This window comes from Streptomyces sp. NPDC007901, assembly GCF_042959465.1.
Classification (GTDB): Bacteria; Actinomycetota; Actinomycetes; order Streptomycetales; family Streptomycetaceae; genus Streptomyces.
In genome coordinates this window covers 576020-631480 of sequence record NZ_JBIBKW010000005.1, presented here as the reverse complement: position 1 = coordinate 631480, position 55461 = coordinate 576020, and the positions used below count along the sequence as shown (strand labels likewise).

Genomic DNA, 55461 nt, shown 5'->3' with positions numbered 1-55461 from the left:
CCGCCAGGTAGTCGGGGATCCGGCGCTGCATGCCCTCGGCGCCCAGCCAGTGCTGGACGAGGAAGGTGCCGTGGAAGCCGATGAAGAGGGTCCAGAAGGTGATCTTGCCGAGGCGTTCGTCGAGCATCTTGCCGGTGAACTTGGGCCACCAGAAGTGGAAGCCCGAGAACATCGCGAAGACGACCGTACCGAAGACCACGTAGTGGAAGTGGGCGACGACGAAGTACGAGTCGGAGATGTGGAAGTCGATGGGTGGGGACGCCAGCATCACCCCGGTGAGGCCGCCGAAGAGGAACGTGACGAGGAAGCCGGTGGCCCAGAGCATGGGGGTCTCGAAGGAGAGCGAGCCCTGCCACATGGTGCCGATCCAGTTGAAGAACTTCACGCCCGTCGGGACGGCGATGAGGAAGGTCATGAAGGAGAAGAAGGGGAGGAGTACGCCGCCGGTGACGTACATGTGGTGCGCCCAGACGGTGACGGACAGCCCGGCGATGGCGATGGTCGCCGCGACCAGGCCCATGTAGCCGAAGATCGGCTTGCGGGAGAAGACCGGGATCACCTCGCTGATGATGCCGAAGAACGGCAGGGCGATGATGTAGACCTCCGGGTGGCCGAAGAACCAGAAGAGGTGCTGCCAGAGCAGCGCTCCGCCGTTGGCCGCGTCGAAGACGTGGGCCCCGAACTTGCGGTCCGCCTCCAGGGCGAAGAGCGCGGCGGCGAGGACGGGGAAGGCGAGCAGGACCAGCAGTGCCGTGAGGAGCACGTTCCAGACGAAGATCGGCATCCGGAACATGGTCATTCCGGGGGCGCGCATGCAGATGATCGTGGTGATGAAGTTGACCGCGCCGAGGATGGTGCCGAAGCCGGAGAAGGCCAGCCCCATGATCCACATGTCGGCGCCGATGCCCGGGGTGCGCACCGCGTCCGAGAGCGGGGCGTAGGCGAACCAGCCGAAGTCGGCGGCGCCCTGCGGGGTGAGGAAGCCGCCCACCGCGATGAGTGACCCGAGCAGGTAGAGCCAGTAGGCCAGCATGTTCAGGCGCGGGAAGGCCACGTCGGGGGCGCCGATCTGGAGCGGCATGATCCAGTTGGCGAAGCCCGCGAAGAGCGGGGTGGCGAACATCAGCAGCATGATCGTGCCGTGCATGGTGAAGGCCTGGTTGAACTGCTCGTTCGACATGATCTGCAGGCCCGGGCGGGCCAGTTCGGCGCGCATCAGCAGGGCCATCGCTCCGCCCACGCAGAAGAACGAGAACGCCGTGACCAGGTAGAGCGTTCCGATCGTCTTGTGATCCGTGGTCGTGAGCCACTTGAGGTTCCTCATGCCCCGCCTGTGTCCGGGCGGTACGGACCGGTCACACTCGACGGGTGCGACGAGCGTCACGGAGAAGGGTGTGACGATCGGGAAGGTGCTGGACAAGAACCGAACATGAGCAACGACGAGATCTTCGCCGCTGCCTATCGCGAGTACTACTGGGCGGTCAGCCGTTATGTCGCGCGGCGACTGGACGGGCGGACCAGCGAGGTGGAGGAAGTGGTGGCGGAGGTGTTCACGGTGGCCTGGCGGCGCCGCGCCGATCTGCCGGCGGCCCCGCTGCCCTGGCTGTACGGCGTGGCACGCAACTGCCTCGCCAACGCGGTACGCGGGTACGGGCGGCGGCGCCGGCTGGTGGACCGGCTGGGCAACGACGAGACCGCGCACGGGCGGTCCGTCGTGGCCGGCCCGGACACCGAGCGGCCGGGCGCCTGGGTGCACGAGGCGCTGTTCCGGCTGTCCCCGGCCGACCAGGAGGTGCTGCGGCTGACCGCGTGGGAGGAACTGGGCGTCGACGAGGTCGCCGTGGTCCTCGGCTGCGGCAGCCGCGCGGCGGCGATGCGGCTGCACCGCGCCCGCCGCCGGCTCAGAGCCGAGATCGACCGACTGCGCCCCCCTGCCGCCGAGCCCCTCCCCGAGGAACACCGCCATGGCTGACGAACTCGACCTGCTGCGCGCCGCCGACCCGATGCCCGCCGGCGGCCCCCACTTCGGCGACGGCCCCCTGGACCACACCGCCGAACGGCACCTCGACCGGCTGCTGCACGACCCCCGCCCCGGACGCCGGACCTGGGTGCGGCCGCGGCTGGCCTGGGGGCTGACAGCGGCGGCCGTGGTGGTCGCCACCGCGCTGACCGTGCTGCTCGGCGGCTCCGGCACCGCGCCCGCGGTCGCCGCACCCCGGCCGCTGACCGTCCGCGCCCACTCCACCCCCGTACCGCTCGCACAGGTCGCGATACTGGCCGCGGTGGCGGCCCAGGACGGGTCCCCGGCGCTGCGCCAGGGCACCCATGTGCAGTCCTGGAGCCTCGGCATGAGCGACGACAAGCCGCCCGTCACCCTGCCCGAGGAGCGGGTCGTGCGCTGGCGGGCGGACGCCAGTCACACCGAGGTGGTCGTGGCGACCGACCCGGGGCACCCGGGCCGGTCCGTGCTCACCGACGACGGACTGGTCGAGGACGGCCATGTGCTCAGCCGGCGCACCTTCCCGCCGATGTGGGGCGACGCCCCACCCCTGTCGACGCCGCCGCACGACCCGACGAAGCTGCACGCCTACCTGGCCGAGCTGATCCACACCGACACCCGCACCACCGCCGGACTGCTCGACGCCACCCAGGAGTTGCTGGACAACTGGACGCTGGGGGCGCGGGAGTCCGCCGCCCTGGCCGAGCTGTTCGCCGACGCCCGGGGGCTGCGTCCGGTCGGCCAGGTCACCGACCGGCTGGGCCGCACCGGGCAGGCGTACGTCTACGACGGGAGGGACGACGGCGGGCGGCGGATGCTGATCCTGGACCCGGCCACCGGTGCCGTACTCGGCCTGGAGACCACGTTCACCCGGGACGCCCCGGAGTACGGGGTGCACGCCGGGGACGTCATGGAGTACCGCGCCTGGATGCGCTGACCCTCACACCCCGAGCTGCCGGGCGGCCGCGGCCACCGTCTGCTCCAGCAGCAGGGCGATGGTCATCGGGCCGACACCGCCCGGCACCGGCGTGATCAGCGAGGCCCGCTCGACGGCGGTGTCGAAGTCGACGTCACCGACGTTGCCGGCGTTGTAGCCCGCGTCGACGACGACCGCGCCCGGCTTGATGTCCTGGCCCCGGATCAGCCGGGGGCGGCCGACGGCGGCGACCACGATGTCCGCCTCGCGGACCACCGCCGACAGGTCGCGGGTGCGGGAGTGGCAGTAGGTGACGGTGGCGTCCCGGGCGAGCAGGAGCATGCCGGCCGGCTTGCCCAGGATCGCGCTGCGGCCGACGACCACCGCGCGCTTCCCGGCCGGGTCTACGTCGTAGGCGTCGAGGAGGCGCAGGATGCCGCCGGGAGTGCAGGAGACGAAGCCCGGCAGGCCGAAGCTCATCGTCGCGAACGACGCGAAGGTCACGCCGTCCACGTCCTTCTCCGGCGCGATCGCCTCGAACGCGGCCCGCTCGTCGATGTGTTCGCCGACCGGGTGCTGGAGCAGGATGCCGTGCACGGCCGGGTCGGCCGACAACTCCCGCAGGGTGGCGACGAGTTCATCGGTGGTCGTGGTGGCGGGCAGGGCCACCTGCCGGGAGGCGATACCGGCCTTGCGGCTGCGGTTCTGCTTCATCCGGACGTAGGTGACGGAGGCCGGGTCCTCGCCGACCAGCACGGTCGCCAGGCACGGTGTGACACTCGTGCGGGCGGTGAGGTCGGCGGCCTTCTTCGCGGTCTCCTCGACGATCCGGCGGGCGACGGCGGTGCCGTCCATGAGACGGGCCTGGGTCATGCGGCACACTCCTGAGCTGATTGACTTTGATCGCCCAGGCGCACGGCATCGACAGTGCGGACCGCTCCCCGGTGGTGCTCCACCTCAGCGCCAGTCACGGTCCGCCCCCAGGGTAACCGAGGCGTTCAGCGCTTCCGGCGGCGGTGCGCCGCCCGCAAGGCAGCCTGCAGCAGGGTCACGGACACCCGGGGCTGTCTGCGACGGGTGTGTCCGAGGCCGGCCCGCGCCGAGAAGGTCCAGGTCACGCGGGTGCTGACCTGGACCCTCGCGCCTCTGCTGACTACTCGTCCCATGCCTGGATCATGATCTGTTCGGCGATCTTGCCGTTGCGGAGCGTGATCATCGACTCGGCGAGCACCCGGACGCCGTCCCCGTACTCACAGGACTCGGAGAAGGCGGCCCGGTCGCCCTGCACGATGCACTGGTCCAGCCGGTGCGTCATGTCGCGGCCGTAGATGTCGTCCAGCATCGCGGCGATGTCCCGGCGGCCGTGCAGGACCTTGGGGTGGCTGGGCTGGGTGTTGCGGTCGACGATGCGGATCTCCGCGTCGTCCGTGTAGAGCGCCAGCAGGGTGTTCCCTGTATTGCCCTCGATGGCCCGGCGCAATGTCTCGGTGTCGAATGTGGAGCCGGTCGCGGTGCCCATAGTGACCTCCTGGGAGGGCCCGCGGCCCGATGCGGAGGGGTCGCGAGAGCCCTCACTCCGAGCGTCCTCCGGCCCGCCGGGCTCGGCAAGCGCAGGCCGGGCGCTCCGCCTGACGGGTGAGGGGGACCGGCTGCCCGTGTCCGGTCCGGCGCCGGGGCCGTTGCTGAAGACATGATCTCAACACGACGTATCGTCGCCGCCGTCGGCCTCGCGGTCGGGGTCACCGGCCTCGCCGCGCCGCTGGCCAACGCGGCCGACGCGAGCGCGCAGCAGCCCGTGAAGCTCAGCGCGCTCGGCATGCTCGACTCGGTCGCCCGCAGCGACGTCCCGGCGCACTACCAGGACCGGATCCCGAAGGTCTCGGAGCAGCTGCAGGGGCTGAGCGGGGTCCAGCGGCTCGGTGAGCTCCACCAGATCACCGATCTGGCCGCGCCGGTGATGGGGCTGGTGCCGGGCATCGAAGCCTGATCCCCGCCGCGCGTTCGAGGGCCGTCCCACGAGGGGGCGGCCCTCCGTCGCGCTCTGTACACGGCCCCACGTCGCCCCGCGCCGTCCTCAGGGCGCGGAGGCCAGGAACTGCGTAGCGGCCAGCTCCGCGTAGAGCGGGTCCGCCGCCACCAGCTCCCGGTGGGTGCCCACCGCACGGACCTGTCCCGCGTCCATGACGACGATCCGGTCCGCCATCGTCACCGTCGACAGCCGGTGCGCGACCACCAGCACGGTGGTCGACCGCGCCACATCGGCGACCGTGTCCCTCAGGGCCGCCTCGTTCACCGCGTCCAGCTGCGAGGTCGCCTCGTCCAGGAGCAGCAGCCGGGGCCGGCGCAGCAACGCCCGGGCGATCGCCACCCGTTGCCGCTCCCCGCCGGACAGCTTGGTCCCGCGGTGCCCGACCAGCGTGTCCAGTCCCTGCGGCAGCCGCGCGACCAGCCCGTCGAGCCGGGTCGTCTTCACCACCCGGGTCACCGCGTCCTCGTCCGCCTCCGGGTTGCCGAGGAGCAGGTTGTCCCGGAGCGAGCCCGAGAGCACCGGCGCGTCCTGCTCGACATAGCCGATGGCCGAGCGCAGCAGGGGCAGGTCCCAGGCGTCCAGCGGGCGGCCGTCGAGGGTGATCGTGCCGGACTCGGGGTCGTAGAACCGCTCGATGAGCGAGAAGACGGTGGTCTTGCCCGCGCCGGACGGGCCGACGAACGCCGTCATGCCCCGCGCCGGTATGTCGAAGCCGACCCCGTGGTGGACGTACGGGAGGTCGTCCGCGTAGCGGAAACGTACGTCGGTGAAGGCGACCGAGGCCGGTTCGGCGCCCGCGGACGGCAACTCGGCGGGCGCGGCGGCGGGTTCGGCGGGCAGCCGCAGCGCCTCCTGGATCCGGGCGAGCGCGCCGGCGCCGGTCTGGTACTGGGTGACCGCGCCGACCACCTGCTGGATCGGGGACATCAGATAGAAGACGTAGAGCAGGAACGCCACCAGCGTGCCCACGCCGATCGCGCCGGTCGCCACCCGGGCTCCGCCCACCGCCAGCACCGTGATGAACGCCAGCTGCATCGCGAGGCCCGCCGTGTTGCCCGCCGCGGCCGACCACTTGGCGGCCCGCACGCTCTGCCGCCAGGACTCCTCGGCCGCGGCGTGCAGGGCCTGCTCCTCGCGGTGCTCGGCGCCCGAGGCCTTCACCGTGCGCAGCGCGCCCAGGACCCGCTCCAGCGAGGCGCCCATCACCCCGACCGCGTCCTGCGCCCGGCGGCTCGCCCGGTTGATGCGCGGCACGATCGTGCCCAGCACGGTGCCCGCGGCCGCGATCACCGCCAACGTGACGCCGAGCAGCACCGGATCGACCAGGCCCATCATCACCACGGTGGCGACCAGGGTGAGTCCGCCGGTGCCGAGCGCGACCAGCGAGTCCGTGGTGACCTCGCGCAGCAGGGTGGTGTCCGAGGTGATCCGCGCCATCAGGTCGCCCGGCTCGGTACGGTCCACGGCGGTGATCCGCAGCCGCAGCAGGTACGACGACAGGGTGCGCCGCGCGCCCAGCACCACCGACTCGGCCGTGCGCCGCAGGACGTACGAACCCAGCGCGCCCACCCCTGCGTTGGTCACCACCAGACCCGCCATCGCCAGCAACTTGCCGGTGATGGAACGGTCGTGGGACAGGTCCTCGATCAACCCCCGGGCCACCAGCGGCAGCAGCAGCCCGGTCGCCCCGGTCACCAGGGAGAGCACGGCACCCGCCAGCAGGGCCCAGCGGTGCGGCCGTACATAGGAGAGGAGCAGCCGGAACGCGGACGGTCCGGTCCGCTCTCCCGTCTCTCTCGTCACACGTGCGTCTGCGGCGGTGGTCACGGTGCTCCTCGTGCGGGCGATGGGCGGCGCACCAAGGCTACGACGGCCGGCCCCCGTACCGGCGTGCCGTCAGTCGCGGGCGGAGCCCAGGGCGGCGAGGGTCGCGTCGAGATCCGTCGCGCGCGGCCGGTTGTGCGGGAGCTTCGCCAGGACCGCGGCCATGCCGCAGGTGTCGGTGAGCGCCGAGAACACCAGGCCGCCCGCGACGCCGGCCGACAGCAGCAGCCAGGCCGGGTGGAGCTGCCCGAGGCCGAGCCCGGCGAGCACGAGGGCGCCGGCGGTGAGCCGGACCTGGCGCTCCATGGCCCACGTCGTACGGGACGTGTCCTGCGGGCTGTGCAGCGCGTGACCGCGCTCCGCCCAGCCTCGGGTGCCCCCGGTGATCGTGGCCGCCGGGATGCCGTGCTCGGCGAGGACCGCCCGGGCGTTCTCGGCGCGGGCGCCGGAGGCGCACACGAGGACGAGCTCGCCGTGCGCGGCACGCAGGGCGGGCAGGGCCCGGCGCAGCGCGTCCAGGGGGATGTTGTGGGCGCCGGGGATGTGACCGGAGGCGTACTCGCCCGGGGTGCGGACGTCGACGACGGTCAGCTCCGGGAGCCGGGCGAGGGCGTGGTCGGGGGTGAGGGCCGGGGGAGTGGTGGTCATGGGGGTGCGATCCTTTCGGAGGTGGGGAACTACGGGGGTTGCCCGAGGGCGGGGTAAAATACCCCTACGGGTATGGGAGGAGTGGTCGTGGAGCTTCAGTTCGAGGGCGACGAGCTCAAGTCGGTGCTGAATCGGCTGCGCCGGGCGCAGGGGCAGATCTCCGGAGTGATCAAGATGATCGAGGAGGGCCGTGACTGCGAGGACGTGGTCACCCAGCTCGCCGCCGCCTCGCGCGCCCTCGACCGGGCGGGCTTCGCGATCATCGCGACCGGCCTCCAGCAGTGCATCATCGATCCCGCCCGGAACGGGGCGGACGGCGAGACGACCGAGCAGATGAAGGCGCGGCTGGAGAAGCTGTTCCTGTCGCTCGCCTAGCGGCCGGCCGGCGTCAGAACACGGCGTCGGCCAGCATGAACGCGGCCACCGCGAGCAGCGCGCAGGCGAAGAGCCGCTGCAGGGTGCCCGCGGAGAGCCGGGCCGCGAGCCGTTTGCCGTCCCAGGCGCCAAGCACCGCGGCGGCCGCGAACGGGCCCACCGCCGACCAGTCGACCGGCGCCTGCGCACCGGCGCGCGCCGCCAGCGCGGTCAACGAGTTGATCGTGATGACCAGCAGGCTGGTGCCGATCGCCGCCCGCATCCGCAGGCCCACGACGTTCACCAGGGACGGTACGGCGAGAAAACCGCCGCCCACCCCGAGCACACCGGTCACCGCACCCAGACCCGCCCCGGCCCCGGCCACCCGGGAGACCCGCGCCGGCACCGGGCCGTCGGCGGACCCATCGGCCCCGGTGGCCCCTTCGGCCCCGGTGACCCCGGTGGCCCTGGTGGACCCTTCGGACACGGTGGCCCTGGTGGACCCTGCGGATGCGGTGGCCTTGTTGGACCCTGCGGATGCGGTGGCCTTGTTGGACCCTGCGGATGCGGTGGCCTTGGTGGCCCCTGCGGATGCGGTGGCCTTGGTGGATCCGGTGGATCCGGAAGACCCGGCGGCCCCGGTGGATCCGGAAGACCCGGTGACCGCGGCGGCCGCGGTGGACTCGGTAGACCCGTCCCCGGCGGCCGGCGGACGTAGCATCCGCAGCGCCGCCACGCCCGCGAGTACCGCGAACGCCCCGGTCAGCAGGGCGGCCGGGAGCAGCCGGGACACGGCCCCGCCGACCGCCGCGGGCACGATCCCGGCCGCGGCGAACACCGCCCCTGCCCGCCACCGTACGGCGCCCTCGCGGGCGTGGGCGACCAGTGCGGTGGCCGAGGTGACCGTGACGACGACCAGGCTCGCGGTGGTGGCCGCGGCCGGGGTGAAGCCGAGCAGATAGATCAACGCGGGGGCGGCCAGCACACTGCCGCCACCGCCCAGGGCCCCGAGCGCCAGACCGGTGACGGCCCCGGCGCCCAGCGCCAGCAGGAGCACGCTCATGCGGGGGTGTCCCCGGAGCTCACGGCGAGTCCGGCCGCGCGCCACGCGGTCATCCCGCCGACGACGTCCACCGCGTCCAGGCCCCGGGCCGTCAGCAGCGCCGCCGCCTCGCGTGAGCGCACGCCGGAACGGCAGATCACGACCAGCGGGCGGTCTCCGGCGGCCGGCGGCAGCGGGGCCCCGGCCGCCAGCGCGGACAGCGGGGCGTGCACGGCCTGCGGCGCATGACCGGCCGCCCATTCCCCGGCCTCGCGGACGTCCAGCAGGACGGCACCCGCGGCGGTGCGCTCGCGCGCCTCGGCGGGGCTCAGCCGGGCCATCGGCAGCCCGGCCTCGCCGGCCGCCGCGAAGCCGTCGTCGACGGCGACCACGTCCCGCCCGGCCGCGTCCAGCAGCGACGCGGCTACGGCGGCCCGCAGCCCGCCCGCGCAGTGCACCCACACCGTGCCGCCGGGTATCTCGCCCAGCCGCTCCCGCACCTGGTGCAGGGGTATGTGGAGCGAGCCGCGGATGTGCCCGCCGGCCCGTTCGGTGTCCCGGCGCACATCGAGGACGACGACCCCCCGCGTCCCCCGGGCGGCCAGCTCCGCGAACGTGGCGCGCGGGAAGGACCGGGGCTCGTCGCCCGCGCGCAGCCAGGCCCGCGGTGCGCCGGTGGCGGCCGCGGCCGGGCGGTCGATGCCGACGCGGGTCAGCTCCCGCTGGGCGGCGGCGAGCTGGGCCGCCGACTCGGCCAGCAGCGTGACCGGCTTGCCCCAGGGCAGCAGCCAGGCCAGGTAGGTGGCGAGCTGTCCGTCGGCCGCGAAGTTGAGAGTGCCCGGGACATGCCCCTCGGCGAACGCCACCCGGGTGCGCAGGTCCACGACCCACTCCCCGGCGGCCAGCCGCGCCGCGATCTCCTCGGCGTCCGCCCGGCGCGGCGGCGTGAGGTCCACGGGGTCCGGGCCCCGGGAGTTCAGCGGGCCCATGTGGGCGTAGTAGGCGGGCACGTCGTCGAGCCCGGCCAGCAGCTCGGCGACGAACGTGTCCACGTCCTTGACCAGCGCCTCGTTCACCGCGCGCTCGCGGCCGATGGTGGTGGCCGTACCGGACGCGTCCCCGGCCGAGCAGAAGCTGCCGAAGCCGTGCGTCGGCAGCACCGCCGTCCCGTCCGGCAGCTCGGCGGCCAGCCGGTGCGCCGAGGCGTGCTGCGCCCGGGCCAGCTCACCGGTCAGCCGGGGCTCCACCAGGTCGGGGCGGCCGACCGTCCCGATCAGCAGCGAGCCCCCGGTGAAGACGGCCGTCGCCCGGCCGGCCTCCTCCAGGACGTAGGAGGTGTGGTGCGGGGTGTGCCCGGGCGTGGCCAGCGCGCGCAGCGCCAGCCCCGGCTCGATCTCCAGCACGTCCCCGTCGGCCACCGGCACCCGCTCGTACGCCACCCGCGCCCCGGCCGGCACCGCGTAGGCGGCCCCGGTCAGCCGGGCCAGCTCAAGGCCGCCGGAGACGTAGTCGTTGTGCACATGGGTCTCGACGACGTGTGTGAGCCGCACTCCGCGCCGGGCGACGGCCTCGATCACCCGGTCGATGTCCCGGGGCGGATCCACCGCGACGGCGCCGTGCGCCCCGCCCGCCAGGTAACCGCGGTTGCCCAGTCCGGGCACCTCGATGGTGTCGACGAAGGACACGGCAGCACTCCTCTCCTCGATCCCCGGAAATTACCCCCAGGGGTATGCTCACCACCGTAGCAGAGGTACCCCCGGGGGTATCTGACGGAGGCGGCCCGGCGGTCGGGCGGGGGCTGACCGGAAAGATCCGGAACCGTCGCCGTGCTCCGTGCCGTTACCGATCGGTCACGCGTAGGGTCGGAGACGAAGCACGTGAGCAGAGCGACGAAAGGTCAGGTCCATGGCGCAGGAAGTACGCGGCGTGATCGCACCGGGGAAGAACGAGCCGGTGCGGGTCGAGACGATCGTGGTGCCGGACCCCGGGCCGGGCGAAGCCGTCGTACAGGTGCAGGCCTGCGGGGTCTGTCACACCGACCTGCACTACAAGCAGGGCGGTATCAACGACGAGTTCCCCTTCCTGCTGGGCCATGAGGCCGCCGGCGTGGTGGAGTCGGTCGGCGAGGGCGTCACGGACGTCGCGCCCGGGGACTTCGTGATCCTCAACTGGCGTGCGGTGTGCGGGAACTGCCGGGCCTGTCTGCGCGGCCGCCCCTGGTACTGCTTCAACACCCACAACGCGAAGCAGAAGATGACTCTCGCCTCGAGTGGCCAGGAGCTCTCGCCGGCGCTCGGCATCGGCGCCTTCGCGGAGAAGACGCTGGTGGCGGCGGGGCAGTGCACCAAGGTCGACCCGGCCGTCTCCCCGGCGGTCGCCGGTCTCCTCGGCTGCGGGGTGATGGCGGGCATCGGCGCCGCGATCAACACCGGCAACGTCGGCCGGGGCGACTCGGTCGCCGTGATCGGCTGCGGCGGTGTCGGCGACGCGGCCATCGCCGGATCGAACCTCGCGGGCGCCGCGAAGATCATCGCCATCGACATCGACGACCGGAAGCTGGAGAAGGCGCGCGCCCTGGGCGCCACCCACACGGTCAACTCCCGTGAGAACGACGCGGTCGAGGCGATCCGCGAGCTGACCGGCGGCTTCGGCGCCGACGTCGTCATCGAGGCGGTCGGCCGCCCGGAGACCTACCAGCAGGCCTTCTACGCCCGCGACCTCGCCGGCACGGTCGTCCTGGTCGGTGTGCCCACCCCCGAGATGAAGCTCGAACTGCCGCTCCTCGACGTCTTCGGCCGCGGCGGCGCGCTCAAGTCCAGCTGGTACGGCGACTGTCTGCCCACCCGGGACTTCCCGATGCTGATCGACCTGCACCTGCAGGGCCGGCTGCCGCTGGACGCCTTCGTCACCGAGACCATCCAGCTCGACGAGGTGGAGAAGGCGTTCGAGCGGATGCACGGCGGCGACGTGCTGCGTTCGGTGGTGGTGCTCTGATGACCACGCGCATCGAACGACTGGTCACCGCCGGGCAGTTCACCCTCGACGGCGGCACCTGGGACGTCGAGAACAACGTGTGGATCGTGGGCGACGAACGCGAGGTGATCGTCATCGACGCCGCCCACGACGCCGAGGCCATCGCCGCCGCGGTGGACGACCGCGTCCTCAAGGCGATCGTCTGCACCCACGCCCACAACGACCACATCGACGCCGCGCCCGCCCTCGCGGACCTCACCGGTGCCAAGATCTGGCTGCACCCCGACGACCTGCCGCTGTGGAAGATGACCCATCCCGACCGCGACCCCGACAACCATCTGGCCGACGGGATGGTCATCGAGACCGCGGGCGCCGACCTGACCGTGCTGCACACGCCCGGCCACGCCCCCGGCGCCGTCTGCCTGTACGACCCCGGGCTCGGCGCCGTCTTCACCGGCGACACCCTCTTCCAGGGCGGCCCGGGCGCGACCGGACGGTCGTACTCCCACTTCCCGACGATCATCGACTCCGTCCGGGACAAGCTGCTCACCCTCCCGCCGGAGACCAAAGTCCTGACCGGACACGGTGACTCGACCACCATCGGCGCCGAGGCACCCCACCTGGCGGAGTGGATCGCCCGCGGCCACTGACCGCACCGGCCGGAAAACCCCGGGCGCGTGGCCGCGGGCCCTCCTACGATCGCGCGTATGACCACCACCGCCACGCTCGTGACCCTGCACACCACCCGCGTCCTTCGCTGCGCCCCCGAGGGGCCTGCGCTGGACGGCGAGAACGCCGCCCTCGACCTCCTCGGCGACGCGATGGGCAGGGACGCGGAACTGGTCGCGGTCCCCGCCGAGCGGATCGCCGACGAGTTCTTCCGGCTCCGCTCCGGAGTCGCGGGCGCGGTGGTGCAGAAGTTCGCGAACTACCGGCTGCGGCTCGCCGTCGTCGGCGACATCTCCCGCCACCTCGCGGCCAGTTCCGCGCTGCGCGACTTCGTGTACGAGGCGAACCGGGGCCGCCGGCTCTGGTTCGTCGCCGACGACGGGGAACTGGAGCAGCGGCTGCGCCCCACCGAGTGACCTGCGGCATCCCGTCCGGAAAAGGCGACAGAAGATGTCAGGCTTCCGCGCGATCCTCGATCTGACAGCGAAGGATCACCGAACGGAGGCCTGACATGCCCGGACCGCTCGACGGAAAGGTCGCACTCGTCGCGGGGGCGACCCGCGGCGCCGGACGCGGCATCGCGGTGGAACTGGGCGCGGCGGGCGCCACCGTCTACGCCACGGGACGCTCCACCCGCGCCCGCCGCTCCGAGTACGGCCGCCCGGAGACCGTCGAGGACACCGCCGACCTGGTCACCGCGGCCGGCGGCCACGGCATCGCCGTACCCGTCGACCACCTCGAACCGGCCGCCGTGCGCGCCCTCGTCGACCGCATCGCGGACGAACAGGGCCGCCTTGACATCCTGGTGAACGACATCTGGGGCGGCGAGAACCTGTTCGCCTGGGACCGCCCGGTCTGGGAGCACGACCTGGACGACGGACTGCGGCTGCTGCGGCTCGCCGTCGAGACACACGCGATCACCAGCCACTTCGCCCTGCCGCTGCTGCTGCGCGGGCCCGGCGGACTGGTCGTCGAGATGACCGACGGCACCGCCGACTACAACCGCGACACCTACCGCGTCTCCTTCTTCTACGACCTCGCCAAGACGGCCGTCCTGCGGATGGGCTTCGCCCTCGGCCACGAACTCGGCCCGCGCGGCGCCACCGCCGTCGCCCTCACCCCCGGCTGGCTGCGCTCGGAGATCATGCTCGACCATTTCAAGGTCACCGAGGACACCTGGCGCGACGCCCTCGACACCGTCCCGCACTTCGCCATCTCCGAGACCCCGCGCTACGTCGGCCGCGCCGTCGCCGCCCTGGCCGCCGACCCCGAGGTGGCCCGCTGGAACGGGCAGTCCCTCTCCAGCGGCGGCCTCGCGCAGGTGTACGGCTTCACGGACCTCGACGGCAGCCGCCCCGACGCCTGGCGCTACCTCGTCGAGGTGCAGGACGCGGGCCGGCCGGCGGACGTGGCCGGCTACCGGTGACTCACGCCTCCTCCGGCAGCGGCAGCCGCCCGGAGTGGCCGGGCGGCAGCGCCAGGTCCTCGCGGACGGCCGCGTAGTAGCCGTCCCGGCCGTCCCGCTGCCGGTCCAGCAGCGTCCGCCAGGTCTCGGGGTCCTGCCGCTCCTCCCGCAGGAACCGCTCCATCACCATGACGGTGACGACCCACTCCTGGGCCTTCTCCACCACGGCCGGGCTGCCCAGCATGATGAGCTTCTCGCCGTGCGGATCACGGGCCGACTGGGCCTGGGCCAAAAGGGGTTCGGCCTCCCGCAGGGACAGCGGATGCGGGTGCGGGTCGTTGCCCAGATGGGCCGCCACCCGGTAGCCGACGGAGACGGTCTTCTTCAGCGCCTGCGCCCACTCCGCGTACACCGTCAGCCGCCGCTCGTCCCAACGCGCCGCCTGTTCCCGCCGGAACCGCGCGTGATCACCCCGCACCACCGCGAGATACGAACCGAGCGCGCCGATCACGACGCCCAGGAGAGCCGGGAGTTGCTGCAAGAACGCGGACATGTGCGCACGCTATCTGTCCTGTTGATCGCCGCGCCCGTACGGTCGTAGTCATGAGCGGACCTGGACTCGATCGCTTCGCCGGACACGGGGTTCTCGTCACGGGCGCGGCCCGCGGCATCGGCGCGGCCGTCGCGCGGCGGCTCGCCGAGGAGGGGGCGCGGGTGCTGGCGACCGACCGGGACCTGCCCGAGGCGGAGAAGACGGCGGCCGCGCTGCGCGAACAAGGCCTGGCGGTGGAGGCGTTCGGCTGCGACGTCGCCGACCGGGACTCCGTGGCGGCGGCCGTCGAGCATGCCGTCGGGGACTTCGGCGGACTCGACGTGCTGGTGAACAGCGCCGCCCACTGCACTCCGGACCGCCCGCTGTTCGAGGACCAGCCCGACGACGCCTGGGCCCTCGACCTCGACATCACGCTCACCGGCGTCCACCGCTGCTGCCGCGCCGCCCTTCCGTACCTCGCCGCCTCCGGCCGGGGCGCGATCGTGAGCGTCGGCTCGGTCAACGCCGAGGCGGACTTCGGCAACCACGCCTACAGCGCGGCCAAGGCCGGCCTGGTCTCCCTGACCCGCACCCTCGCCGGGCACGCCGCCGCGCGCGGGGTCCGGGTCAACCTGGTGGAGCCGGGCACGGTCCGCACCTCGGCCTGGGAGGGCCGGGAGGGCGAACTCGACGCCCTCCGGCCGCTCTACCCCCTCGGCCGGGTCGGCGAACCGGCCGACGTGGCCGCCGCCGTCGCCTTCCTCGCCTCCCGCGACGCCGCCTGGATCACCGGCACCGCACTCCGCGTCGACGGCGGGCTCACCGCCGTCCACAGCGGATTCCACGCGGCGCTGCGCCCGCACCGGGAGGCCCGGGGCAGTTCAGAGGGCCGCTGACGCCGTCGCGAGCGCCTCCAGCACCCGGCGGGTGTCGTCCTCGGTGGTCCGCCAGTTGCTGAACGCCGCCCGCAGCGCCGGCACCCCGGCGTACACCGTCGGCGTCAGGAACGCCTCCCCGGACGCGGCGACCGACCGGGCCAGGGCGGCCACCCGTTCCTGCGTGGGATCCCCGGCGAGGGTGAAGCAGACGACGTTCAGCCGGACCGGGGCGAGCAGGCGCAGGGCGGGCAGCTCCTCGATGCCGGCGCCGAGGCGGCGGGCCTCGGTGACGTTGCGCTCGACGATCTCGCGGTGCCCGTCCCGGCCGTACGCCGTCAGCGCGAACCAGGCCGGCAGCGCCCGCAGCCGGCGGGAGTTCTCCGGGGTGAGGTGCAGGAAGTCCGGAGTGCCGGTGGGCGCGCCCAGGTACGGGGACTCGTTCTGGAAGACGGCCACCTGGAGGTCGCGGCGGCGGGTGAACTGGACGGCCGCGTCGTAGGGGACGTTCAGCCACTTGTGCAGGTCGACACAGACCGAGTCGGCCGCGTCGAGCCCGGCGACGAGCGGGGCGTGGGCGGGGGAGAGGGCGGCGAAGGCGCCGAACGCGGCGTCCACGTGCAGCCAGAAGTCGTACCGCTCTCTGAGGGCGGCGATCGCCCGCAGGTCGTCGAAGTCGACGGTGTTCACCGTGCCCGCGTTGGCGACGACGATCGCGGGCCGTCCCTCCAGCGCGGCCAGCGCCGCGTCGAGCGCGGTCACGTCCACCGCCTCCCGGTCGCCGGGCAGCACCGGCACCCGGCGCAGCCGGTCCCGGCCGATGCCGAGCACGGACAGTGCCTTGCCGACGCTGGAGTGCGGGCTGCCGGAGAGCACGTCGACCGGGCCGAGCGCGGCGGCCCCGGCCCGGGCGACGTCCACCCCGAGCCGCTCGCCGAGCCATTCCCGGGCGATGGCCAGACCGACCGTGTTCGACATCGTGGCGCCGGTCACGAACGCCCCGCTGTGCGCCTCGCCGAGTCCGAACAGCTCGGCCAGCCAGGCCACGGTCTCGCGCTCCAGGGCGGCGCCCCAGGAGCCGGCGTCGCCGGACAGGTTCTGGTCGTAGGCCGAGGTCAGCCAGTCGCCGGTGAGGGAGGCGGGGGTCACACCGCCGGTGACGAAACCGAGGTAGCGTGGCCCGGCCGAGGCGGACATTCCCGGCGCCCACCGCTCGGTGAACCGGGCCAGCGCGCCGGCCCCGCCCTCCCCCCGCTCGGGCAGCGCCGCCCGCGCGGGTGCGGGCCCGAGCACGGCCACCGGCCGCTCGGCCGACCCGGCCGCCGCACGGGCGGCCACGTCGCGGGCGGACTGGAGGAGTTCGGGAAGCCGGGCGAGATCGGCGGCGAGTGCGGGGTGCATGACCCGCACACTAAGTCGGCCACGACGCTGTGGCGCGGGCCGCTTCCGGGTAAGTGGACCGATGCGGCCGGGGCGGTCGCGACGGGTAAGTTAACCGTTTCGTCACAGCCGGCCCCGGGCTACAACCAATGCCGCGCATCGGGCGGTCCAGTACGACGAGACCACAGCACAGGAAAAGGAGACAGACGTCATATGGGGGACATACGCAGACGAAGTGCGGTAGTGCTCGGTGTCACGGGCCTTGTGGCGCCGCTCACGCTCGCCCTCACCTCCGCTCCGGCGCAGGCGGCGAGCTGCACCACGCAGGCCGGGCCGTACCAGAAGCAGGTCGAGAAGTTCCTCGGCCGGCCGGTCGACGGCAAGCAGTCCACCGCTGACTGCAAGGCGATCCAGGCCTTCCAGAACAAGCACGGCATCACGCCCGCCGTCGGGTACGCGGGTTCCGTCACCTGGGGCGTGATGGACCTGATGAACAAGCAGAAGGCCGTCGGGAACAACCCCAACAAGGACGGCAAGTGCCCGACGAACAAGGGGCGCATCGCCTGCGTCAACCTCACGCTTCAGCTGAGCTGGATCCAGGACGGCAACAAGCTCGTCTACGGCCCGGTGCCGGTCCGCACCGGCCGCGACGGGTTCGAGACCCGCACCGGCCTGAAGAAGATCTACTGGCGTGACATCGACCACGTCTCGTCCGTCTACAACGTGCCGATGCCCTACAGCCAGTTCTTCGACGGCGGCCAGGCCTTCCACTCGGTTAGTCTCAGCATGTGGAACCCGCCGGGCTCGCACGGCTGCGTCAACATGACCACCACCACGGCCAAGAAGTACTGGTCGCTGCTGAAGACCGGCGACGACGTCTACGTGTACGGCCGCAAGCCGGGCACCTGACGGCACCCGGCTCCGGCCGGCGCCCCGGCTCAGCTCGCCGGGGCGTCCCCGAAGTCCGGGATCTCCAGCCTGGCCCCGCCCTGCCGCGCGGACTCGTGCGCGACGATGCCCGGCAGGGTGTAGCGGGCGGCGACCCACGCGTTCACCGTCGGCAGGGTGCGGGTGTTGACCGCCGTCACGAAGTCGTCCACCAGGAAGTGGTGGCTGCCCTCGTGCCCGTTGTGCAGGGTGTCGAACTCCCGCGGCAGCCGCTCCCGGTCGTGCACCGGCGCCGACCCGGAGGTGAACGCGGCCCGCAGCTCCGGCGCGATGTGCTGCAGCGACGGGTCGTCCGGGGACATCGTGGGCTTGGGCTCAAGCAGCTCGCTGATGTCCTTCACGCCCTTCTTGTCCTGCCACAGCGCCACCGTCGCCAGCTGCTCCATGCTCGCCTCGGTGCCGAAGAACCGGAAGCGCGACTCACGGATGTGGGACGGGTAGCCGACCCGCCGGAACTCGTTCGTACGGAACGATCCGCCGCCCGCCACCTCGAACAGCGCGGTGGCGTTGGACACGTCGTTGCCGAACTGGCTGACCTCCTTGTCGAAGACCCCGTCGCCCCGGTCGTCCACGACCCCGATCGCCGACACGCTCACCGCGTGGGTCTGCCAGGCGCCGAGCACCCCGCCCACCGCGTGCGTCGGGTAGAGCAGCGGGGGATAGCTGGCGGTCGACTTCCAGTTCTCGCCGCCGCTGTAGCGGTAGGCGTCGTAGAAGCCGAGGTCCATGTCGTGGACGTAATCGCCCTCGGCGTAGAACAGCCGCCCGAAGGCGCCCTCGGCGATCTGGTTGCGGGCGTGCACGGTCGCCGGGTTGTACTGGCTGGTCTCGCCCATCATGTACGTCAGACCGGTCGCCTTGACGGCGTCGATGATCGCCGCGATCTCCTCGGTGGTGATCGCCATGGGGACCGCCGAGTACACGTGCTTGCCGGCGTTCAGGCCCTGCAGGACCAGCGGGCCGTGCGTCCAGCGCTGGGTGAAGATCGCGACCGCGTCGACGTCCGCCGACTCCAGCATGGCCTCGTACGACGGGAAGGTGCCCGCCAGGTTCTGGGCGGCGGCGACCTGCCCCGCCCGCTCGGGCAGCAGATCGGTGACGTACACGTCGCCGACGCCGGGATGGGCCTGGAACAGCGTGGCGAACTGGCCGGAGAACTGACCGGCGCCGACGATGCCGAGTGAGAAAGTCATGGTGGTTACTTTTGCTTCGAAAGAATCTCGGCGTCAAGGGGCGGAAGGAAGTAGGGAAGACAGCAGAAGGGCGCTTCTGCGGCGCACCCGGCGCACAGTAGGGTGACCTGGTTACTTCAGGTCCGGAAGAAAAGGGATCACGTGAGCGACTGGCTGCCCCTGAGCCCCGCGGAGCGCTCCGTGGCGATCGAGGTGCTCGTGCACGGCCCGCTGTCGCGCACCGAGCTGGCCCGCCGGCTCCGGCTCTCCCAGGGCAGCCTCACCCGCCTCACCAAGCCGCTCATCGAGTCCGGCCTGCTCGTGGAGGCCCCCTGGACGGGCGCACCGGCGGAGGCGCGCCAGGGCCGCCCCTCGCAGCCGCTCGACGTGGTCGCCGAGTCCCGCTCCTTCCTCGGCTTCAAGATCACCGACGAGATGGTGTACGGCGTCGTCACCTCCCTCAGGAGCGACATCGTCGCCCGTCACGACCGGCCCCTGACCAGCCATGACCCCGAGCAGGTCGCCGACCTGCTGGCCGCCATGACCGCCGAGCTCGCCGCCGGTCACCCCGCCGTGGCCGGCATCGGCATCGGTGTCGGCGGCTTCGTGCGGGACCACGCGGTGGTCGGCGAGTCGCCGTACCTGCGATGGCGTGACGTCCCGCTGGCCGAGCTGGTCCGGGAGCGCACCGGGCTGCCGGTGGTCGTGGAGAACGACGTGGCCGCCCTGGTCGAGGCCGAGACCTGGTTCGGCGCCGGCCGCGGACTGGACCGCTTCGTCGTCCTGACCATCGGCGCCGGCATCGGCTACGGGCTGGTGCTCGGCGGCAAGCGGGTCCCCTACGCCGAGGAGGACCGCGGCTTCGGCCGGCACTGGATCATCGACCCGCTGGGCCCGCTCACCCCGCAGGGCGAGCGCGGCAGCGCCGTGTCGTTGCTCACCATCCCCAGCATCCGCTACCAGATCCGGGCCGCCACCGGCCGGGACGCGTCGTACGAGGAGATCCTCGCCGGTGCCGCCGAGGGCGAGCCGATGGCCGCCCGGGTGATCGGCGAGGCCGGCCGGGCGCTGGGCACGCTGCTCGCGCAGATCGCCAACTTCGTGCTGCCGCAGAAGATCCTGCTGGCCGGTGAGGGGGTCGGCCTGATGGACGCGGCCGGGGACACGGTGCTGGACGCCGTCCGGGCCCACCGGCATCCGCTCGCCGCGCCGGTCCGGCTGGAGACGAAGGTCTCCGACTTCCACGACTGGGCGCGTGGCGCCGCCGTGTTGGCGATCCAGGTGCTGGTGCTCGGCGGGGCCGACGGCTGAACTGCCGTGTGTGCCCGGACGGCCGCCACCGCTCCGCATCGAACTCCCGCTTCCGCTTGACACATTGACGTGATGAGTAACACGGTCCGATATGTCCGTATCGGTCGTACTTACTCACGGCGCCTTCACGTCGATCGGCATATGCTTCACACCATGTCCACCACTGTTGAAGCCGTCACCGAGCGATCGGCCGACGAGGTCAACGAGGAGATCCGGGCCCTGTGGCTCCGGTCGGGCGGGACACTGAGCACCGAGCAGCGCGAGGAGTACCAGCGGCTCGTCCTCGAATGGGCGGCAGCGACCCCGTAGCAGCCGGACCAGGCGGCCTGGCCGCCCGTCCCGGGCACCCGCAGGAGCGGGTGCCCTTCTCGTAGGCCTCCTCCGGCCCTCGTCGGCCCTCTCCGTCAGCCCCAAGTAGCCGAGTAGTAGCGCTGGTACGCCTTGCGGTCCTGCTCCGCGCGGATGAAGCGCGTGGCGACCAGGGCGACCAGGCTGCCCCCGACCACCAGCAGACCCGGACCGACGTTGCGGGTGTCCGTGAGCCGGGCGATCAGGCCGGTCCCGTCCGAGGCACCGACCGGCGCCGACGACCCCGGCGAGGCCGCGCTCGGCGCGATCGCGCTGTGGGTGGCCGAGGTCGAGGGCGTCGGTGCGCCGCTCTGCCCGCCGGCCGCGGCCTGCTTCGACACGATCAGCTGCACGTTCAGCGCGGCCATCGCCCGTGTCACCGGCTGGAAGAACGTCACCCCGCCCACGGTGCAGTCACCGCTGCCGCCCGAGGTCACGCCCAGCGCGACGCCCTCCGAGAACAACGGACCGCCGCTGTCGCCCGGTTCGGCGCACACATTGGTCTGGATGAGCCCGGTGACCGTGCCCTCGGGGTAGTTGACGGTCGCGTTCAGCGCGGTCACCGTGCCGTCGTGCAGTCCGCTGGTGGAACCGCTGCGGAACACCTTCTGCCCGACCGTCGGATCGGCGGACCCGGTGATGCGCACCCCCTGGCCGTTGCCGATCGCGACCACGTCGGCGTTGTCACCGGCCTTCCCGTTCGCGTACTGGATCAGGGAGAAGTCACTGCCCGGGAACTGCGTGTCGATCGTGGTGCCGACCTGCTGGTTGTTGCCCTGCCCCTCGTCGAACCAGATGGTCTTGGCCGGACCGCAGTGTCCGGCGGTGAGAATGAAGTCGGTCTGCCCGTTGGTGACGTTGAACCCCGCCGAACAGCGGCCGCCCGTCGACAGGATGGGCTGCGCGCCGTTGAGCCGGGTGGTGAACTTCCCCTCGGAGCGCTGCATCTGCACATAACTGCCGATGCCGGCGGCGACCCGGCTGAGGTCCGACCAGTCGGAGGAGGAGACCGTGCTGTCGGCCTCCACCATCACCCGGTTGGTCCGGTAGTCCACCGCCCACGCGGTCCCGGCCACCCGTGGCGCCGCCCGCAGCGTGGCGGTCGCCGCCTTCAGCTTGTTCATGCTGTGCGAGACCAGCTTCGGCTCGGCGCCCGCCCGCTTCACCATCGCCGCGGCCTGTTCGTCGGTCACCGCGACGACCGGCTTGCCGTCGGCGCCGATCCAGCTGCCCGCCGTGCGGGCCGTACCGAGCGTGGCGACCAGCGAGGCGCCGGTGTCACCGGCCTGCGTCGCGGAGCTGAAGGGGACGGCGGACGTGCCGGGAGTCTCGCTCGCCATGGCCGTGGTGACCATCGCGCCTCCCAGAAGGAGTCCGCCGACCGCCGCCAGCTGTGTCCCCCGCCGGACGACCCGTCGTCGTGCGTGCCTCATCCATGGCTCCCGAACCCCGAACGCGCGGTGTCTGCACCGCGGGGCCCTCCGGTCGTCGAGCGCCCTGCTCTTCATACGGGGGCGGGCGCGCAGGCGTTCACAGTGACGGTGATCTTTGCGATCCCGTGGCAGTGCGACGTGGCCGTCCGCCTCGTTCCCGGGCCCGGCACCGCCGCCTATCTTGACGTCATGACCAGCACCCCGCAGGAGAGCCCCGCCGAGCCGAACCCGCTGCGCGCCCTCACCCTCGACCGGCTGCGATGTCGTACCAGCATGAAATGGCGCACCTACGCGGCGGACGTGCTCCCGGTGTGGGTGGCGGAGATGGACGTGCCGCTCGCCGGAGCGGTCGTCCGCGCGGTCACGGACGCGATGGCGCTCGGTGACACCGGCTACCCGGCGGGCACCGCCTACGCCGAGGCGCTCGCCGCGTTCGCCGCGAAACGCTGGGGCTGGGACGGACTCGACACGGCCCGCACCGCGATCGTCCCCGACGTGATGCTCGGCGTGGTCGAGATGCTCCGGCTGGTCACCGGGCCCGGCGACCCGGTGGTCGTCAACTCGCCGGTGTACCCGCCCTTCTACCAGTTCGTCGGTCATATGGACCGGCAGGTGGTGGAGGCCCCGCTCGGCGCCGACGGACGCATCGACCTCGACGTCCTGGCCGACACCTTCCGCGGGCTCGGCGGCGGCCGTGCCGCCTATCTGCTGTGCAGCCCGCACAACCCGACCGGCGCCGTCCACACCGCCGACGAACTCACCGCCGTGACCGCCCTCGCCGAGCGGTACGGCGTCCGGGTCGTCGCCGACGAGATCCACGCCCCGCTCACCGCCCCGGGCGTCGACTTCGTGCCCTTTCTGAGCGTGCCGGGCGGGGAGCGCGGGCTGTCGCTGATGTCGGCGTCCAAGGCCTGGAACCTCGCGGGTCTCAAGGCCGCGCTCGCCGTCGCCGGACCCGGGGCGGCCGCCGACCTCGCCAGGCTGCCGGAGGAGGTCAGCCACGGCCCGAGCCATGTCGGCGTCCTCGCCCACACCGCCGCCCTCACCGACGGCACCGCCTGGCTGGACGCGTTGCTCGCCGGCCTCGACGAGAACCGGCGGCTCCTCGCCGACCTGCTCGACCGCCACCTGCCCGGCATCCGGTACCGGCCCGCCCAGGCCACCTACCTCGCCTGGCTCGACTGCCGGGCGCTCGGCCTCGGCGACGACCCGGCCGAGGTCTTCCTGGAGCGCGGCCGGGTCGCCGTCAACTCCGGGATCCCCTTCGGCACGGGCGGCGCCGGGCACGTGCGGTTCAACCTGGCGACCTCCCCGGAGATCATCACGGAGGCCGTACGGCGGATGGCGGCGGCACTGGCCTGAGCCGCCGTGCGCCCGGCTGCCATCATGGCCGTATGCGTGTGCTGATGCCGCTTCCCGACCGCGACTTCGACGTGACCGAAGTGGCCGTGCCCTGGCGGCTGCTGACCCGGGCCGGTCACGAGGTCGTGTTCGCCACCGAACACGCCGGGACCCGGCCAGCCGCCGACCCCAGACTGCTCACCGGCGTCCTGTTCGGACAGCTCGGTGCCGAGGACGAACCCAAGCGGTTCTACGAAGAGCTCACCGCCGCACCGGAGTTCACCGGGACGGTGGCGTGGGCCGGTCTCGACGTGGGCGGCTTCGACGGGCTGGTGCTGCCCGGCGGGCACGCGCCCGGCATGCGTCAGTACCTCGGCTCGCCCGAACTCCGCGCCACGGTCGGCCGGTTCTGGGCGCTCGGCCGCCCGGTCGGCGCGATCTGCCACGGCGTACTGGTCCTCGCCCGCACCCAGGACCCGGCCACCGGCCGCAGCGTCCTGTCCGGCCGCCGCACCACCTGCCTGCCCAAGTACATGGAACGCACCGCCTATCTGACGACCGCCTGGCGCCTGGGCCGCTACTACCGGACCTACGCCGCCTATGTCGAGGACGAGGTGCGCGCCGCCCTCGCCGACCCGGCCGCCCAGTTCGAGCGCGGCCCTCGAGTCCTCACCCGGCGCGGCACCGCGAGCGACGACACCCCCGCGTTCGTCGTCGAGGACGGCGGCTATCTCTCGGCCCGCTGGCCCGGCGACGCCTATCTCTTCGCCCGCCGCTACCTCGATCTGCTCGAACGGCCCACCGGCGCCTAGACTTCCGCCATGGACGACACCATCGGGACGGACCTCGACCGGCTCGGCGCCGGCAAGTACCTGCTGGTCACCAGCTACCGCAAGGACGGCACCCCCGTACCCACCCCGGTGTGGGTGGTGCGGGACGGGGACACGCTCGGCGTCTGGACGGTCGCCGACAGCTTCAAGGTCAAGCGGATCCGCCGGCGCGCCGAGGTCACGGTCGGTCCCTGCGACGTGCGCGGGCGCGCTGCCCGCGACCCGGTGGCGGCCACCGCCGAGATCACCGACGCGGCCACCGCCGCCCGTTACCGCAAGCTGATCGCCCGCAAGTACGGCATCTCCGGCCGCCTCGTCCTTCTCGGCAGCAGGCTGCGCCGCGGCGCCGACGGCACGGTCGGCATCCGGGTCACCCTGACGCCCTGAGGAGGCCGCCGCCTCCCCAGGGCGTGTCCGGTTACGGGGCGTCCAGCACCCTGCCGGTGAGCACCCGACCACTCGGCAGCGGACGGCCCTCGTCATCGGTCTGCTGGAAGCTCACCGCCTCGGTGTCCTCCCTGACCTGGTCCTTCACCGTGGGCACGGTCACGTCCAGGCTCGTCTGCCCGGCCGGGACGTCCAACCAGAGGTAGAGGCCGTCCACCTTGGACAGCGGCCGCTCCGGGTCCGGTTCCGCGCCCGAGGCGTCGGCCAGCCAGCGCGGGTCGACGTCCTTGGTGGACAGCTCCGGGCCGGTGACCGGGACCGGGACGAACAGCGAGGCGATGTCGCTGTCCGCGGCCTCGGACAGCGAGATCCGCCACTTCAGGGCCGAGCCCTCGGTCACCTCGCCCGCGAGCGGGGTCACCGTGACGGTGGGCGCCGGGTCGTCGTTGCGCACGGTCAGCCCGCCCAGGTAGGAGCCGACCACGGCCCCGCGCACGGCCTTGATCAGCACGTCGTACGACACGTCGGTGCCGAAGCGCGTGTTGCCGCGCACCTCGACCGGGACGTCGACGTCATGGCCGCCGGGCCGCGCGGTGACCACACGGTCCTTCGCGGTGCCGGTCGCCGGGTCGACGACGTACACCCGGACCCGGCCGCTGCCCTGCCCGGACACGCGCACCGGAACGTGGTACGTGCGCACACCCGAGTCGCCCTCGTCGACCGTGAGCCGTCCGACGTCCACGCGCGGCAGCGCCGCCGCCCGGACCGCCGGAGTGCCCGGCCGCCAGCCCCAGGCGTCCATCAGCCAGGCCTGCCCGGACCCCGAACGCGGAGTCAGCTCGAGGGACTTGACGGAGCCCAGGTCCACTCCGGCCGCGCGCGCGGCGGTCAGCGGCACCCGGAGCTCGCGCGCCCAGTAGGACGCGGTGCGGTCGCTGCCGGGCAGCCCGTCGATCCGGACCCGGCCCAGTGTCGCCTTCCGACCGTGGGCGTCGGTGACGGACACGTCGAGCCGGGTGCCCCGGGAGTTGGGCGGCACGAAGACCCGCAGCGCGAGCGACTCGGCCGAGCGGAGGGAGACCGGCCGGGCCGGCCGCACACGCGTCGGGGATCCTGCGGACGTCCAGCGCAGCGCGATTGCGTGCCGGCCGCTCTCCCGGGCCGTCTCCCACTGCGCGAAGTGCGGTGAGGAGCCCTTGGCACCCTCGCCCAGACAGGCCGTCGCCGGATCGGGATCGACCGCCGAGCACAGCCGGCCGCCGGTCACGGTCACCCTGCCGTCCGGCAGGAACCCGGCACCGCGGTTCGCGCCGACCGCGTGCGTCAGCACCCGCGCCGGATCGGCGGACGGCGCCCGCCGCCCGGAACCGTCCAGCAGCGGACGCACCCGGTCGTCGCCCGCGACGAACAGCCGGGCCGCCGCCGCGATGTACGTCGAACCGGCCCGGTGCTGCTGGTCGGCGGTGAGCCGGGTCGCGGCCCCCGGCGAGCACACCGGGTCCCGGTGGTCCGGGTCGTCGTAGAAGTCGTCCTCCGCCGGAGCCTGCGCCTGCCCCGGGGTCCACTCGGTGTTGAAGAAGTTGTGGTCGGCGCCGATCACATAGACCGCGCTGTGCAGGGCCTTGCCCTCGCTGACCGCGCGGGTGCCGTCGACGTACACCTCGCCCTGCAGGTCGGAGACATCGCCGTCACAGCCCGGCAGGATCGTGACCGACGGCACGTCCGGCACCGGGTTCTGGCCGAAGACGGTCGGACCGATCAGCACGGTGCCGCTGATGTGCCAGCGGACCCGGCCGTGGTAGCCGTCCTGGTCGGCGGGCGGCGGGTACAGGCTGTCCAGCGCGGCCCGGTTCACGCCCTCGCCGCCCCGTGAGTGGCCGATCAGCAGCACCCGGGACAGGTCGGCGCGGGGTGCCTCCCGCACGATCCGGGGCGCGTGCCGCGGGTCGTGCGCCCAGTCCGCCCACTGCGCCAGGTGCAGCCGGATCAGCGACGAACGGGCCTGGGCGCCGCCGTCCTCGGCCTGCCAGTCCTGGCCGTTGATCCCGTTCGCCGAGATCGACACGGTCACATAGCCCTGGGAGGCCAGCAGCCGCTGGTCGCGGAGATAACCCCGGTGGCTCGGAATCGGCAGCGTCCCGGCCGGGCACGGCCAGGCGCCGGAGACGTCGTCGCTGCCGCCCTGCGGTTTGTAACAGGTCCCGTGGCGGCCGTGCAGGAACAGCGCGAGCGGACGCGGACCGGAGATCCCGGTGGGCGCGACCACCACGGCGCTCATCTCGACCGGGACCGGGAACCCCGGCAGGCGCACCGACCTGAGCCGGTACGAGCCGGTGGTCGTCCGGTAGGAGCCCGGCTTGCCCGGATCCACCCGGCCTGCGGGCAGCGGCGCCGGGGGCCGGGCCGCCGACACAGGCGCCGTGTCCTCGGACGGGCGGGCGTCCAAGCGCCGTCCGCCGGACCAGACCTGCAGATCCTTCAGCCCGCCGGGCCGCGCGCCGTCGAGACCGAGCCGGAAACCGTGCCCGTCCCGCTCCGGCCTCGGCACCCCCAACAGCCGTCCCCCCGCCCGGAACTCCACCCGGGCATCACCCATGGGCACCCGTCTGCCGGACCGCCACACCAACTGTGGCGCCGATCCTCCCTCGTCGATGCGCCACCCCGGTGGCAGCTTCGACCCGGCCGCCGCCGCGACCGGTGCCTCCTGCGCCTGTGCGGCGGCCCCCGACATTCCTCCCGCGAGCGCGAGCACCGCCGCCGCGGTGACCCATATGCGCCGGGTTCGGACCAATGTTCCCCTCCTAGAAAGGCGAGCCCGGGCACCCCGGAAGTCCCGGGGGCCCCTCGCGTTCCGGAGGACGGGGAGGGGAGTCTGTGGGTTGCCTGTGAGGGGTGGGTGATTGCTCAAGTACGGGAGCTACGGGCGCCGTTGCGCCGGGTGGCGGGTCGCGGGCTACTCGACGCCGGGCGGTACGACCGTGGCGTGGTGGTAGTACATGCGCCAGCCGGTCTCGCCGTCCCGGCTGCGCCACAGGGAGCTGTGCCGGGAGTGGCGGTCACCGAGGCGGGCGTCGAAGGTGACCAGGACCAGGCCGGGGGCGAGTGCGACTCCGGTCATGCCGGAGGGCTCGTACCGGGGGCCGTCCTTCGACGCGCCTGCCTTGTCCGGGAGTTCGGCGAGCGTCTGCTCGTAGGTGAACCGGCGGCCCGAGGCGCCCACCTCGACGAACTCCGGGTCGAGGAGTTCGCGGGCCAGTTCCCGGGAGGCGCGCACCTCGGGGTCCATGAGGCGCAGTTCGCCCGCGATCGCGGCTGCCACCTGGGCTGATGCATCGTCCATGGGAGGCATCTTCGCGTAGGGCACCGGCTGCTGCGCAACCGGGTTTCCGACCGTCAGCTCCAGGCGCGGTACGGCTCGTCGAGCAGTTGGAAGACCGGCTCGCCCCGCACCGGGTCCTTGGCCGTGGAGAGCTTGACGCGGTCGCCGCTGTGGATGCCCATCGCCGGGCCCATGACCCGGCCCCGCACGACGAACCCCTCCGCCATCTCGATCAGCGACACGTTGCGCGCGGCGGGCGTGTTGCGGTGCACCACCGTCGCGTGGCGGACCGTGCCCGTGCCCTCGCTGCGCTCGGTGCGCAGTTCGCTGCCCTGGCAGACCGGGCAGAGCAGCCGGTGGTACATGGCGGTGCCGCACCAGGTGCAGCGCTGGAAGACGATGGCGTCCTTGTGACGGTCCGCGGGCACGGGGTCGAGGACGCCCGTCGCGAATCCGACCGCCGACTGCGCGGCGCTCGCCGAGTGGTGGTACACGCTGGTCAACTCCCTGCGTTCGCCCGGAATCCCGAATCCCGCGTGCCCGGACCCGGCCGGGCACGCCTGTGCCCGGCTCACCGTGCCACCGTGCACGCCGACAGCGTATGGCACTCAGTGCCAAGCGTCTAGGTACTGAGTACCCCAAATTTGGTCCAGTGCGGCGCGTCGGCGGAGTGCCGCGGGACGGTCAGGCGCGGCCGAACGCCGTCTCGACCTCCTGCACCACCCGCCACAGCGGGGCGTCGCGCCGGGTGACGAGCACGACCACGTCGTCGGAGTGCTCCGCCGGGCCGCCGCCGAACAGCACGGCGGGCGCAGGGGCGGCGGGCTCGGTGCCGAACGCGGACTGCACGTACCCCAGGGCGTGGTCGACCGTCGCGCCCGCATCGCCCTGCCCGTCCGAACGCAGCCAGGAGCGCAGCGCGTTGTTGTGCGCCGCCACCACGGCCGCCGCCACCACGTCCGCCCGCAGTGTGCCGTCCGGGCGGCCGGCGTAACGGCCGCGGAGGTACTCGGCCAGCGCGCGCTCGTAGCGCCACACCACCGACAGCTCGTACGCGCGCAGCCCCGGCACCTTCTTGGTGAGCCGGTAGCGCTGCACGGAGAACGTCGGGTTCTCCGCGTACATCCGCAGCACCAGCCGGGCCGCGTCACAGACCCGCCGCACCGGCTCGGCCCCGGGCTCGCTCGCCGCCAGGAAGGCGGTCATGTCGGCGAGGCAGCCCTCGTGGTCGGGGAAGACCACGTCCTCCTTGGACGGGAAGTAGCGGAAGAACGAGCGCCGGCCCACGCCCGCCAGGGCAACGATGTCGTCCACGGTCGTCTGCTCGTACCCGCGCTCCAGGAAAAGCTGGAAGGCCGCCGCCACCAGGGCGTCCCGCATGGGCGGCTTCTCGGACGGCGCCGTGCTGCTGGAGCTCATGGACGCGAACGTAGCATTCCGAACGGCCCCATGGCACTCAGTGCACCCTGGTGGGGGAACCGAGTGCACTTCGGCCCCTCCCGCTCCTCCCGCCGCTCCGGTGTCTCTCCCGTCCGCCGGGTCCGGGCTGAACCGGTGGGCCGGTGCTCCCGTATGTGTTCTCGGGGACCGCGGACACCTGTGCCCGCGCAGGAGGGAGAAGGAGAGCAGCGTGTCGACACCGCCCGACCCTGAGCAGCCGCAGCGCGGACCGATCCTGGAACCGGTCCGGGTCCTGCGCCCCCGCCGGCTGGACGCCCTCGCGGAGCTGATGCGCGAGATCCGCGAGGAGGCGGAGGCCGACGAGAAGGCCAGGCTGTCGAAGAGCCCGCAGGGCGCGGCGGACTTCGAGGCCTTCGACTCCGCCCATGAGCCCGGGCCGGGCACGGAGGACGAGACCCAGGAACTGCCGCCCGTCACCGACGGCCCGCGCACCGGATCTCGCGGGCGTGGCCACAGCCACGGTCATGGCGCCGACTCGTCGCGGGTCTTCGGCTTCGGTCCGGGGCTGCGCCGGGCTGCCGCCGTGGTCGCCGTCGGCGCGGCCGCCCTGGTCGGCTTCGGCTGCGCCCTTCTGCTGCCCGGACGCGAGGGCACCGCCGAGGCCGCCCAGTCCTCCCCATCCACCACCACGGCACCGGCCAGCACCCCGCCGGCCTCGGACACCTCCGCGGACCCCGACGGCGCCGGCACCCTCCGCCAGGGCGACACCGGCCCCGAGGTCGTCGAACTGGAGCAACGCCTCCTGCGGATCCCCGACGTCTACCGCGACGGCTCCACCGCCGGAACCTACGACACCGCCCTCACCGCGGCCGTGGAACGCTTCCAGATCTGGTATGGCATCAGCGGCGACGAACGCGGCGTCTACGGCAACGACACCCGCCAGGCCCTGGAGTCCCGCACCAGCCTCACCGACGGCTGAGCCCCTCCTCGAACGCGGGGCAATGGCTCGGGAAACCCCGGGAAACGTACGCTGAGCAGGCGTCATCATGGGCAGCCACCCGGCGGCCCGGTGCCGCCGTGCCCGCACCGTACGACCCCGAAGGCCATGCCGATGAACGGCTCCCGCATCCCGGGCCTGCTGCTGCCCGCCGTGTTCCTGCTGGCCCTTGTGGTGGGGCTGCTCTGGTACTGGCGGCACCGCAACGACGACTGACCGGCCCGGCCGAGCCCGCCCCGCCGCACCGCTCCGGCTACTTCCCGTCCTCAGCCCCGTTCTCGTCCTCGGACCCGTCCGTCACCGGCACCCGGATGTCCAGCACGCACACGTCGTCCCGCCGTTCGCCCTCCAGCAGCACGTCGAGCAGTGCGTCCAGGGAACCGGGCTCGGCGGTGCGGACGGCGTCGGCCAGCCGGGACAGGCCGGTGTCGATGTCCTCGCCGGGCCGTTCCACCAGGCCGTCGGTGTACAGCAGCAGCCGGTCGCCGGGCTCCAGCCGGCACTCGGCCGTCGTGTAGACCGGGTCGGTGCTGGCCCCGAGCAGCATGCCCTCCGGGCGGTCGAGCCGGCGGACCTCGCCGCCGCGCACCAGAAGGGGCGGCAGGTGTCCCGCCTGGGCCCAGACGAGCCGGCGCTCGGCGGGCTCGTACCGGGCGAGGACGAGGGTCGCGGTGGACTGGCTGTCGCGCGAGTGCAGCAGCAGGAAGTTGAGGCGGGCCAGCGCCCGGGTCAGGGAGGAACCGGTGGTCACCATGCCCTTGGCGGTGAACCGGAGCTGGGCCATCGTCGCGACCGCGTCGACACCGTGCCCCGCTACGTCGCCGACCACGAACAGTGCCGCGTCGTCGGGCAGTTCGATGGCACTGAACCAGTCGCCGCCGACGTGCGTCCCCTCCTGGGCGGGCAGGTAGGCGACCTCGACGCGCAGCCCGCACAGCCGCACCGGCCCGCTGGGCAGCGGGAGCAGCGCGTGCTGGAGGCGGGCGGCCAGCGCCCGCTCGGCCTGCAGGATCCCGCGCTGCATCAGGATCGCCCGTTCGCTGTCCACCAGGGCGAGTTCGGCACTGCGCTGCGCGGTGAGGTCCTGGACGAACCCGTGCACCTCGACGACCATGCCGTCGGCGGCGGTCACCCCCTCGGCGACGGACCGCAGATGCCGTACGGCGTTCCCGGTCCTGATCCGGAACGGCACGTCGAACGACCGGCCGGTGCGGATGAGTTCGCCGACCGCGCCGGCCAGCGCCCCGGCGTCCTCGGGGAGCACGAGGTCCGCCAGCCGGTCCAGCGCGACCGGGCCGCGGGCCGGGTCGCGGCCCAGGATGGTGTACACCTGCGACGACCATGCGGTCTCACCGGTGATCAGGTTCCAGTTCGCCCAGCCGAGGTTGCCCAGCCGCTGCATGTCCGCGAGCCGCTGTTCCTGCCGCTCCTCGGTGTCGTGCCGCAGCCAGGTCACCAGCAGCCCGTCACCGAGCCGGGCCGCCCGTACCGAGTACGTGGCGGTCATGGTGCCGTCGGCGGTGTCCTCCTCGTAGACGAACGGTTCGCCCTCGTACGGCTCGCCGCCGAGCGCCTTCAGATACCCGTGCCACAGCGGTTCGCCCGCGACGGAGGGGTAGCTCTCCAGGATGCTCGTGCCGACCAGTTCCCGGCCGGTGCGGCCGAGGATGTCGACGGCATTGGGGGCGGCGGCGTCGATGCGGTAGTCCTCCACCTCACCGGCGGGGGTGCGCAGCGGGGTCAGCAGGATCGCGGCTCCCGGCAGGGCGTCCAGGACGGTCTGCACCGTCTGGGAGACGTCCGCGGCGGCCGGCTCGGCCGGTGTGCCGAGCGCGCCGAGCCGGCCCGCGCACAGCCGGGCCACGGCCCGCAGCAGTTCACGCGCGGCCGGGGCGAAGGCGCCCGCGGTCCGGCGCAGCACGCCGAGGGCCACCCGGGCGTCGGCCCCGGCCGGTACCGGCAGCCAGGCCCGGGACGGCCAGCGCTCGGGGAACTCGCCGATCAGCTGGTACCGCTCCCGGTCCCTGGCGGAGTCCTCCAGCCAGAGCGGCTCCCCGGACCTGAGCGCCTCCAGCGGGGCGATCCCGGACAGCGGCGGTATCCGGTGCCACTGGGCGGCGAGCGTGGCGTCGACACCGGCGTGCCCGACGAGTTCGAGCCCGTCGCCGGTCCCGCGCCGGTAGAGGAACACGGCGTCGGCGCCGATCTCCGGTGCCAGGTGGTCCAGCAGACAGCCGGCGAGGTCCTGCGGGGAGCCGACCCGCACCAGCGCCAGACCGAGGCGGCCCAGGGTCTGCGCGGTACCGGGGGCGGTGAGCGTCTCCCCGGAGGCGGGGCCGGCGGGTGGGGGCTCGATGGGCGGTGCCGTCGGCACAAGGGCGCCGAGGGTGAGCCAGCACTCCTCCAGCAGCGTGCGTCGACCGGTTCCGGCCCGCTGTACGAGCTGCTCGTGCGCGGCCTCGGGGGAGCAGCCGGTGCTCGCCATCAACGCGCCCTTGGCCCGCTCCAGCACGGCCGAGGCGGCGGCCGCGTCGCGCAGCCGGTCCAGCTCGGCGCGCTGCCGGGCCACGACTTTCGCCAGGGCGACCGACTCGGCGGTGGCACCGTTGCCGACCGGAGGCGCAGGCTCGCTCGTCACGCGATGAGCATGGCACAGAAAGGCGGATCCGATCACTCCTGTGGCGGACCCGGCCGTGGCCGCCGGGCCGGTCAGCGGCCGGTGCTGTGCCCGACGAGCGCCTCGGTGACCGCGCGGACGCTGCGCGCGATGTGCTGGAGCTGCAGGACCTCCGCCGCGTACAGCTTGATCGTGTGCTCGATGACGGACTCCGGCAGGCCCAGCAGGGGCAGTTCGGCCCGCGCGGTCTGCAGCGCCGTGCGGGCCACCCGGATCTCGTGCTGGACCTGGATCTGCGCGTGCCGGGCGAGCAGCACGGGGTGCCGGAGCATCGCCGGGTAGCTGGCGTAGCGGGCCGGCACCAGCTCACGCAGCCACTTGGCCGCGGAACGCTCCCAGTCGTAGCTGCCCGGCGCCTTGACCTGACAGGGCCAGTCGGGGCTGATACGCGCGGTCGTCGTCAGAGTCATGATCATCGCTTCCGGGTGGGCGGCGTCGTGAGGGTGGTCGACGGGGGTGAGGGCGGCTCCGGCCTAGGGGATGGCCGGAGCCGCCGCGGGCGGATCGCGCGAGCGATGCCCGTTCGAACACCCCGGGCGCCGACGCGGGTAGGAGACGGCGGCGGGGGTGTCCGTGCAGGGACCCCGGGTGTCGGCCGCCGGCACTGCGGGTGGTGCTGCGTGCGCATGGGCGGTCCGTCGGCTTTCTCGGGGCGGGTGCGAGCGGTGCGTCCTTGTGCGGAACGTGCCCGGAGTGTGCCGGGTGATCCGTGAGCAGTATTTATATATGCCGTCCGGTTTGCAAGACGTATGAAAACATTCATGCGTGAAATGCGGTGAATGGTCCGCTACGCGTGAGGTGGCGGGAGGGTGGGGCGGCCGGACCGCGGGCCCCGGAGTCAGTCCTTGAGGAAGAACTGGTGCTGCTCGGCGACCTGCTCGTACTCCTCCAGACGCGCCTGGGTGCGCCCGGGATCGGCGTCGGTCATCGCCTGGAGCAGCGCGGCGGCCATCAGCCCGGGCGCCGCGTAGGTGTCGAAGACCAGGCGGGACCCGATGCCGGTGCTGAAGGTGACGTCGGCCTCGTCGGCCAGCGCGCCCAGCGCCAGGTCGGTCACCAGGGCGACCCGCAGCCCCGCGGTGCGCGCCACCCGGATCGCGGTGAGCGTCTCCTGGGCGTGCCGCGGCATGCCGAAGGCCAGCACCCAGGTGCCACCCGCCTCACGGGACTGCAGCAGCGAGTCGTAGGCCACGCTGCCGCCCCGGGTCACCAGCCGTACGTCGGGATGGATACGGCGGGCGGCGTAGGCGAAGTACTCCGCCAGCGAGACGGAGATACGCAGTCCGAGCACGGTCAGCGGCGACGACTGCGACAGCTCGCGGCCGATCCAGATCACCCGGTCCGGATCGGCGAAGTCGCGGCGCAGGTTCTCCAGGTTCTCGATCTCGGCGTCGACGGCCGCCTGGAGTTCGTTGCTGCGCTGCTCGGTGGCGGCTCCGGTACCGCCCGCCAGGGTGCGCAGCGCGATCGACTGCAGCCGCTCGCGCAGCGCGGGGTAGCCGTTGAAGCCGACCGCGCCCGCGAACCGCGTCACCGACGGCTGGCTGACCCCGACCCGCTCGGCGAGGTCGGTGATCGACAGGAAGGCCGCCTCCGTGATGTGGTCGATCAGGTACTGGGCGATGCGCCGCTGCCCGGGGGAGAGCCGGGGGCCGTCGAAGAGTTCGCGGAGCTGGGAGGTGGGCGCGGCCTCGGCCTCCGGCACGGTCTTGCCCGAGGTGATCGCGGACGCCTGTGCACGGGCCTGCTGCGGCGATGGCACCGAAGCGCCTCCTTTGTCTCCCACGAGGACTCAACATAGCTCACGGACCGTGGTGACCAGGGGGTGTGCGGCAGGCCGGACCGGCCCGGCGGCCGCCCGCGGAGTGTGCGGGAACGGCGCCGGATAAGTGGACGTCACCGCCGGTAGATGGTGATCGAATGGCCGACATCATCGACCGGACGGCTGCTGTCGATCAATTCGGCCAGCCTGCCGCGTGCCTTGGCGGCCGACGAGTCCGAGACGACCAGCAGCCCGTGCACCCTGCCGGGCGGCACCTCGCGGGGATCGGCGGCGTGGATGCCGTAGTAGGCCGGGATGCCACTGCCCTTGTAGACCAGCCAGATCCGCTCGCCCGGATAGCGCTCCCTGAGCCGGTCGGCGAGCCGGCCGAGGTCCTGCCCCCAGTCCACGTTGGAGTCGTGCAGCCGCAGATGCGTCTTCGCCGGACCGCCGAACGCCTCGTTGGAGTACGGCAGATAGAACGGGAACGCGCGCAGCGAACTCACCGCGACGAACAGCACCAGCGCCCCGCCCACCGGCCGCACCCACCGCCGGCGCAGCGCGAGCACCGAGGCGCCGCCCACCGCCAGGAACATCGGCATGAACAGCGCGTACCGTGTCCCGAAGTCCCGTGACCCGGTCATCGCCGAGGCCAGCAAGGCGGCCGGCGGCAGGAGCACATACGGCGCGGCCGGCCGCAGCCGCCGTACCACCACCATCGCGGCCGCGCCGGCCGCCCACAGCACGAGCATGCCGAGCGGGGTCTTCACCAGCAGCGCGGCCGGCAGGTAGTACCAGCGGGAACCGGTGTACAGGTGCCCGAACAGATAGCCCTGCCAGGGGTAGTCCTCCAGGCCGAACTGCAGGCGCATGCCGTCCCGGTAGGCCTGCGGGAAGGGCATCAGATCGACCAGCAGGCCGCGCACGCCGTGGATGGCCGGGATCGGGACGGTGGCCTGGAGACGCAGCCGGGGGTCGACGGCCAGATAGGAGAGCCAGACGACGGCGACCGCCGTCAGCGCGACCACCGCGGCCGCCGTGAGCGCGCGCAGCAGCCGCCGTGAGCGGCCGCCCCACACCGCCGTCACCGCCAGCGCCACCAGCACCGGGATCGCGGGCAGCGCGTTCATCTTCGTCGCCACCGCCGCGCCCAACGCGGCCCCCGCCAGCGGCAGATACAGCCGGGGCCGGCGCCGCGCCCGCCACACCAGCCAGGCCGACGTCAGCACGAAACCGGCTGACGGCACGTCCAGAGTGGCCAGCGAGCCGTGCGCGATCAGGTCGGGGGAGAAGCAGTACAGGGCGAGGGCCAGGAGCCCGGCGGTCCTGCCGAGGATCTCCCGGGCGAAGGCGAAGGCGACCAGACCGAACAGCAGCGTCAGTACGATCACCGGCAGCCGGGCCCACAGCATCACCCGCCAGGGGTCGTTGCCCGAGGCGTACAGCAGATGCCGGCCCACCTGTCCCTGGTCGCCCCGGTACGACGGGTCGTAGTGCGGGTCGGCGACCGCGATGCCCGCCATGACGACCAGCTTGCCGAGCGGCGGGTGTTCGGTGTTGTACCGCAGCCGGTGCTCGTGGAGGTAGTCGGTGGCCGTGGCCACGTAGACCGGTTCGTCGATGGTGGGCGTCTGCTGGACGGCGGTGGTCACCATCGCCGCCGCCATCTGGGCGAGCAGCAGCACCACGAGCAGCGGCACCAGCCACCGGCGGCGGGCCCGCAGGGCGGCCTGCAGCCGGGCCGCGGCGGTGGGCCGTGCGGCGGGCCCGGGGCCGGTGGGGACGTCGGGGGCTTCGGGGACGCCGGGTTCGAGTACCGACTGCTGTTCGCTTGCCATCATCCGCCCCGCGGGGACGCCGGGCCCGCGGTGACGGGAGCGATCACGGGCCGTCATGGGCCCTACTGTCGCATCGCTCCCGCCACCGGGCGCGTCACCGCTTCAGGAGTCGTACCGACAGACCGTCTGCCGTGTACACGGGTACGGCCCGCAGCGTGGCGGAGTTCAGCTCCACCGTGTCGAACTGGCCGCGCAGCCGCGGTGCGTCGATGACGGCGAGGGTGCTGCCCGCGGCCGGCGGGTGCTCGGTGTCGAGGTTCAGGACGAGGGTGGTGCCCTTGCCGAGGACCGCGAGGTGCTTCACCGTCAGCGGCGCCTTGCAGCCCTTGGCGAGGGTGACCTCCAGGGCGCCCGTGTCCTGCGCGTACGTCCCGCGCACGAAGACCCGCTCGGAGACGCGCAGGGTGCCGCCCGCGACCCGGACGTCGCCGTGGCCCAGCGCGTCGTCGGAACCGGCGACCAGGGTGCCCGCCGCCAGCACGGTCCCGCCCGTGTACCGGTTGCGGCCGGTCAGCGTCAGCGTGCCGGTGCCCAGCTTGGTCAGGCCGCCGCGCCCGTCGATGTCGTTGCGCCAGGCGTCGGCCGCCGCGAAGCCGCCCGCCGCCGCGTCCAGGGTGACCGTGACGTCCGCGTCGAAGGCGCCGTAACCGTCCGCCGCGGCGAACAGGTTGAGGCGGCCCCACTGCTCCGGGCCGTCCAGCAGCACGTACCCGGAGGGCAGACCGGTGGTGCGCAGCACCTCGCGGCGCTGGTCGGCGGAGAGGTACGGCTGGCGGGTCTCCAGCAGCACCTCGGCGCCCTTGGGCACGGTGAGCGGCAGGTCGCGGCCCTGACGCTCCAGGACGTACGTCAGCCGGGGCGTGGCCGCGCGCTCGTTGGCCTCGCGGTCGGCGTACGGGTCGGTGCCGGTGCCGGCCGCGTGGGCGTAGGCGTACAGGGTGTCGGCGGTGGCGCCGGTCTGCGCCTCGAAGTAGGCCAGGGCCTGGGCGCGGGCGGCCGCCTTGAGGTCGGCGTTGGCCGGGTCGGCGAGGGTGGCGGCGGCCAGCGCGGTGGCCATGACGCGGCCGCCGATCACGTCGACGGTGTTGTGCATGCCGGCGAGGATGCGGGTGTCGCTGAGCTCCAGGGCGCGGACGACCAGCTCCTGGAAGCGCTCCGGCACCGCGTACGCGTAGGCGAGGCCCGCCAGGTGGAAGGCGTTGGTGTGGCCCGAGGGGAAGCCGCCGTCGTCGGTGGGGGAGGTGCCGCGCTGGCGCAGCAGCTGCGGGGCGACGACCACGTCGGACTCGTAGACCGGGAAGCCGAAGGCGTCGGTCGTGCCGGTGTCGACGACCTCGCTGTCCTCGTTCATCCGCCACGGACGCGGGTACTGGTAGGCGTACTTGGACGGGTTGCCGGACGCGTAGGTGCCGCGCACGGTGTCGACCAGGGTGGCCACCTTGCCCAGCGCCGAGTCGTGCGAGCCCGCGCCGAGCGCGGAGCCCGCCGGGGCGCCGGCCGGGACGGCGTCGCTGATCGTGGTCGCGGGCGTGGTGTCGGGCGCGCTGGTGATCGAGGTGACCGCGAGCGAGCCGGCCTTGTAGAGGTCGGCGAGCGGGCCGAGGCCGGCGATCATCGCGTAGCTCTGGTGCTGACGGTCGTACAGGAACGCCTTCTTCGCCTCGTCGGCGGTGCGCCGGGTGGTGACGCGGGCGCAGTAGCGCATGTTGGCGCGCAGGATGTCGGCACGCAGCACGCTGCCGGTGTTCCAGGCGGAACCGGTCTTCCATATCTGCGCGAAGCCGCCGAGGATGCGGACCACCGCGTTGGTGTCGGCGGTGAGGTTGGTGCTGATGTTCGTCTTGTAGTCGTCGACGAACGCGAGGGCCGTCGCGGCCTTGGCGTCGGCGGCGGCGAGCCAGCTGACCAGGGTCGGGGCGGTCACCATGCCCGCCGACGCGCCGAGCGAGGTCTTCAGGAATCCCCGTCGGCCGACGGCGAGTCCACGGGCCGGAGAGGAGGTGTGGTGCCCGGCAGATGACGGCATGGAGGTGCCTCTCTTGAGTTCTGCGGCGCGACGGCCGGCGGGAGTTCGCACGAACACCCGGTGCGCCCGGTGTGCGTGGGCGTGTGGGTTCGCGTGGGAAACGTGTCGAACGAGCGAAGTTCTAAGGCGGGTCCGTGTCCCGGCGGCCATCGTCCGACGACCGCCGTATGGACCGGAGTTGAACGACAGCTCAGCGGTTCACAGGAAGATGTGGCCTGGACCTGCGCGTTCGCAGCGTCGAACGGCCCGTGGTCCACAGGTGCGGGACCGGACGGGCCGGGACGGGGTGCTCACAGGATCGAACGCGCCAGCGCCACCGCTCCCTCGACCGGCGGGACCCGCAACCGCTGCGGCCGGGCGCCCGGTACGGCGTCGGCGAGCGCGGCGGCGAAGGCGTCGTACAGGCGCGGCTGGGAGAGGATCGTGCCGCCCGCGACCACCACGTCGTCCACGGCCAGCCCGCGGTCGGCGAGCCGGGCGACGAGGCCGGCGAGCGCGCGCCCGCCGTCGGCTATCACGTCCTGCGCGAGCCGGGAGCCCGCGTCCGCCGCGGCGAAGAGGACCGGCGCGTGCCGGCCCCACTCCGAGGAGACGGACGAGGCGCTCTCCAGCGCGGCGCCCAGCGCGGGCACCTCGGGCACCTCGAAGGCGGCGATCAGTCCCGTCGCGAGCGCGTCGGGGGTCTCGCCGCGGTCGTGTGCGGCCCAGGCGGCGCGGGCGGCCTCCCGGACGAGTCCGGCGGCGCCGCCCTCGTCACCGAGGACCGCGCCCCAGCCGCCGACCTGCACGGGGCTGCCGTCGGCCTGCCGGCCCACGGCCACCGAGCCGGTGCCGGCGACCAGGCCGACGCCCTTGTCCAGGCCGGCGGCGGGGACCAGGAGTTCCGCGTCGCCCACGACGAGGACGGGCACGTCCAGGGACTCCCGGAGCGCGGCGGCGATGCCGGCGCACTGACGGGGGGTCTCACAGGCGTGCCCGCCGACGGCGAGGGCGGTGGGGCGGGTGGCGGCCGGCAGGGCTTCGTGGACCAGCGCGGTCAGCCAGCGGGCGGCGGCGGCCGGGTCGTGCGGCCGCCAGCCGGTGCTCGGGAGGACGTGGTCGGCGACCGGGTCCGCGCCGGTGAGCGCGCGGAGCTGGGTCTTGGTGCCGCCCACGTCGATACCGACTACGAGCGGGGAGGAAGGAGCGTCCTGCACGGAGCCTCTTTCGTCGTCTGGGCAAAGCGCGCCGAAGAGCATGGCACTGTGCCGTGACGGCGGGCGAACCGCACCTGGCCGAACAGGAGTTGAGCTAGTCGGGAAGCCCCGGGACGGGCTTCTTGCGGAGCACGGCAGGCGAGTACCGTGTACTTCGTTAGGAAGTTAACTAACGAAGTACAGTGCGTCAAGAGTCGTCGCGCAGTCGATCAACGGGACACCGCCGCAGGGCGGGACCGCGCGACACGAGGGCATCGCATCGCCGCATCCCGCAACCCGGGGAGCGCGGCCCCTGACCCCTGGGGGAACTGTGGAACACGTCGTGACTGAAGCCCCCCGCCTCACCGAGAGCGCCGGCGCGGTCTTCGCCGTGCTCGCCCAGGCCGGCAGCGCCACCCGGCCGCAGCTCGCGAGCCTCGCGGGCCTGTCCAAGCCGACGGTCTCCGCCGCCGTGGCGGAACTGGAGGGGGCCCGGCTTGCCAGCCATTCCGGCACCGCGTCCGGTGGCACCGGCCGCTCCGCCGCCGTGTACGGTCTCGGCCCCGCCTCCGGCTCGGTGCTCGCCGTCGACCTCGGCCCGGCCCGCACCAGGGTGCGGGGCTGCGCCCTGGACGGCACGCTGCTCGCCGAGGCCGCCACCCCCCGGGCCAGGGCCGCCGACGCCGTCCGGGAGGCGCTGGACGCGCTGCCCGCCGGCGCCCCGCTGCGAGCCATCGTGGTCGCCGTCGGTGATGTCACGGAACCCGACCGGACACGCGGCGGCATGCGCCCGGCCACCGCCAAGGCCGGGCCCGTCTTCGACGCGGTGTCCGTCGCGCTGCCGCCGGGCGTCCCCGTCCACCTGGAGAACAACGTGAACTGCGCCGCCCTCGCGGAACTCCACGAGGGGGCCGCCCGGGGCCGGCGCACCTTCGGCTATCTGCGCATCGGCGTCGGTATCGGTCTCGGCATCGTCATCGGCGGCCAGGTGCTGCGCGGCGCCAACGGGGCCGCCGGTGAGCTCGCCCGGCTGCCCTACCCCTGGGACGACGACCGGGAACCCCGCCAGGAGGCCCTGGAGGCCTACGTGGGCTCCCAGGCCCTGCTGCGCCGGGCCGCCGAGGCCTGGCGGGCCGCCGACGGCCCACGCCCGCGCACCGCCGACCGGCTCTTCGCGCTGGCCGCCCAGGGCCGGGAGCCCGCTCGCTCCCTCGTGGCCCGGCACGCCGCCGACGTGGGCCGGCTGGCCGCCGCCGTGACCGCCGTGCTGGACCCCGGGCTCCTCGTGCTGGGCGGCAGCACGGGCGCCGATCCGCAGCTGCTGCCCGGCGTGCGGGCCGAGCTGGGGCGGCTGAGCTGGCCCACCGAGGTGGTCAGCAGCCAGATCGGCGATCTCGGCACCGTCGCGGGTGCCGCCCGGCTCGCCGTCGCCAAGGGAGTCCAAAACGTGACCGAAGGCGCGCAGGTGAAGGATTGACGGCCTCCGACTCGGTCTGCCAATGTCCGGACAAGCGCTTTCTAAGTCGGTCGGGACGCCGGCTTGGGGTGAGCCTCCCAGCCCGTGCACGAGGATGTACGGCAACCGCACGAGGGCGTGCCCGTGCGGTGACGGCCAGGACGGCCGGGGATCTCGCCCCGCGTGGACGATGCGGCCGGGCGAGGCCGCGCCCCCGGAAAGTGACTTTTCCTTCAAAATGCACCCGTGCCGCCTGGTCGGCGCCGTGCTCCGTCCCTCCGAAGAAATGGGATCGAAGATGACCACTGTGGGTGTGCGGCGCTCTCGCCGACTCGGCCGCGGCGGTATGCGCCGCCTGCTTCCCCTCGCTGCCGTGGCCTCGGCAGGAGCCCTGCTGCTCTCCGCCTGCGGGTCGGGCTCCGGCTCCGGCGGGAACGCCAAGTCGCTGACCTTCTGGATCTCCACGGTTCCGGGGCAGGACGCGGGCTGGAAGAAGCTGGTGAAGCAGTACAAGAAGGAAACCGGCGTCAACGTCAAGCTCGTCAACGTCCCCTACGACGGCTACACGACGAAGCTGCACAACGCCGCGCAGGCGAACTCCCTGCCCGACGTCGCCGACGTGCCGGCGCTCGACCCGATCTGGTCGAACAAGCTGATCGACCTCAGCTCCATCGCCAACAACAAGAGCTACAACATCAACAGCAACTTCCTCGCCAAGGACTCGTCCGGCAAGGTGCTGTCCATCCCCTCGGACGTCACCGCGTCCGGTCTGTTCATCAACAAGACGCTGTTCAAGAAGGCCGGCGTCGACGTCCCGAGCTCGTCCTCGGACACCTGGACCTGGGACGAGTTCATCGCGGCGGCCAACAAGGTCCGGGCGAAGACCGGCGCCAAGTACTCCCTCACCTTCGACCAGTCGCCGTCCCGGCTGCGCGCCATGGTGTACGAGATGGGCGGGAAGTACGTCCACGCGGACTCCTCCGGCAAGTTCTCCGCGGACGCCGCGACCAAGAAGGCCGTGAACTACTTCGTCGGACTCAACGACGACAAGGTCATGCCGAAGTCGGTGTGGACCAGCGGCGCCGACCCGTCCGCCATGTTCCAGAGCGGTGACGTCGTCGCCTACTGGTCCGGAGTGTGGCAGGTCGCCGCCTTCGCGGACAGCATCAAGAAGTTCGGCTGGGCGAGCGTCCCGACCCCCGCCCAGCCGGTGCAGGCCAGTGACGTCAACAGCGGCGGCATGATGGTCGGCTTCAACAACAACGGCGCCGCGGCCACCGCTGCCCAGAAGTTCATGTCCTGGGTGTACGACCCGAAGCAGTACACCGAGCTGGTCGAGTCCTCGGGCTTCCTCCCGGTCGAGAGCGGTCTGAGCCCGAAGTACCCCTTCACCTCGGACGCGGCGCAGGCGGCCTTCAAGCTGTACAACGAGGAGATCCCGCTGTACGCCCCGATCTCGGGCTACTTCAACAACGCGCAGACGGCGTGGGTGCTGAAGGGCAAGAGCCTCACCGAGGACCCGACCAAGACGGAGCTCGGCAAGGCGATCAACGGCCAGCAGTCGGCCGACAAGGCCCTGGAGAACATCGTGTCCGGCTACAACCAGCAGGTCGGCGGCTGATCGCAGGTCACAGGGCCGGGCGGCGGCGGTCGAGACACCGCCGCCCCGCCCTGGGCGCCCAGGTCACGCCGGGCTCACGGGGTGAGCCCCCGGCAATCCCATCCCCCAGCACGGAGTCAGGAAGATGAAAAAACGCGCCTCGGACGTGTCCGGGAGCCCGCCCAGGCGACGCAGCACCTACACCGTCGCGCCGCTCGTCCTCATCGCGGCCAACGTCGTCCTCTTCGGACTGTTCTTCGTCTGGCCGGCGGTGATCGGGCTCGTCTACTCCTTCACGAACTACACGGGTGTGGGGGCGTTCCAGTTCGTCGGACTGGACAACTACACGAACCTGTTCGGGGACTCCACGTTCTACGACGCGCTGCTCCGCACGCTGCTGTACACCGTGCTGGTCGTGCCGCTGAACTTCGTGCTCTCGCTCCTCATCGCCAACCTGGTGGTGAGCAAGCAGGCCAAGGGCGCGTCGTTCGCCCGTGTCATCTTCTTCATCCCGTGGCTCATCTCGCCCATCGTCGTCGGTGTCCTGTGGCGGTGGCTGTTCGGTGAGAACTTCGGACTGATCAACTACGTCGTCGAGAAGCTCGGCGGGCACGCCATCGCATGGCAGTCGAACGCGGACCTGTCGCTGGGCGTGGTCGTGATGGCGGGCGCCTGGTGGGGAACGGCCTTCTCGATGCTGCTGTTCATCGCGGCGATCAAGAACGTGCCCACCTCGTACTACGAGGCGGCCTCGCTCGACGGCGCGGGCCCCTGGCGCCAGTTCATCAGCATCACGCTGCCGAGCATCGCGCCGACGTCCTTCATCGTCATCCTCCTCAACACGATCAACGCGATGAAGGAATACCCGCTGTTCGTCTCCCTCAACAACGGCGGACCGGGCACGTCGAACAACCTGCTTGTCCAGTACATCTACCAGACCGGATTCAACCGGGGCCAGATCGGCTACGCGAGCGCCGCGTCGTTCGTGCTGATGCTCATCCTGATGGCCGTCGCGATCATCCAGCTGATCGCCAACCGGCGGATGGAGAACCGATGACCACCACCGACACCCCGCGTCCGGTCGACGCCGGTTCCGTCAAAGTCCCTTCCAAGCGGCGGCCCCGAGGCGGGCGCGACGGTGGGCTCCGGCGCGCGGTACCCGCGACGACACTGCTGTGGATCCTGGCCGCCCTCTACGGGCTGCCGGTGCTGTGGTTCGTCCTCAGCTCCTTCAAGCCGGCGGGAGACCTGTTCTCCCTTCCGCTGACGGTGCTTCCGCACCACCCCACGCTGTCGGGTTACAAGGCGGCGTGGGACAGCGCCAACTTCTCCCAGTACTTCGTCAACACGGCCATCGTGTGCGTGATCACGACGATCCTCACGGTGGGGGTCAGCTGCTGCACCGGCTACGCGCTGGCCAAGTACGACAACAAGTGGCTCAAGGTCTTCTTCCTCTGCATCCTCGCCACCACCATGCTGCCGTCCGAGGTCATGCTCGCCCCGGAGTTCCTGGTCGTCCGCGACCTCGGCCTCTACAACACCTTCGGCGGCATCATCCTCCCGGCCGTGCTCACCGCCACCGGATGCTTCATGTTCCGCCAGTTCTTCCTGACGGTCCCCGACGAACTCGTCGAGGCCGCCCGGATCGACGGCGCCCGTGAACTGTCGATCTTCCTGCGGATCATGGTGCCGATCTCCCGGCCCATCATGCTGACCCTCGCCATCCTGTCCTTCCAGTGGCGCTGGAACGACTACATCTGGCCGCTGCTGATGCTCAACGACCCGAACAAGTTCACCGTGCAGATCGGCATCCAGAGCCTCGTCGGGGCGCAGAACATCAACTGGTCGGTGCTGCTGGGCGGATCGGTCATCTCCATGATTCCGCTGATCCTCGTCTTCCTGGTGTTCCAGCGCTACGTCATGAGCGCCGACATCAACGCCGGACTGAAGGACTGACCTTGCCCACCCCGCTCGACCACGAGTTCCTCCGCGCGGCGGCCGGTGCCGCCGACCGGTCGGCCGCCCCGCTCGCGGCCGGCCCCGGGGAGGAACCCGCCGGTGTGACCCACCGCGCCCTGGCCCGCCGGGTGAAGACCCTGGTCGCGGCGTACCGGTCCCCGGACTCGGCCCTGCACGGCAGCGGGCAGGCCGTCGCCGCCGCGACGACGCACCTGCGCGCCCTGCGGGCCGCGCAGACCGCCACCGGTCTCTTCGCCGGCGGCGACAACGTGCAGTCACCGCCGGACTCCGCGTTCACCGTCAACGACGTGTGCGACGCGCATGTCCTCGCCGCCGGTGCGGGGCCGGAACTGCGCGAGGTCACGGCCGCGCTCGCCGAGATCGCCGGCGCCGCCTCCGACAGCCTCCTGACCGGCGGGGCGCACACCCCGAACCACCGCTGGGAGCTGTCCGCGGCGCTGGCCCGGCTGCACCGGTCCTTCCCGGACGACCGGCTGCTCGACCGCGTCGACGCGTGGCTCGCCGAGGGCGTCGACATCGACGCGGAAGGCCTGTACTCGGAACGCAGCGCCGTGTACGCGTCCCACGTGTCCAACCCGTCGCTGCTCCTGCTCGCCGACGTCCTCGGCCGCGCAGACCTGCGGGAGGCCGTCGAACGCAACCTCACCGCGACCCTGGACCTCATCAGACCGGACGGCACGGTGGAGACCGTCCACTCGCGACGCCAGGACCAGCACCACCCGTTCCCGCTGGCGCCCTACCTGCCGCACTACCGGCTGCTCGCGATCCGCACCGGCCGCGGCGACCTCAGCCGGGCGGCGCACCGGGCGGCGGCCGGCGGCATCGACGACCCCACCCTGCTCGCCGAGACCCTCCTCACCCCCGACCTGTGCCGCCCACTGCCGGCACCGGCGCCGGAACCCGCTCACCGCGAGAGGTACATCAGCACGGCACGCCTCGCCTCACGCGCCTCCGCCACCGCGCACAGCGTCCTGTACGGCGGCTCGGACGTGCCCGAGCACCGGCGCATCCGCTCGGGCCTCGCCTGCAACCCCACCTTCCTGCGCCTGTTCGCCGGCGACGCCGTCCTCGACGCGGTCCGCCTCTCCCGGGGATTCTTCGACCTCGGCCCGTTCCGCGCCGCCGACATGCGACAGAGCGCCGACCACGGGTACCGGCTCACCGAGACCCTCACGGCCGCCTACTACCAGCCGCTCCCACCGGACCGGCGACAGGCCGACGGCGCCTACCGGATCACGGACGAGGGGCGCTTCTCGGCCGCGATGGCCTTCCCGGACCGCCCCCGGGACGAGGTCTCCCAGACCACCCGCGTCGACGTGGACCTGCGGGAGGACGGCGCCGACCTGCGGATCGACATCAGCGGACCACCGGTGCCCTGGGCCCTCGAACTGACCTTCCGGCCGGGCGGCGTGCCCGAGGGCGCCGTACCGATCGGCGACGGACGCTGGTGCCTGACGGCCGGGCCGATGACCTATCGGGCCGGCGCCGACGAGATCCGGGTCGAGGCCGCCGTCGAGGCGGGCGAACCACTCGCCGGACCGGACCGGACCGACGTCCTGCGCTACGACCCGGGCCAGGACCACACCGTGGTGGGCGGCACCGACGCGACGACCGGGAACCGCGTCTACATTGGCGGGCAGGGCCCGCAGACCCTGACCGTCGCCCTGCGCGCCCACCGGCCCGCACCCGCCCACTGACCCCGACCCACACCATGGCCACCTCCGGCATGAAGGGCTGACCTCCTCCGATGCATCTGCCGCGCCAACTCGGCCCGCTGCACGACCTGCCGTCCACCCCCGAGGCGTACGACGCGGTCCTCGCCGACGTCGTCGAACAGGCGCTGGCCCGCCTCACCCCCGAGGGCAACCTCGAACACCCCGACGCCGACGACGACATCGGCGACACCTCCCTCGGCATCACCTCCCTGCTGGCCCTCGCCTGGCAGCGCTCGAAGGACCCGCGGCTCCCGGAGGCCGTGCACCGCAGCCTCGCCTTCCATCTGCGCGAGCGCGTCTACACCGAGGACAACCCCGGCTACCCGAACCTCACCGTCCGCGACTCCGGTCTGCCGTACGCCCGTTACGTGCTGGAGGCGGGCGCGCACCCGATCGGGGACTGGCCCAGCACGGTGTGGGCGCTGCTCCAGGCCGTCGACATCCTGGACCTGTCGGACGGCCTCGTCGTCGACGGACAACGCGCCGACCTGCTGGAGCTGGCGCGGGGCTACTGGCGCTGGCTGACCGAGGCCACCTTCTTCAACCCGCAGGAGGCCGGCAACCAGGCGATCGGCTGCGTGGTCGGCGGGCTGATGCTGGCCCGCCATGTGCCACCGGAGGAGGCGGAGCCGCTCCGCGAGCGGGCGCTGGCCCTGTACGCCGAGAAGATCCGCGCCCACCGAGTCCTCGACCGCGGCGCCCTGCTGCCCCCCGAGCACGGCGGCGCCTACGACAACAACTACGGTCCGATCTCCCTGTCCTTCCTCGCCCAGGCCCACCGGATCAGCGGGGAGGAGATGTTCGCCGAGGACGGTGACGCGCTCGCCCGGTACATCGACGCCCGCCTGCCAGGCGGCGGCTTCGACAACGGCGGCCCCCGCTACAGCGAACAGCACTCCGCCTTCGAGTCGGTGCTCGGCCTGCGCTACTTCGGCGCCCGGATCGGCTCCGACCTCGGCCGCTACCGGGGCGACACCAACTGGGGGCGGCACGCGGTCAAGCCCGACGGCGGGGTCGACGGGCACTTCGCCTGGATGCTGGTCTGGCAGATCCAGGACACCACCCCCTGGCACCGCACCCCGTCGACCGCCCCGGCCCGGCACCGACTCCGCGCGGGATCCGTGTCGGTCGCCTTCGACCACCACATGACCCCCGCCCTGGTCGAGGCGGCCGGCACCTACTACCTCCCGGCCGCGGTCAACCGGCAGCACGGCTTCGGCCCCGTCCTGGACGGCTTCCTGTACTGCCGGCCGATGGGCGAGATCCGGGTCCGGGACGTCCACGCCGACGGCCTCACCGCCAAGCTGGTCAGCAAGCCGGTCGTGGGCCCCGACCACGTGCTGCGCCATGTCCGCTCGCTCTACGTCACGGACGGCACCAGCCTGTGGGTGACGGTGGCCGTGGAGCGCTACACCGGGACGCCGTACCTGCTGGCCGGGCTGCCCTACGCGGCGGACGACGGCGACCGCGTGCGCCGGGTCGCCGAGGGCGAGGTCGCCTCGGCGGGCGCGCTGCGGCTCACGCACCCCGCGCCGCAGGGCCCCGAGCACTTCGACTCCCGCGCCGAACTCACCCAGGAGCAGGCCGCGTTCGCGCTCGCCGCCGACCCGCGCGGCTACGGCAACCCGGACGAAGGCTGGCGCCACCTGGTCTCCAGCACCGCCTACGAGGCCGAACCGGCACCGGGCGCACCGGAGCACCTGCACGTGTTCGCCGTACGATACGGGCCCGGCGGGGACTTCACTCCGTCCTTCGAAGGCGATCTGACCGTGCACACCGAGGAGTTCACGGCCGCCATCGGGGCCGAGGACGCCCACGGGGTGCCCGAACTGGCCCTGACCGCCTGCTAGGGGCCGTCCCGCGCGCGTCGATGAGTCCTGCGGTCTCCGGCAGTCGTAGTGTCGAACCCGTTCCCTGGCAGGAGGACTCCCGATGCGCAGCGTGACCTATTCGATGAGCATGTCACTCGACGGCTACATCGTCGGGCCGGACGGCACGTTCAACTGGACGGCGCCCGACAAGGAGGTCTTCCGCTTCTGGATCGACGAGATCCAGGAGGTCGACGTCCACCTCATGGGACGGCGGCTGTACGAGACGATGCTCTACTGGGAGACCGCCGACCAGGATCCCGCGCTCGACGCCGCCGAGCGCGAATGGACCGCGCTCTGGAACCCGCTTCCCAAGGTGGTGTTCTCCACCACCTTGTCGGAGGTGCGGGGCCAGGCCGCCCGGCTGGCCTCCGGCAGCGTGGCGGAGGAGATCGAGCGGTTGCGCGCCGAGTCGGGAGAGGGCGACATCGCCATCGGCGGCGCGACACTCGCCGTCGAGGCGGCCGAACGGGGTCTGATCGACGAGTACCGCACCATGGTCTACCCGGTGCTGGTCGGCGGCGGCACTCCGTACTTCCCCCGGCACGACCGCCGCGTGGATCTCGAACGCGTCGAGACCCGCACCTTCGACTCGGGGGTCACCTACCTCCGGCACCGCGTGGTGCGCTAGATCGCCGCGGCCCGGGCCGCCCTGGAGTTCATCGAGGGCGGCCTGGACTGCGGGCACGTCACTTTCGCCAGAGCAGGTGGTGGGTCACGCCGCTCGGGCTGGGGACGACCTCCAGGTGGAAGCGGTCGAGGAGTTCGTCGGGGGAGTCCCAGAGTCGTAGGCCGGAGCCGAACTTCACCGGTGAGACCGCCACGTGGAGGGTGTCGACGAGGTCGGCTTCGAGGAACTGGCGGACGGTGGTGACGCCGCCGCCGAGCCGGACGTCCTGGCCCTGGGCGGCTTCCTGGGCCTGGGCGAGGACCGTGGCCGGGTCGCCCTCGACGAAGTGGAAGGTGGTGTCGGAGAGCGTGAACGACGGACGCTCGTGGTGGGTCATGACGAACACCGGAGTGCGGAACGGGGGCTCGTCGCCCCACCAGCCCTGCCACTCGTGGTCCTGCCAGGGCCCGCGCTGGGGCCCGAACTTGTTGCGGCCCATGATCTCGGCGCCGATGTTGCGGGCGAAGTCCCGGGTGAAGTAGTCGTCGAGGCCCCGGCTGCCCCCGGCATCCGTGCGGTTGGGCCAGCTCGCGGTGGCGCCGGCCCAGGCGAACAGCCGCTCGGCACGGTCGAGGCCGAACGGCCGCTCGAAGCTCTGGTGCTCACTGGCACCGGCAGCGATCCCGTCGGCCGATACGACGAAGTTCATGACTCTCAGCAGTTGATCCACGTGTTTCCTCGCCAGGCTCGGTTCGTGTCCTCGTGGGGCGAGACGCCGCACATCATGATGTCGAACGGGAGGCGGCCGGATCGACAGCGGCCCGCGACTTTTTCCGCGCGGGCAGCGCCGTCTCCGGCACCACCAGGTCCGCCCGGTCCCTGGTGGCCGCGACCAGGTCGGCGTTCAGCTGGTCGGTGCCCGCCACCCAGGCCACCGCCTCCGCGTGGCCCTTGCCGAACTCCTGGTGCCGGGCGACCAGCCGTCGTATCCGCTCGGACTCGTCGATCTCGCAGAACCAGACCTCGTCCAGGGCCGGCCGCACCCGCGCCCACAGGCCCTCCGCCAGCAACAGGTAGTTGCCCTCCGTCACCACAAGGCGGGCCGTCGGCGGCACCGGGATCGCGCCCGCGATCGGCTGCTCGAGGACCCGCTCGAAGCCCGGCGCGTACACCACGTCCTCCGGCTCCGCGCGCAGCCGCCGCAGCAGCGCCGCGTACCCGGCCGCGTCGAAGGTCGCGGGAGCGCCCTTGCGGTCCCTGAGGCCCAGCCGGTCCAGCTCGACGTCGGCCAGATGGAAGCCGTCCATCGGCACCTGCGCCACCCACGGCTCGCCGGAGCCGTTCAACTCCCGCACCAGACGCTCGGCGAGGGTCGTCTTGCCGGCGCCGGGACTCCCCGCGATGCCGAGCAGCGCGCGCGGGGCCCGTCCGGCGAGTGAACGGGCGCGGTCGAGGAGGTCGTCGAAAGTCAGCGGCACGCAAAAAGTGTGACATCCGGCCCGGGATGTGGCGGGCGCCACCCTCTCGAAGCCGCGCGGTGGGGAAGATGCGGGACATGACTGCACTCGGTCTGCCCGACACCATCCAAGCGTGCCTCTTCGACCTCGACGGGGTCGTCACCAAGACCGCCGTCGTGCACGCCGCGGCCTGGAAGGAGACCTTCGACGCCTTCCTGCGCGGCCACGACGGCCAGCGGCCCTTCGACGCGGTCGCCGACTACGACGAGTACGTCGACGGACGCCCGCGCGCCGACGGGGTCCGCGCCTTCCTCGACTCCCGCGGCATCCACCTCCCCGAGGGCACCCCGGACGACCCACCCGACGCGCCCACCGTGCACGGCCTCGGCAACCGCAAGAACGAACTGCTCCTGGCGAAGATACGCACCCAGGGCGTGGAGGCCTACGACGGCACCCTGCGCTATCTGGAGGCGGTCCGCGCGCACGGACTGCGCACCGCGATCGTCTCCTCCAGCGCCAACTGCCGTGACGTACTGCGCTCGATCGGCGCCGAGCACTTCTTCGACGTCCGCATCGACGGCGTCGTGGCCACCGAACGCCGGCTGCCCGGCAAGCCGCACCCGGACACCTTCCTGGCCGCCGCCCGCGACCTGGGCGTCGAACCCTCCCGTGCCGCCGTCTTCGAGGACGCCCTCGCCGGGATGGACGCGGGCCGCGCGGGCCGTTTCGGGTACGTCGTCGGAGTCGACCGCGTCGGGCAGACGGACGCCCTGTACGCGCACGGCGCGGACACCGTAGTGCAGGATCTCGCCGAACTGGGAGGCAAGGAGTGATCACCCACCGGTCGTACGCCGTGGAGCCCTGGACGGTCCGCGAGACCGCGCTCAACCTCGACGTGCTCGCCCAGAGCGAGTCGGTGTTCGCGCTGTCCAACGGGCATGTCGGCTGGCGCGGCAACCTCGACGAGGGCGAGCCGCACGGTCTGCCGGGCAGCTACCTCAACGGCGTGCACGAGGTGCACCCGCTGCCGTACGCCGAGGCCGGCTACGGCTATCCGGAGTCCGGGCAGACCGTCATCAACGTCACCAACGGCAAGATCCTGCGGCTGCTGGTCGACGACGAGCCCTTCGACCTGCGCTACGGCCGGCTCGTCGCCCATGAGCGGGTCCTGGACCTGCGCCGGGGCGTCCTGGAGCGGACCTGCGAGTGGACCTCGCCCGCCGGATCCACCGTACGGGTGCGCTCCACGCGGCTGGTGTCGCTGACCCAGCGGGCGGTGGCCGCCGTCGCCTACGAGGTGGCGGCCGTCGACCGGCGCTGCCGGATCGTGATCCAGTCCGAGCTGGTCGCCAACGAGCAACTGCCCGACGCGAACGGCGATCCGCGCGCCGCGATCGCGCTGCAGTCGCCGCTGGAGCAGGAGGACGGTTTCGCCGCCGGGCACCGGCTGCGGCTGGTGCACCGCACCCGGCGCAGCGGGCTGCGGGTCGCGGTCGCCGCCGACCACACAGTCTCCGGCCCCGAGCGGACCTCGGCCCGCGCCGAGAGCGGCGCGGACGTGGCCCGGCTGACCGTCACCTCCGTACTGGAGCCGGGGGAGCGGCTGCGGGTGGAGAAGTTCGTCGCGCACGGCTGGTCCGGGGTGCGCTCCCTGCCCGCGATGGCCGACCAGGTGGACGCGGCCCTCGCCGCCGCCGCGCACGAGGGCTGGCCGGGGCTGCTCGACGAACAGCGCGGCTACCTGGACGACTTCTGGTCCCGCGCCGACGTGGAGGTGGACGGCGACGAGGAGATCCAGCAGGCCGTCCGCTTCGCCCTCTTCCACGTCCTGCAGGCGGGCGCCCGCGCCGAACAGCGGGCGATACCCGCGAAGGGCCTGACCGGCTCCGGGTACGACGGGCACGCCTTCTGGGACACCGAGATGTTCGTGCTGCCGGTCCTCACCCACACCGCCCCCGGCGCCGTCGCCGAGGCGCTGCGCTGGCGGCACAACACCCTGCCCGCCGCCCGCGAACGCGCCGCCCAACTGGGCCTGGACGGGGCCGCGTTCCCCTGGCGGACCATCGCGGGCTCGGAGGGCTCCGCGTACTGGCCGGCCGGCACCGCGGCCTTCCACGTCAACGCCGACGTCGCCGACGCCGTGGTCCGCTATGTCGCCGCCACCGGCGACACCGACTTCGAACGGGACACCGGCGTCGAACTCCTCGTGGAGACCGCCCGGCTGTGGCGCTCGCTCGGCCACCACGACAGCCGCGGCGCCTTCCACATCGACGGTGTCACCGGCCCCGACGAGTACAGCGCGGTCGCCGACGACAACACGTACACCAACCTGATGGCCCGCGCGAACCTGCTGGCCGCCGCCGACGCCGTGGAACGCCATCCGCGGCAGGCGGCGGAGCTCCGCGTCGACGCGGAGGAGAGCGCCGCCTGGCGGGACGCGGCCGAGTCCATGCACATCCCCTACAACCACGAGCTCGGCGTCCACGAGCAGAGCGCCGGATTCACCCGCTACCAGCGCTGGGACTTCGAGAACACCCGCCCCGAGCAGTACCCGCTGCTGCTGAACTTCCCCTACTTCGACCTCTACCGCAAACAGGTCGTCAAACAGGCCGACCTGGTGCTGGCGATGTACACCTGCGAGGCGTACTTCGACGAGGAGCACATCGCCCGCAACTTCGCCTACTACGAGCCGCTGACCGTCCGCGACTCCTCGCTGTCCGCCTGCTGCCAGGCCGTCGTCGCCGCCCAGGCCGGCCACCTCACGCTCGCCCACGCCTACACCGCCGAGGCCGCGCTGATGGACCTCGACGACCTGGAGCACAACACCCGCGACGGACTGCACATCGCCTCCCTCGCCGGTACCTGGATGGCCCTGGTGGCCGGGTTCGGCGGCCTGCGCCACTACGACGACGGAGCCCGGTTCGCCCCCCGACTGCCCGAACGGCTGCGCCGGCTGGCCTTCAGCCTGCAGCTGCGCGACAGCAGGCTGCGCGTGGAGATCGGCGCCGACAAGGCGACGTACACCTTGCTCGACGGTCCGCCGCTCACCGTCCACCACCACGGGGAGCCGGTGACGATCGGCACGGACAGCCCAGCGGTGCGGGCGGTGCCCCCGGCGAGGCCGAGCCCGGTTCCGCGCCAGCCGGAGCACCGGGCACCTCATCGACCGACCTGAGCGGACTTTTTGGGGGCGCGGGGAACGGTCGGTCGTCCGCGCCACCGTCGTGACCTGTCGCGCCCACGCGGCGGAGCCGCACATCGACACAGCCCCGCGCCCCTTTCGGGGCGCTTTACGTGAGCGCGTTGAAAAGGAGGCCCACCAGGTCGCCCGTCGCGTCGGCGGCGAACAGGGCCGCCAGCGCGCCGAGGGCGAGGACGGCCGCGGCGGCCGGCCACAGCGAGGGCGGTGGAGCCGTCTGCAGCGCCGCGATCCGGCGGGTCACCGCGCGGTCCGTGAAGTTGAGGGCGCAGCCCGGCCGCGCACTGAGGGCGGCCCGGGCCAGGGCCCGGGCGGTGGTGACGCGGTCGCCGACGGCGGTCGCCGCCTGTTCGTCCGCCCAGCGCTCCACCAGGAAGGACACGGCCGAACGGACCGGGCCGAGCAGCGGGTTGGCGGCCGCGGCCAGCGCCGCCGCCGTCACCAGGCGGCCGTGCCGGTGGGCCAGATGGGCCCGTTCGTGGGCCAGCAGCACCCGCCGCTCCGCCGGTGCCAGCGCGCTCAGCATCGACGACGTGACCAGGATCCGGCCCGGCCGGCCCGGGATCGCGAACGCCTGGGGCGTCTCGGAGGCGGCCACCACCAGCTCGGTGTCCTGGGGATGCCCCGCGCACAGCCGCCGCAGGGCCCGCCGGGTCCGGCGCTCGGCGCGTACCGCCCGCTGCACCCGCCACACCACCACGGCCAGCGTGAGACACGCGGCGACGCCGATCACCTCGGGCACCGGGTCGGCCAGCCGGCGCCCGTCCTCGTGTGCCTCCCGGACCAGCGGCGGGGCATCCCCCACCAGCGCGGTCGTCAGCAGGATCAGGGACCAGGTGGTCGCGGCGGCGGTCAGGGCGGCGGCGGAGGTCAGCACGCGGGCCGCCAGCGCCGGCGCCACCCGTCGGCCGACCGCCGGGCTGACCAGCGGCAGCAGCAGGGAGACCAGCAGCGGGGTGTAGACGTCGAACCTCATGCGCCGCCTCCGGCGAACAGGTTCCGCAGCGCCCGCTCCTCCTCCGGGCTCAGCCCGGACACGAACTGCTGGAGCGCCGCGATCGGGTCCGGGCCCCGGTCCAGTGCCTCGTGCATGGCCTCGGCGGTCAGCTCGGCCGCGTTCTTCGCCGGCCGGTACGCGCCGCGCCGCCCGTCCGCGTCCCGCAGCACCAGCCCCTTGTCGTACAGCCGCTTCAGGATCGTATGGACCGTGTTGTACGCGAGGCCGCCGCCGATCTCGGACTGGATCTCGGCCGGGGTCAACGGACGGTCGGTCGCCCACAGGGCTGCGAGGACCTCGCTCTCCAGTTCTCCGGCGCTGCGCCGCTCCGCTCTGCCGCGGGACCCTGTGCCAGCCATGGCACAACCTTACAGCGCGTAGTGCCGCCGTCCGGATGGGCGTACCGGCGCTGCCTCGGCCGATAATTCCGTTTAGTTTGTCAGTGTTTGTCCCCTAGTCCATGGACGGTCCTACGCGCTGTAGGGGAACAGGGGTGGGTGCCTCGATGGTCCCGAACGTGAACGCCGTACCCGCCGCGGGCCGCCGAGGGGTCTACTGGCAGAGCGGCCTCTGTCTCGCCCTGCTGGTCTGCGCGGGCTGGCTGCTGCGGCGGCACTGGCCGACCGTGGAGCACGGGGCGCTCCGGCTGGCCGTCGCCGACCACGGCTGGCTGCTGGTGGCGGCCGTGGCGGCGGTCGGGACCTGGGCGTCGTCGGCGCTCGCCCAGCAGGGCGCGGTCGCGTCCCGGCTGCCCGGCGGGCGGCTGGTCGCCGCGCAGTTCGCCGCCTCGGCCGCCAACCACGTCCTGCCCGCCGGGCTCGGCGCGGGTGCGGTGAACCTGCGGTTCCTGATGCGCTGCGGACTCCCGGCGGGCCGTGGCGCGTCGGCCCTCGCGGTCAAGGCCGCCGCCGGTGCCGTGGTCCGGCTGGCCCTCATCGCCGTCCTCGCCCCCGCCTGCCCGGGGCTGC

The 55461-nt window shown here is 72.8% G+C and carries 51 protein-coding genes and 1 riboswitch (2 of these 52 only partly in view); of the genes, 26 read left to right on the top strand and 25 right to left on the bottom strand.

The features are described 5' to 3' along the window. Positions 1–1324: the 5' portion of a cytochrome c oxidase subunit I gene (gene ctaD, locus ACFZDK_RS20260; RefSeq protein WP_390974171.1), read on the bottom strand. The gene continues 257 nt to the left of window position 1, outside the view; 1324 of the gene's 1581 nt are visible here — the first part of the coding sequence; its start codon is at positions 1322–1324; the stop codon falls past the left edge of the window. Positions 1325–1429: 105 nt separating this feature from the next. Between ctaD and ACFZDK_RS20255 the strand changes: the two genes are divergently transcribed. Both ACFZDK_RS20255 and ACFZDK_RS20250 read left to right on the top strand, forming a co-directional pair. After that, positions 1430–1972 (top strand): sigma-70 family RNA polymerase sigma factor, encoded by a 543-nt coding sequence (locus ACFZDK_RS20255; RefSeq protein WP_390974169.1) that lies wholly within the window; start codon positions 1430–1432, stop codon positions 1970–1972. Next, positions 1965–2936 carry a CU044_5270 family protein gene (locus ACFZDK_RS20250; RefSeq protein WP_390974167.1) on the top strand — a complete coding sequence of 324 codons (972 nt, stop codon included), beginning with the start codon at positions 1965–1967 and terminating at the stop codon, positions 2934–2936. Before ACFZDK_RS20255 ends, ACFZDK_RS20250 begins: the two co-directional genes overlap by 8 nt. Positions 2937–2939: 3 nt before the next feature. Here ACFZDK_RS20250 and ACFZDK_RS20245 read toward each other — a convergent pair whose 3' ends face one another. Together ACFZDK_RS20245 and ACFZDK_RS20240 are read right to left on the bottom strand one after the other, a co-directional pair. After that, on the bottom strand, positions 2940–3788 hold the full coding sequence (locus tag ACFZDK_RS20245) for a tetrahydrofolate dehydrogenase/cyclohydrolase catalytic domain-containing protein (protein WP_390974165.1): 849 nt from the start codon (positions 3786–3788) through the stop codon (positions 2940–2942). 25 nt (positions 3789–3813) lie between these two features. Beyond that, positions 3814–3896: riboswitch (ZMP/ZTP riboswitch) on the bottom strand. 172 nt (positions 3897–4068) lie between these two features. Next, on the bottom strand, positions 4069–4434 hold the full coding sequence (locus tag ACFZDK_RS20240; RefSeq protein ID WP_390974163.1) for a nuclear transport factor 2 family protein: 366 nt from the start codon (positions 4432–4434) through the stop codon (positions 4069–4071). A 171-nt stretch (positions 4435–4605) separates the two neighbouring features. Here ACFZDK_RS20240 and ACFZDK_RS20235 point away from each other — a divergent pair, with 171 nt between their 5' ends. Continuing rightward, positions 4606–4902, top strand: coding sequence for a hypothetical protein (locus ACFZDK_RS20235; RefSeq protein ID WP_390974161.1), 297 nt, complete (start codon positions 4606–4608; stop codon positions 4900–4902). A gap of 87 nt (positions 4903–4989) precedes the next feature. Here ACFZDK_RS20235 and ACFZDK_RS20230 read toward each other — a convergent pair whose 3' ends face one another. Both ACFZDK_RS20230 and ACFZDK_RS20225 read right to left on the bottom strand, forming a co-directional pair. Further along, complete coding sequence (locus tag ACFZDK_RS20230; protein WP_390974159.1) at positions 4990–6771, bottom strand: ABC transporter transmembrane domain-containing protein; 1782 nt, start codon at positions 6769–6771, stop codon at positions 4990–4992. A gap of 69 nt (positions 6772–6840) precedes the next feature. Further along, positions 6841–7416 (bottom strand): rhodanese-like domain-containing protein, encoded by a 576-nt coding sequence (locus tag ACFZDK_RS20225; RefSeq protein WP_390974157.1) that lies wholly within the window; start codon positions 7414–7416, stop codon positions 6841–6843. 87 nt (positions 7417–7503) lie between these two features. Here ACFZDK_RS20225 and ACFZDK_RS20220 point away from each other — a divergent pair, with 87 nt between their 5' ends. After that, positions 7504–7791, top strand: a complete 288-nt coding sequence (locus ACFZDK_RS20220; RefSeq protein WP_123979367.1) for a metal-sensitive transcriptional regulator — start codon at positions 7504–7506, stop codon at positions 7789–7791. Between the two features lie 13 nt (positions 7792–7804). Here ACFZDK_RS20220 and ACFZDK_RS20215 read toward each other — a convergent pair whose 3' ends face one another. Together ACFZDK_RS20215 and ACFZDK_RS20210 are read right to left on the bottom strand one after the other, a co-directional pair. Then, the gene (locus ACFZDK_RS20215; protein ID WP_390974155.1) at positions 7805–8833 is read right to left on the bottom strand and encodes a TSUP family transporter; all 1029 of its coding nucleotides are present in this window, start codon (positions 8831–8833) and stop codon (positions 7805–7807) included. After that, complete coding sequence (locus ACFZDK_RS20210) at positions 8830–10497, bottom strand: rhodanese-like domain-containing protein (RefSeq protein ID WP_390974153.1); 1668 nt, start codon at positions 10495–10497, stop codon at positions 8830–8832. Before ACFZDK_RS20210 ends, ACFZDK_RS20215 begins: the two co-directional genes overlap by 4 nt. 220 nt (positions 10498–10717) lie before the next feature. On the opposite strand from ACFZDK_RS20210, the gene ACFZDK_RS20205 reads away from it, so the two are divergent. The 4 genes from ACFZDK_RS20205 (at position 10718) to ACFZDK_RS20190 (ending at position 13880) form a co-directional block, all read left to right on the top strand. Further along, positions 10718–11806, top strand: a complete 1089-nt coding sequence (locus ACFZDK_RS20205; RefSeq protein WP_390974152.1) for an S-(hydroxymethyl)mycothiol dehydrogenase — start codon at positions 10718–10720, stop codon at positions 11804–11806. Further along, positions 11806–12435: an MBL fold metallo-hydrolase gene (locus ACFZDK_RS20200; protein ID WP_390974150.1), complete on the top strand. Its 630-nt coding sequence runs from the start codon at positions 11806–11808 to the stop codon at positions 12433–12435. The genes ACFZDK_RS20205 and ACFZDK_RS20200 overlap by 1 nt, the downstream gene beginning before the upstream one ends. A gap of 57 nt (positions 12436–12492) precedes the next feature. Continuing rightward, the gene (locus ACFZDK_RS20195) at positions 12493–12870 is read left to right on the top strand and encodes a DUF4180 domain-containing protein (protein WP_390974148.1); all 378 of its coding nucleotides are present in this window, start codon (positions 12493–12495) and stop codon (positions 12868–12870) included. Positions 12871–12965: 95 nt separating this feature from the next. Next, positions 12966–13880: an SDR family oxidoreductase gene (locus ACFZDK_RS20190; RefSeq protein ID WP_390974146.1), complete on the top strand. Its 915-nt coding sequence runs from the start codon at positions 12966–12968 to the stop codon at positions 13878–13880. A 1-nt stretch (position 13881) separates the two neighbouring features. Here the strand turns inward: ACFZDK_RS20190 and ACFZDK_RS20185 are convergent, their stop codons facing one another. Next, positions 13882–14412, bottom strand: coding sequence for a hypothetical protein (locus ACFZDK_RS20185; protein WP_390974145.1), 531 nt, complete (start codon positions 14410–14412; stop codon positions 13882–13884). Between the two features lie 50 nt (positions 14413–14462). Here ACFZDK_RS20185 and ACFZDK_RS20180 point away from each other — a divergent pair, with 50 nt between their 5' ends. Next, positions 14463–15287 (top strand): SDR family oxidoreductase, encoded by an 825-nt coding sequence (locus tag ACFZDK_RS20180; protein ID WP_390974143.1) that lies wholly within the window; start codon positions 14463–14465, stop codon positions 15285–15287. Here the strand turns inward: ACFZDK_RS20180 and ACFZDK_RS20175 are convergent. Then, a complete protein-coding gene (locus tag ACFZDK_RS20175) occupies positions 15273–16667 on the bottom strand; it encodes a pyridoxal-dependent decarboxylase (RefSeq protein WP_390974141.1) in 1395 nt (464 codons plus the stop codon). The genes ACFZDK_RS20180 and ACFZDK_RS20175 overlap by 15 nt on opposite strands. A gap of 192 nt (positions 16668–16859) precedes the next feature. Here ACFZDK_RS20175 and ACFZDK_RS20170 point away from each other — a divergent pair, with 192 nt between their 5' ends. After that, positions 16860–17555 carry a L,D-transpeptidase family protein gene (locus ACFZDK_RS20170; protein ID WP_390974139.1) on the top strand — a complete coding sequence of 232 codons (696 nt, stop codon included), beginning with the start codon at positions 16860–16862 and terminating at the stop codon, positions 17553–17555. Positions 17556–17584: 29 nt separating this feature from the next. Here the strand turns inward: ACFZDK_RS20170 and ACFZDK_RS20165 are convergent, their stop codons facing one another. Continuing rightward, positions 17585–18787: a Gfo/Idh/MocA family oxidoreductase gene (locus ACFZDK_RS20165; protein ID WP_390974138.1), complete on the bottom strand. Its 1203-nt coding sequence runs from the start codon at positions 18785–18787 to the stop codon at positions 17585–17587. A 141-nt stretch (positions 18788–18928) separates the two neighbouring features. Here ACFZDK_RS20165 and ACFZDK_RS20160 point away from each other — a divergent pair, with 141 nt between their 5' ends. Then, positions 18929–20077 (top strand): ROK family protein, encoded by a 1149-nt coding sequence (locus ACFZDK_RS20160; protein ID WP_390974137.1) that lies wholly within the window; start codon positions 18929–18931, stop codon positions 20075–20077. A gap of 153 nt (positions 20078–20230) precedes the next feature. Next, entirely contained in the window at positions 20231–20386 is a 156-nt protein-coding gene (locus tag ACFZDK_RS20155; RefSeq protein WP_167450010.1) for a hypothetical protein, read from the top strand. 95 nt (positions 20387–20481) lie between these two features. Here ACFZDK_RS20155 and ACFZDK_RS20150 read toward each other — a convergent pair whose 3' ends face one another. Next, positions 20482–21858: an alpha-lytic protease prodomain-containing protein gene (locus tag ACFZDK_RS20150; RefSeq protein ID WP_390974136.1), complete on the bottom strand. Its 1377-nt coding sequence runs from the start codon at positions 21856–21858 to the stop codon at positions 20482–20484. A 189-nt stretch (positions 21859–22047) separates the two neighbouring features. Here ACFZDK_RS20150 and ACFZDK_RS20145 point away from each other — a divergent pair, with 189 nt between their 5' ends. The 3 genes from ACFZDK_RS20145 to ACFZDK_RS20135 are packed head-to-tail and all read left to right on the top strand — an operon-like array spanning position 22048 to position 24416. Beyond that, a complete protein-coding gene (locus ACFZDK_RS20145; protein ID WP_390974135.1) occupies positions 22048–23220 on the top strand; it encodes an aminotransferase class I/II-fold pyridoxal phosphate-dependent enzyme in 1173 nt (390 codons plus the stop codon). Between the two features lie 32 nt (positions 23221–23252). Next, complete coding sequence (locus tag ACFZDK_RS20140) at positions 23253–24011, top strand: type 1 glutamine amidotransferase domain-containing protein (protein ID WP_390974133.1); 759 nt, start codon at positions 23253–23255, stop codon at positions 24009–24011. A gap of 9 nt (positions 24012–24020) precedes the next feature. Then, positions 24021–24416: a PPOX class F420-dependent oxidoreductase gene (locus ACFZDK_RS20135; RefSeq protein WP_390974131.1), complete on the top strand. Its 396-nt coding sequence runs from the start codon at positions 24021–24023 to the stop codon at positions 24414–24416. A gap of 31 nt (positions 24417–24447) precedes the next feature. On the opposite strand, the gene ACFZDK_RS20130 is transcribed toward ACFZDK_RS20135, so the two are convergent. The 4 genes from ACFZDK_RS20130 to ACFZDK_RS20115 form a co-directional block, all read right to left on the bottom strand. Beyond that, a complete protein-coding gene (locus ACFZDK_RS20130) occupies positions 24448–27207 on the bottom strand; it encodes a hypothetical protein (protein WP_390974129.1) in 2760 nt (919 codons plus the stop codon). Between the two features lie 162 nt (positions 27208–27369). Continuing rightward, the gene (locus ACFZDK_RS20125) at positions 27370–27756 is read right to left on the bottom strand and encodes a DUF4440 domain-containing protein (protein WP_390974127.1); all 387 of its coding nucleotides are present in this window, start codon (positions 27754–27756) and stop codon (positions 27370–27372) included. A gap of 53 nt (positions 27757–27809) precedes the next feature. Beyond that, positions 27810–28229, bottom strand: a complete 420-nt coding sequence (locus ACFZDK_RS20120) for a zinc ribbon domain-containing protein (protein WP_359216588.1) — start codon at positions 28227–28229, stop codon at positions 27810–27812. 190 nt (positions 28230–28419) lie between these two features. Then, positions 28420–29154 carry a TetR family transcriptional regulator gene (locus tag ACFZDK_RS20115; RefSeq protein ID WP_390974125.1) on the bottom strand — a complete coding sequence of 245 codons (735 nt, stop codon included), beginning with the start codon at positions 29152–29154 and terminating at the stop codon, positions 28420–28422. Between the two features lie 211 nt (positions 29155–29365). On the opposite strand from ACFZDK_RS20115, the gene ACFZDK_RS20110 reads away from it, so the two are divergent. After that, positions 29366–30115 (top strand): peptidoglycan-binding protein, encoded by a 750-nt coding sequence (locus tag ACFZDK_RS20110; RefSeq protein WP_390974123.1) that lies wholly within the window; start codon positions 29366–29368, stop codon positions 30113–30115. A gap of 271 nt (positions 30116–30386) precedes the next feature. Here ACFZDK_RS20110 and ACFZDK_RS20105 read toward each other — a convergent pair whose 3' ends face one another. The 6 genes from ACFZDK_RS20105 to ACFZDK_RS20080 all read right to left on the bottom strand — a co-directional run bounded on the left by ACFZDK_RS20105 (position 30387) and on the right by ACFZDK_RS20080 (position 39632). Beyond that, positions 30387–32771, bottom strand: a complete 2385-nt coding sequence (locus ACFZDK_RS20105; protein ID WP_390974121.1) for a SpoIIE family protein phosphatase — start codon at positions 32769–32771, stop codon at positions 30387–30389. 71 nt (positions 32772–32842) lie between these two features. Further along, on the bottom strand, positions 32843–33226 hold the full coding sequence (locus ACFZDK_RS20100; protein ID WP_390974119.1) for a hypothetical protein: 384 nt from the start codon (positions 33224–33226) through the stop codon (positions 32843–32845). 422 nt (positions 33227–33648) lie between these two features. Continuing rightward, a complete protein-coding gene (locus ACFZDK_RS20095) occupies positions 33649–34572 on the bottom strand; it encodes an SIS domain-containing protein (RefSeq protein WP_390974117.1) in 924 nt (307 codons plus the stop codon). A 134-nt stretch (positions 34573–34706) separates the two neighbouring features. Then, positions 34707–36467 (bottom strand): phospholipid carrier-dependent glycosyltransferase, encoded by a 1761-nt coding sequence (locus ACFZDK_RS20090; protein WP_390974116.1) that lies wholly within the window; start codon positions 36465–36467, stop codon positions 34707–34709. A 37-nt stretch (positions 36468–36504) separates the two neighbouring features. Further along, positions 36505–38436: a phosphatase PAP2 family protein gene (locus ACFZDK_RS20085; protein WP_390974114.1), complete on the bottom strand. Its 1932-nt coding sequence runs from the start codon at positions 38434–38436 to the stop codon at positions 36505–36507. 290 nt (positions 38437–38726) lie between these two features. After that, positions 38727–39632 (bottom strand): BadF/BadG/BcrA/BcrD ATPase family protein, encoded by a 906-nt coding sequence (locus ACFZDK_RS20080; protein WP_390974113.1) that lies wholly within the window; start codon positions 39630–39632, stop codon positions 38727–38729. Between the two features lie 322 nt (positions 39633–39954). Between ACFZDK_RS20080 and ACFZDK_RS20075 the strand changes: the two genes are divergently transcribed. The 7 genes from ACFZDK_RS20075 to ACFZDK_RS20045 all read left to right on the top strand — a co-directional run bounded on the left by ACFZDK_RS20075 (position 39955) and on the right by ACFZDK_RS20045 (position 48861). Continuing rightward, positions 39955–41088, top strand: a complete 1134-nt coding sequence (locus ACFZDK_RS20075) for an ROK family protein (protein ID WP_390974111.1) — start codon at positions 39955–39957, stop codon at positions 41086–41088. Positions 41089–41365: 277 nt separating this feature from the next. Then, entirely contained in the window at positions 41366–42688 is a 1323-nt protein-coding gene (locus ACFZDK_RS20070; protein ID WP_390974110.1) for an extracellular solute-binding protein, read from the top strand. A 124-nt stretch (positions 42689–42812) separates the two neighbouring features. Next, complete coding sequence (locus ACFZDK_RS20065; protein WP_390974109.1) at positions 42813–43724, top strand: ABC transporter permease subunit; 912 nt, start codon at positions 42813–42815, stop codon at positions 43722–43724. Further along, positions 43721–44623 carry an ABC transporter permease subunit gene (locus ACFZDK_RS20060; protein ID WP_390974107.1) on the top strand — a complete coding sequence of 301 codons (903 nt, stop codon included), beginning with the start codon at positions 43721–43723 and terminating at the stop codon, positions 44621–44623. Before ACFZDK_RS20065 ends, ACFZDK_RS20060 begins: the two co-directional genes overlap by 4 nt. A 2-nt stretch (positions 44624–44625) precedes the next feature. Beyond that, entirely contained in the window at positions 44626–46344 is a 1719-nt protein-coding gene (locus tag ACFZDK_RS20055; protein ID WP_390974105.1) for a hypothetical protein, read from the top strand. A 50-nt stretch (positions 46345–46394) separates the two neighbouring features. Continuing rightward, the gene (locus ACFZDK_RS20050; RefSeq protein ID WP_390974103.1) at positions 46395–48212 is read left to right on the top strand and encodes a hypothetical protein; all 1818 of its coding nucleotides are present in this window, start codon (positions 46395–46397) and stop codon (positions 48210–48212) included. Positions 48213–48294: 82 nt separating this feature from the next. Beyond that, positions 48295–48861: a dihydrofolate reductase family protein gene (locus ACFZDK_RS20045; protein WP_390974101.1), complete on the top strand. Its 567-nt coding sequence runs from the start codon at positions 48295–48297 to the stop codon at positions 48859–48861. Positions 48862–48919: 58 nt separating this feature from the next. Here ACFZDK_RS20045 and ACFZDK_RS20040 read toward each other — a convergent pair whose 3' ends face one another. Both ACFZDK_RS20040 and ACFZDK_RS20035 read right to left on the bottom strand, forming a co-directional pair. Further along, positions 48920–49570 (bottom strand): dihydrofolate reductase family protein, encoded by a 651-nt coding sequence (locus ACFZDK_RS20040; RefSeq protein ID WP_390974100.1) that lies wholly within the window; start codon positions 49568–49570, stop codon positions 48920–48922. 52 nt (positions 49571–49622) lie between these two features. Continuing rightward, positions 49623–50318, bottom strand: a complete 696-nt coding sequence (locus ACFZDK_RS20035) for a nucleoside/nucleotide kinase family protein (RefSeq protein WP_390974098.1) — start codon at positions 50316–50318, stop codon at positions 49623–49625. Positions 50319–50395: 77 nt separating this feature from the next. On the opposite strand from ACFZDK_RS20035, the gene ACFZDK_RS20030 reads away from it, so the two are divergent. Together ACFZDK_RS20030 and ACFZDK_RS20025 are read left to right on the top strand one after the other, a co-directional pair. Further along, entirely contained in the window at positions 50396–51130 is a 735-nt protein-coding gene (locus ACFZDK_RS20030) for a beta-phosphoglucomutase family hydrolase (protein ID WP_390974096.1), read from the top strand. Continuing rightward, positions 51127–53472, top strand: a complete 2346-nt coding sequence (locus ACFZDK_RS20025; protein WP_390974095.1) for a glycosyl hydrolase family 65 protein — start codon at positions 51127–51129, stop codon at positions 53470–53472. Before ACFZDK_RS20030 ends, ACFZDK_RS20025 begins: the two co-directional genes overlap by 4 nt. A gap of 115 nt (positions 53473–53587) precedes the next feature. Here the strand turns inward: ACFZDK_RS20025 and ACFZDK_RS20020 are convergent, their stop codons facing one another. Both ACFZDK_RS20020 and ACFZDK_RS20015 read right to left on the bottom strand, forming a co-directional pair. Beyond that, complete coding sequence (locus ACFZDK_RS20020) at positions 53588–54472, bottom strand: M48 family metalloprotease (protein WP_390974093.1); 885 nt, start codon at positions 54470–54472, stop codon at positions 53588–53590. After that, positions 54469–54852 (bottom strand): BlaI/MecI/CopY family transcriptional regulator, encoded by a 384-nt coding sequence (locus ACFZDK_RS20015; RefSeq protein WP_355718298.1) that lies wholly within the window; start codon positions 54850–54852, stop codon positions 54469–54471. Before ACFZDK_RS20015 ends, ACFZDK_RS20020 begins: the two co-directional genes overlap by 4 nt. Before the next feature lie 146 nt (positions 54853–54998). On the opposite strand from ACFZDK_RS20015, the gene ACFZDK_RS20010 reads away from it, so the two are divergent. Continuing rightward, on the top strand, positions 54999–55461 hold the start of the coding sequence (locus ACFZDK_RS20010; RefSeq protein ID WP_390974092.1) for a lysylphosphatidylglycerol synthase domain-containing protein. 485 nt of this gene lie beyond the right edge of the window; 463 of the gene's 948 nt are visible here — the first part of the coding sequence; its start codon is at positions 54999–55001; its stop codon lies off the right edge, out of view.

Excerpts from the sequence above, each read along its gene's own strand:
- ACFZDK_RS20030 (WP_390974096.1), top strand. The coding sequence starts at position 50,396 with ATGACTGCACTCGGTCTGCCCGACACCATCCAAGCGTGCCTCTTCGAC.
- ACFZDK_RS20145 (WP_390974135.1), top strand. The coding sequence starts at position 22,048 with ATGACCAGCACCCCGCAGGAGAGCCCCGCCGAGCCGAACCCGCTGCGC.
- ACFZDK_RS20170 (WP_390974139.1), top strand. The coding sequence starts at position 16,860 with ATGGGGGACATACGCAGACGAAGTGCGGTAGTGCTCGGTGTCACGGGC.
- ACFZDK_RS20090 (WP_390974116.1), bottom strand. The coding sequence starts at position 36,467 with ATGACGGCCCGTGATCGCTCCCGTCACCGCGGGCCCGGCGTCCCCGCG.
- ACFZDK_RS20200 (WP_390974150.1), top strand. The coding sequence starts at position 11,806 with ATGACCACGCGCATCGAACGACTGGTCACCGCCGGGCAGTTCACCCTC.
- ACFZDK_RS20065 (WP_390974109.1), top strand. The coding sequence starts at position 42,813 with ATGAAAAAACGCGCCTCGGACGTGTCCGGGAGCCCGCCCAGGCGACGC.
- ACFZDK_RS20255 (WP_390974169.1), top strand. The coding sequence starts at position 1,430 with ATGAGCAACGACGAGATCTTCGCCGCTGCCTATCGCGAGTACTACTGG.
- ACFZDK_RS20020 (WP_390974093.1), bottom strand. The coding sequence starts at position 54,472 with ATGAGGTTCGACGTCTACACCCCGCTGCTGGTCTCCCTGCTGCTGCCG.
- ACFZDK_RS20135 (WP_390974131.1), top strand. The coding sequence starts at position 24,021 with ATGGACGACACCATCGGGACGGACCTCGACCGGCTCGGCGCCGGCAAG.
- ACFZDK_RS20175 (WP_390974141.1), bottom strand. The coding sequence starts at position 16,667 with ATGCACCCCGCACTCGCCGCCGATCTCGCCCGGCTTCCCGAACTCCTC.
- ACFZDK_RS20140 (WP_390974133.1), top strand. The coding sequence starts at position 23,253 with ATGCGTGTGCTGATGCCGCTTCCCGACCGCGACTTCGACGTGACCGAA.
- ACFZDK_RS20060 (WP_390974107.1), top strand. The coding sequence starts at position 43,721 with ATGACCACCACCGACACCCCGCGTCCGGTCGACGCCGGTTCCGTCAAA.
- ACFZDK_RS20195 (WP_390974148.1), top strand. The coding sequence starts at position 12,493 with ATGACCACCACCGCCACGCTCGTGACCCTGCACACCACCCGCGTCCTT.
- ACFZDK_RS20185 (WP_390974145.1), bottom strand. The coding sequence starts at position 14,412 with ATGTCCGCGTTCTTGCAGCAACTCCCGGCTCTCCTGGGCGTCGTGATC.
- ACFZDK_RS20240 (WP_390974163.1), bottom strand. The coding sequence starts at position 4,434 with ATGGGCACCGCGACCGGCTCCACATTCGACACCGAGACATTGCGCCGG.
- ACFZDK_RS20190 (WP_390974146.1), top strand. The coding sequence starts at position 12,966 with ATGCCCGGACCGCTCGACGGAAAGGTCGCACTCGTCGCGGGGGCGACC.
- ACFZDK_RS20245 (WP_390974165.1), bottom strand. The coding sequence starts at position 3,788 with ATGACCCAGGCCCGTCTCATGGACGGCACCGCCGTCGCCCGCCGGATC.
- ACFZDK_RS20235 (WP_390974161.1), top strand. The coding sequence starts at position 4,606 with ATGATCTCAACACGACGTATCGTCGCCGCCGTCGGCCTCGCGGTCGGG.
- ACFZDK_RS20250 (WP_390974167.1), top strand. The coding sequence starts at position 1,965 with ATGGCTGACGAACTCGACCTGCTGCGCGCCGCCGACCCGATGCCCGCC.
- ACFZDK_RS20100 (WP_390974119.1), bottom strand. The coding sequence starts at position 33,226 with ATGATCATGACTCTGACGACGACCGCGCGTATCAGCCCCGACTGGCCC.
- ACFZDK_RS20180 (WP_390974143.1), top strand. The coding sequence starts at position 14,463 with ATGAGCGGACCTGGACTCGATCGCTTCGCCGGACACGGGGTTCTCGTC.
- ACFZDK_RS20225 (WP_390974157.1), bottom strand. The coding sequence starts at position 7,416 with ATGACCACCACTCCCCCGGCCCTCACCCCCGACCACGCCCTCGCCCGG.
- ACFZDK_RS20070 (WP_390974110.1), top strand. The coding sequence starts at position 41,366 with ATGACCACTGTGGGTGTGCGGCGCTCTCGCCGACTCGGCCGCGGCGGT.
- ACFZDK_RS20155 (WP_167450010.1), top strand. The coding sequence starts at position 20,231 with ATGTCCACCACTGTTGAAGCCGTCACCGAGCGATCGGCCGACGAGGTC.
- ACFZDK_RS20085 (WP_390974114.1), bottom strand. The coding sequence starts at position 38,436 with ATGCCGTCATCTGCCGGGCACCACACCTCCTCTCCGGCCCGTGGACTC.
- ACFZDK_RS20115 (WP_390974125.1), bottom strand. The coding sequence starts at position 29,154 with ATGAGCTCCAGCAGCACGGCGCCGTCCGAGAAGCCGCCCATGCGGGAC.
- ACFZDK_RS20150 (WP_390974136.1), bottom strand. The coding sequence starts at position 21,858 with ATGAGGCACGCACGACGACGGGTCGTCCGGCGGGGGACACAGCTGGCG.
- ACFZDK_RS20165 (WP_390974138.1), bottom strand. The coding sequence starts at position 18,787 with ATGACTTTCTCACTCGGCATCGTCGGCGCCGGTCAGTTCTCCGGCCAG.
- ACFZDK_RS20205 (WP_390974152.1), top strand. The coding sequence starts at position 10,718 with ATGGCGCAGGAAGTACGCGGCGTGATCGCACCGGGGAAGAACGAGCCG.
- ACFZDK_RS20215 (WP_390974155.1), bottom strand. The coding sequence starts at position 8,833 with ATGAGCGTGCTCCTGCTGGCGCTGGGCGCCGGGGCCGTCACCGGTCTG.
- ACFZDK_RS20125 (WP_390974127.1), bottom strand. The coding sequence starts at position 27,756 with ATGGACGATGCATCAGCCCAGGTGGCAGCCGCGATCGCGGGCGAACTG.
- ACFZDK_RS20015 (WP_355718298.1), bottom strand. The coding sequence starts at position 54,852 with ATGGCTGGCACAGGGTCCCGCGGCAGAGCGGAGCGGCGCAGCGCCGGA.
- ACFZDK_RS20045 (WP_390974101.1), top strand. The coding sequence starts at position 48,295 with ATGCGCAGCGTGACCTATTCGATGAGCATGTCACTCGACGGCTACATC.
- ACFZDK_RS20050 (WP_390974103.1), top strand. The coding sequence starts at position 46,395 with ATGCATCTGCCGCGCCAACTCGGCCCGCTGCACGACCTGCCGTCCACC.